Origin of the sequence: Mycobacterium sp. MYCO198283 (genome assembly GCF_021213805.1) — a bacterium.
Lineage (GTDB): Bacteria > Actinomycetota > Actinomycetes > Mycobacteriales > Mycobacteriaceae > Mycobacterium.
The window spans coordinates 227,808-282,392 of sequence record NZ_JAJQJI010000002.1 but is presented as its reverse complement, the minus strand read 5'-3'; the positions used below and the strand labels follow the sequence as shown (position 1 = coordinate 282,392).

Annotated in this window: 55 protein-coding genes, 2 pseudogenes and 1 riboswitch (2 of these 58 running past the window's edge); of the genes and pseudogenes, 21 read left to right on the top strand and 36 right to left on the bottom strand. The window is 71.9% G+C overall.

The annotated features are described in order from the left end of the window. Positions 1 to 668, bottom strand: the 5' portion of a protein-coding gene (locus tag LV457_RS05515) for an alpha/beta hydrolase (protein WP_232169546.1). It extends 322 nt beyond the left edge of the window; 668 of the gene's 990 nt are visible here — the first part of the coding sequence; it begins with the start codon at positions 666 to 668; its stop codon lies off the left edge, out of view. Between the two features lie 178 nt (positions 669 to 846). On the opposite strand from LV457_RS05515, the gene LV457_RS05510 reads away from it, so the two are divergent. Together LV457_RS05510 and LV457_RS05505 are read left to right on the top strand one after the other, a co-directional pair. Then, positions 847 to 1,527 (top strand): hypothetical protein, encoded by a 681-nt coding sequence (locus tag LV457_RS05510; RefSeq protein ID WP_374198734.1) that lies wholly within the window; start codon positions 847 to 849, stop codon positions 1,525 to 1,527. 9 nt (positions 1,528 to 1,536) lie between these two features. Continuing rightward, positions 1,537 to 3,102 (top strand): DNA polymerase Y family protein, encoded by a 1,566-nt coding sequence (locus LV457_RS05505; protein ID WP_232169545.1) that lies wholly within the window; start codon positions 1,537 to 1,539, stop codon positions 3,100 to 3,102. Here LV457_RS05505 and LV457_RS05500 read toward each other — a convergent pair. The 3 genes from LV457_RS05500 to LV457_RS05490 are packed head-to-tail and all read right to left on the bottom strand — an operon-like array spanning position 3,093 to position 5,764. After that, positions 3,093 to 4,145, bottom strand: a complete 1,053-nt coding sequence (locus LV457_RS05500; RefSeq protein ID WP_308192165.1) for a nucleoside hydrolase — start codon at positions 4,143 to 4,145, stop codon at positions 3,093 to 3,095. The two genes, LV457_RS05505 and LV457_RS05500, sit on opposite strands and share 10 nt — an antisense overlap. 40 nt (positions 4,146 to 4,185) lie before the next feature. Next, positions 4,186 to 4,905 carry a histidine phosphatase family protein gene (locus LV457_RS05495; protein WP_232169544.1) on the bottom strand — a complete coding sequence of 240 codons (720 nt, stop codon included), beginning with the start codon at positions 4,903 to 4,905 and terminating at the stop codon, positions 4,186 to 4,188. Positions 4,906 to 4,909: 4 nt separating this feature from the next. Continuing rightward, the gene (locus LV457_RS05490) at positions 4,910 to 5,764 is read right to left on the bottom strand and encodes an acyl-CoA thioesterase II (RefSeq protein WP_232169543.1); all 855 of its coding nucleotides are present in this window, start codon (positions 5,762 to 5,764) and stop codon (positions 4,910 to 4,912) included. Positions 5,765 to 5,814: 50 nt separating this feature from the next. On the opposite strand from LV457_RS05490, the gene LV457_RS05485 reads away from it, so the two are divergent. Both LV457_RS05485 and LV457_RS05480 read left to right on the top strand, forming a co-directional pair. Next, positions 5,815 to 6,684, top strand: a complete 870-nt coding sequence (locus LV457_RS05485; protein WP_232169542.1) for a MaoC/PaaZ C-terminal domain-containing protein — start codon at positions 5,815 to 5,817, stop codon at positions 6,682 to 6,684. A 139-nt stretch (positions 6,685 to 6,823) separates the two neighbouring features. Next, positions 6,824 to 10,078 (top strand): error-prone DNA polymerase, encoded by a 3,255-nt coding sequence (locus LV457_RS05480; RefSeq protein WP_232169970.1) that lies wholly within the window; start codon positions 6,824 to 6,826, stop codon positions 10,076 to 10,078. Positions 10,079 to 10,082: 4 nt separating this feature from the next. Here LV457_RS05480 and LV457_RS05475 read toward each other — a convergent pair whose 3' ends face one another. After that, a complete protein-coding gene (locus LV457_RS05475) occupies positions 10,083 to 10,493 on the bottom strand; it encodes a TIGR03667 family PPOX class F420-dependent oxidoreductase (RefSeq protein ID WP_232169541.1) in 411 nt (136 codons plus the stop codon). Between the two features lie 24 nt (positions 10,494 to 10,517). On the opposite strand from LV457_RS05475, the gene LV457_RS05470 reads away from it, so the two are divergent. After that, positions 10,518 to 11,162: a nitroreductase family protein gene (locus LV457_RS05470; protein ID WP_232169539.1), complete on the top strand. Its 645-nt coding sequence runs from the start codon at positions 10,518 to 10,520 to the stop codon at positions 11,160 to 11,162. Between the two features lies 1 nt (position 11,163). Here the strand turns inward: LV457_RS05470 and LV457_RS05465 are convergent, their stop codons facing one another. Further along, positions 11,164 to 11,628 (bottom strand): tRNA (cytidine(34)-2'-O)-methyltransferase, encoded by a 465-nt coding sequence (locus tag LV457_RS05465; protein ID WP_232169537.1) that lies wholly within the window; start codon positions 11,626 to 11,628, stop codon positions 11,164 to 11,166. A gap of 246 nt (positions 11,629 to 11,874) precedes the next feature. On the opposite strand from LV457_RS05465, the gene LV457_RS05460 reads away from it, so the two are divergent. Genes LV457_RS05460 through LV457_RS05445 form a run of 4 tightly spaced genes read left to right on the top strand, consistent with a single transcriptional unit; the run spans position 11,875 to position 15,915 of the window. Further along, the gene (locus LV457_RS05460) at positions 11,875 to 14,559 is read left to right on the top strand and encodes an ATP-binding protein (RefSeq protein WP_232169535.1); all 2,685 of its coding nucleotides are present in this window, start codon (positions 11,875 to 11,877) and stop codon (positions 14,557 to 14,559) included. Further along, positions 14,556 to 14,972: a roadblock/LC7 domain-containing protein gene (locus tag LV457_RS05455; protein WP_232169534.1), complete on the top strand. Its 417-nt coding sequence runs from the start codon at positions 14,556 to 14,558 to the stop codon at positions 14,970 to 14,972. The genes LV457_RS05460 and LV457_RS05455 overlap by 4 nt, the downstream gene beginning before the upstream one ends. A 15-nt stretch (positions 14,973 to 14,987) precedes the next feature. Next, positions 14,988 to 15,359, top strand: coding sequence for a DUF742 domain-containing protein (locus tag LV457_RS05450; protein WP_232169533.1), 372 nt, complete (start codon positions 14,988 to 14,990; stop codon positions 15,357 to 15,359). Beyond that, entirely contained in the window at positions 15,337 to 15,915 is a 579-nt protein-coding gene (locus LV457_RS05445) for an ATP/GTP-binding protein (protein ID WP_232169532.1), read from the top strand. The genes LV457_RS05450 and LV457_RS05445 overlap by 23 nt, the downstream gene beginning before the upstream one ends. A gap of 59 nt (positions 15,916 to 15,974) precedes the next feature. Here LV457_RS05445 and LV457_RS05440 read toward each other — a convergent pair whose 3' ends face one another. From LV457_RS05440 to LV457_RS05425, 4 genes and pseudogenes are all read right to left on the bottom strand, one after another. Then, entirely contained in the window at positions 15,975 to 17,213 is a 1,239-nt protein-coding gene (locus LV457_RS05440; RefSeq protein WP_232169969.1) for an ammonium transporter, read from the bottom strand. Positions 17,214 to 17,389: 176 nt separating this feature from the next. Beyond that, positions 17,390 to 19,951, bottom strand: coding sequence for an FHA domain-containing protein (locus LV457_RS05435; protein WP_232169531.1), 2,562 nt, complete (start codon positions 19,949 to 19,951; stop codon positions 17,390 to 17,392). A gap of 92 nt (positions 19,952 to 20,043) precedes the next feature. Then, positions 20,044 to 20,280 (bottom strand): annotated as a pseudogene (locus LV457_RS05430) (hypothetical protein); the annotation flags it as partial. 110 nt (positions 20,281 to 20,390) lie between these two features. Next, positions 20,391 to 21,611, bottom strand: coding sequence for an NADH:flavin oxidoreductase (locus tag LV457_RS05425; RefSeq protein ID WP_232169530.1), 1,221 nt, complete (start codon positions 21,609 to 21,611; stop codon positions 20,391 to 20,393). A 26-nt stretch (positions 21,612 to 21,637) separates the two neighbouring features. Between LV457_RS05425 and LV457_RS05420 the strand changes: the two genes are divergently transcribed. Together LV457_RS05420 and LV457_RS05415 are read left to right on the top strand one after the other, a co-directional pair. Further along, positions 21,638 to 22,486 carry a bifunctional methylenetetrahydrofolate dehydrogenase/methenyltetrahydrofolate cyclohydrolase gene (locus tag LV457_RS05420; RefSeq protein WP_232169529.1) on the top strand — a complete coding sequence of 283 codons (849 nt, stop codon included), beginning with the start codon at positions 21,638 to 21,640 and terminating at the stop codon, positions 22,484 to 22,486. Then, positions 22,483 to 22,764 carry a DUF3017 domain-containing protein gene (locus LV457_RS05415; protein WP_232169528.1) on the top strand — a complete coding sequence of 94 codons (282 nt, stop codon included), beginning with the start codon at positions 22,483 to 22,485 and terminating at the stop codon, positions 22,762 to 22,764. The genes LV457_RS05420 and LV457_RS05415 overlap by 4 nt, the downstream gene beginning before the upstream one ends. Here the strand turns inward: LV457_RS05415 and LV457_RS05410 are convergent. The 6 genes from LV457_RS05410 to LV457_RS05385 all read right to left on the bottom strand — a co-directional run bounded on the left by LV457_RS05410 (position 22,761) and on the right by LV457_RS05385 (position 28,433). Then, positions 22,761 to 23,405 (bottom strand): zeta toxin family protein, encoded by a 645-nt coding sequence (locus LV457_RS05410; protein WP_255701611.1) that lies wholly within the window; start codon positions 23,403 to 23,405, stop codon positions 22,761 to 22,763. The genes LV457_RS05415 and LV457_RS05410 overlap by 4 nt on opposite strands. Continuing rightward, positions 23,402 to 23,584, bottom strand: coding sequence for a hypothetical protein (locus LV457_RS05405; RefSeq protein WP_232169525.1), 183 nt, complete (start codon positions 23,582 to 23,584; stop codon positions 23,402 to 23,404). Before LV457_RS05405 ends, LV457_RS05410 begins: the two co-directional genes overlap by 4 nt. 192 nt (positions 23,585 to 23,776) lie before the next feature. Next, positions 23,777 to 24,511 (bottom strand): class I SAM-dependent methyltransferase, encoded by a 735-nt coding sequence (locus tag LV457_RS05400; protein WP_232169523.1) that lies wholly within the window; start codon positions 24,509 to 24,511, stop codon positions 23,777 to 23,779. Continuing rightward, complete coding sequence (locus LV457_RS05395) at positions 24,508 to 25,641, bottom strand: homoserine O-acetyltransferase (protein WP_232169522.1); 1,134 nt, start codon at positions 25,639 to 25,641, stop codon at positions 24,508 to 24,510. The genes LV457_RS05400 and LV457_RS05395 overlap by 4 nt, the downstream gene beginning before the upstream one ends. 18 nt (positions 25,642 to 25,659) lie before the next feature. Beyond that, positions 25,660 to 27,012: a bifunctional o-acetylhomoserine/o-acetylserine sulfhydrylase gene (locus tag LV457_RS05390; protein ID WP_232169521.1), complete on the bottom strand. Its 1,353-nt coding sequence runs from the start codon at positions 27,010 to 27,012 to the stop codon at positions 25,660 to 25,662. Positions 27,013 to 27,152: 140 nt separating this feature from the next. Then, positions 27,153 to 27,282, bottom strand: a riboswitch (SAM riboswitch). Positions 27,283 to 27,599: 317 nt separating this feature from the next. Then, positions 27,600 to 28,433, bottom strand: a complete 834-nt coding sequence (locus LV457_RS05385; protein ID WP_232169520.1) for an alpha/beta fold hydrolase — start codon at positions 28,431 to 28,433, stop codon at positions 27,600 to 27,602. A 59-nt stretch (positions 28,434 to 28,492) separates the two neighbouring features. Here LV457_RS05385 and LV457_RS05380 point away from each other — a divergent pair, with 59 nt between their 5' ends. From LV457_RS05380 to yhjD, 3 genes are read left to right on the top strand one after another with little or no spacing between them, the layout of a single operon-like run. Beyond that, positions 28,493 to 29,293, top strand: coding sequence for an exodeoxyribonuclease III (locus LV457_RS05380; protein ID WP_232169519.1), 801 nt, complete (start codon positions 28,493 to 28,495; stop codon positions 29,291 to 29,293). A 15-nt stretch (positions 29,294 to 29,308) separates the two neighbouring features. Further along, positions 29,309 to 30,328: a tryptophan--tRNA ligase gene (gene trpS / locus LV457_RS05375; protein WP_232169518.1), complete on the top strand. Its 1,020-nt coding sequence runs from the start codon at positions 29,309 to 29,311 to the stop codon at positions 30,326 to 30,328. Between the two features lie 26 nt (positions 30,329 to 30,354). Then, positions 30,355 to 31,386: an inner membrane protein YhjD gene (yhjD, locus tag LV457_RS05370; RefSeq protein ID WP_232169517.1), complete on the top strand. Its 1,032-nt coding sequence runs from the start codon at positions 30,355 to 30,357 to the stop codon at positions 31,384 to 31,386. On the opposite strand, the gene LV457_RS05365 is transcribed toward yhjD, so the two are convergent. From LV457_RS05365 to LV457_RS05350, 4 genes are read right to left on the bottom strand one after another with little or no spacing between them, the layout of a single operon-like run. After that, the gene (locus LV457_RS05365) at positions 31,375 to 32,625 is read right to left on the bottom strand and encodes a D-alanyl-D-alanine carboxypeptidase family protein (protein ID WP_232169516.1); all 1,251 of its coding nucleotides are present in this window, start codon (positions 32,623 to 32,625) and stop codon (positions 31,375 to 31,377) included. The genes yhjD and LV457_RS05365 overlap by 12 nt on opposite strands. 50 nt (positions 32,626 to 32,675) lie before the next feature. After that, positions 32,676 to 33,668: an SMP-30/gluconolactonase/LRE family protein gene (locus LV457_RS05360; protein WP_232169515.1), complete on the bottom strand. Its 993-nt coding sequence runs from the start codon at positions 33,666 to 33,668 to the stop codon at positions 32,676 to 32,678. After that, complete coding sequence (locus LV457_RS05355) at positions 33,665 to 34,183, bottom strand: Lrp/AsnC family transcriptional regulator (RefSeq protein ID WP_232169513.1); 519 nt, start codon at positions 34,181 to 34,183, stop codon at positions 33,665 to 33,667. Before LV457_RS05355 ends, LV457_RS05360 begins: the two co-directional genes overlap by 4 nt. A gap of 40 nt (positions 34,184 to 34,223) precedes the next feature. After that, positions 34,224 to 35,771 carry an APC family permease gene (locus LV457_RS05350; RefSeq protein ID WP_232169511.1) on the bottom strand — a complete coding sequence of 516 codons (1,548 nt, stop codon included), beginning with the start codon at positions 35,769 to 35,771 and terminating at the stop codon, positions 34,224 to 34,226. A 29-nt stretch (positions 35,772 to 35,800) separates the two neighbouring features. Here LV457_RS05350 and LV457_RS05345 point away from each other — a divergent pair, with 29 nt between their 5' ends. After that, the gene (locus tag LV457_RS05345) at positions 35,801 to 36,712 is read left to right on the top strand and encodes a sigma-70 family RNA polymerase sigma factor (protein ID WP_232169510.1); all 912 of its coding nucleotides are present in this window, start codon (positions 35,801 to 35,803) and stop codon (positions 36,710 to 36,712) included. Here the strand turns inward: LV457_RS05345 and LV457_RS05340 are convergent. The 6 genes and pseudogenes from LV457_RS05340 to sdhC all read right to left on the bottom strand — a co-directional run. Further along, positions 36,663 to 37,259 (bottom strand): annotated as a pseudogene (locus LV457_RS05340) (carboxymuconolactone decarboxylase family protein); the annotation flags it as partial. The gene LV457_RS05345 and the pseudogene LV457_RS05340 sit on opposite strands and share 50 nt — an antisense overlap. Before the next feature lie 98 nt (positions 37,260 to 37,357). Next, positions 37,358 to 38,206: a hypothetical protein gene (locus tag LV457_RS05335; RefSeq protein WP_232169509.1), complete on the bottom strand. Its 849-nt coding sequence runs from the start codon at positions 38,204 to 38,206 to the stop codon at positions 37,358 to 37,360. A 116-nt stretch (positions 38,207 to 38,322) separates the two neighbouring features. Beyond that, positions 38,323 to 39,114, bottom strand: a complete 792-nt coding sequence (locus LV457_RS05330; RefSeq protein ID WP_232169508.1) for a succinate dehydrogenase iron-sulfur subunit — start codon at positions 39,112 to 39,114, stop codon at positions 38,323 to 38,325. 34 nt (positions 39,115 to 39,148) lie between these two features. Further along, the gene (sdhA, locus tag LV457_RS05325) at positions 39,149 to 40,903 is read right to left on the bottom strand and encodes a succinate dehydrogenase flavoprotein subunit (RefSeq protein ID WP_232169507.1); all 1,755 of its coding nucleotides are present in this window, start codon (positions 40,901 to 40,903) and stop codon (positions 39,149 to 39,151) included. A gap of 17 nt (positions 40,904 to 40,920) precedes the next feature. Then, entirely contained in the window at positions 40,921 to 41,388 is a 468-nt protein-coding gene (locus tag LV457_RS05320) for a succinate dehydrogenase hydrophobic membrane anchor subunit (RefSeq protein ID WP_232169506.1), read from the bottom strand. Then, entirely contained in the window at positions 41,385 to 41,834 is a 450-nt protein-coding gene (sdhC, locus tag LV457_RS05315) for a succinate dehydrogenase, cytochrome b556 subunit (protein ID WP_255701606.1), read from the bottom strand. The genes LV457_RS05320 and sdhC overlap by 4 nt, the downstream gene beginning before the upstream one ends. A gap of 199 nt (positions 41,835 to 42,033) precedes the next feature. Here sdhC and LV457_RS05310 point away from each other — a divergent pair, with 199 nt between their 5' ends. Genes LV457_RS05310 through LV457_RS05300 form a run of 3 tightly spaced genes read left to right on the top strand, consistent with a single transcriptional unit; the run spans position 42,034 to position 44,868 of the window. After that, the gene (locus LV457_RS05310; RefSeq protein WP_232169505.1) at positions 42,034 to 42,426 is read left to right on the top strand and encodes a cytidine deaminase; all 393 of its coding nucleotides are present in this window, start codon (positions 42,034 to 42,036) and stop codon (positions 42,424 to 42,426) included. A 52-nt stretch (positions 42,427 to 42,478) separates the two neighbouring features. After that, complete coding sequence (locus LV457_RS05305) at positions 42,479 to 43,783, top strand: thymidine phosphorylase (RefSeq protein ID WP_232169967.1); 1,305 nt, start codon at positions 42,479 to 42,481, stop codon at positions 43,781 to 43,783. Beyond that, positions 43,780 to 44,868, top strand: a complete 1,089-nt coding sequence (locus LV457_RS05300) for an adenosine deaminase (protein ID WP_232169504.1) — start codon at positions 43,780 to 43,782, stop codon at positions 44,866 to 44,868. Before LV457_RS05305 ends, LV457_RS05300 begins: the two co-directional genes overlap by 4 nt. 76 nt (positions 44,869 to 44,944) lie before the next feature. On the opposite strand, the gene LV457_RS05295 is transcribed toward LV457_RS05300, so the two are convergent. The 7 genes from LV457_RS05295 to LV457_RS05265 form a co-directional block, all read right to left on the bottom strand. Further along, positions 44,945 to 45,118 carry a hypothetical protein gene (locus LV457_RS05295; RefSeq protein WP_232169503.1) on the bottom strand — a complete coding sequence of 58 codons (174 nt, stop codon included), beginning with the start codon at positions 45,116 to 45,118 and terminating at the stop codon, positions 44,945 to 44,947. A gap of 47 nt (positions 45,119 to 45,165) precedes the next feature. Next, positions 45,166 to 45,438: a hypothetical protein gene (locus LV457_RS05290; protein WP_232169502.1), complete on the bottom strand. Its 273-nt coding sequence runs from the start codon at positions 45,436 to 45,438 to the stop codon at positions 45,166 to 45,168. A gap of 65 nt (positions 45,439 to 45,503) precedes the next feature. Next, positions 45,504 to 46,808: a primosomal protein gene (locus LV457_RS05285; protein ID WP_232169501.1), complete on the bottom strand. Its 1,305-nt coding sequence runs from the start codon at positions 46,806 to 46,808 to the stop codon at positions 45,504 to 45,506. Positions 46,809 to 46,844: 36 nt separating this feature from the next. Beyond that, positions 46,845 to 47,159, bottom strand: a complete 315-nt coding sequence (locus LV457_RS05280) for a YbaB/EbfC family nucleoid-associated protein (protein WP_232169500.1) — start codon at positions 47,157 to 47,159, stop codon at positions 46,845 to 46,847. Beyond that, the gene (locus LV457_RS05275; protein WP_232169499.1) at positions 47,159 to 47,341 is read right to left on the bottom strand and encodes a hypothetical protein; all 183 of its coding nucleotides are present in this window, start codon (positions 47,339 to 47,341) and stop codon (positions 47,159 to 47,161) included. Before LV457_RS05275 ends, LV457_RS05280 begins: the two co-directional genes overlap by 1 nt. Continuing rightward, positions 47,316 to 48,416, bottom strand: coding sequence for a C40 family peptidase (locus LV457_RS05270; protein WP_232169498.1), 1,101 nt, complete (start codon positions 48,414 to 48,416; stop codon positions 47,316 to 47,318). Before LV457_RS05270 ends, LV457_RS05275 begins: the two co-directional genes overlap by 26 nt. Next, positions 48,413 to 48,712, bottom strand: coding sequence for a type VII secretion target (locus tag LV457_RS05265; RefSeq protein WP_232169497.1), 300 nt, complete (start codon positions 48,710 to 48,712; stop codon positions 48,413 to 48,415). The genes LV457_RS05270 and LV457_RS05265 overlap by 4 nt, the downstream gene beginning before the upstream one ends. 64 nt (positions 48,713 to 48,776) lie before the next feature. On the opposite strand from LV457_RS05265, the gene upp reads away from it, so the two are divergent. Then, the gene (gene upp, locus LV457_RS05260) at positions 48,777 to 49,400 is read left to right on the top strand and encodes a uracil phosphoribosyltransferase (protein WP_232169496.1); all 624 of its coding nucleotides are present in this window, start codon (positions 48,777 to 48,779) and stop codon (positions 49,398 to 49,400) included. Here the strand turns inward: upp and LV457_RS05255 are convergent. Both LV457_RS05255 and LV457_RS05250 read right to left on the bottom strand, forming a co-directional pair. Further along, positions 49,397 to 50,986 carry a phospho-sugar mutase gene (locus tag LV457_RS05255; protein WP_232169495.1) on the bottom strand — a complete coding sequence of 530 codons (1,590 nt, stop codon included), beginning with the start codon at positions 50,984 to 50,986 and terminating at the stop codon, positions 49,397 to 49,399. The two genes, upp and LV457_RS05255, sit on opposite strands and share 4 nt — an antisense overlap. Then, positions 50,979 to 51,443 (bottom strand): MarR family winged helix-turn-helix transcriptional regulator, encoded by a 465-nt coding sequence (locus tag LV457_RS05250; protein WP_232169494.1) that lies wholly within the window; start codon positions 51,441 to 51,443, stop codon positions 50,979 to 50,981. Before LV457_RS05250 ends, LV457_RS05255 begins: the two co-directional genes overlap by 8 nt. 74 nt (positions 51,444 to 51,517) lie before the next feature. On the opposite strand from LV457_RS05250, the gene LV457_RS05245 reads away from it, so the two are divergent. Continuing rightward, positions 51,518 to 52,651, top strand: coding sequence for an AbrB family transcriptional regulator (locus LV457_RS05245; RefSeq protein WP_232169493.1), 1,134 nt, complete (start codon positions 51,518 to 51,520; stop codon positions 52,649 to 52,651). Here the strand turns inward: LV457_RS05245 and LV457_RS05240 are convergent. Then, a complete protein-coding gene (locus LV457_RS05240) occupies positions 52,597 to 53,391 on the bottom strand; it encodes a purine-nucleoside phosphorylase (protein WP_232169492.1) in 795 nt (264 codons plus the stop codon). The genes LV457_RS05245 and LV457_RS05240 overlap by 55 nt on opposite strands. Positions 53,392 to 53,459: 68 nt before the next feature. Here LV457_RS05240 and LV457_RS05235 point away from each other — a divergent pair, with 68 nt between their 5' ends. Continuing rightward, on the top strand, positions 53,460 to 54,585 hold the 5' portion of the coding sequence (locus LV457_RS05235) for an amidohydrolase (RefSeq protein WP_232169491.1). It continues 68 nt past the right edge of the window; 1,126 of the gene's 1,194 nt are visible here — the first part of the coding sequence; the start codon lies at positions 53,460 to 53,462; its stop codon lies beyond the right edge, outside the window.

Genomic DNA, 54,585 nt, shown 5'->3' with positions numbered 1-54,585 from the left:
GCGTCGGCCGCGCGGATCGCGGGGTCCCGACGGCGTCGTTCCCGGCTGCGGGCGAGGTCGAAGCGCAGGTCGATCAGCGGCGACAGCAGCACCATGCCCGCCGGATGGGCGACGTCGTCGTGCAGCAGCAGGTCGACGGCGAGATGGCCGCCCGCGCTGTCGCCGGCGATCACCAGCTTGTGGGGCGCGAATCGGGTTGTCAGCCAGTCCCATCCGGTGCGGACGTCGTCGGCGGCGGTGGGGAAGCGGTGTCGCGGCGCCAGCCGGTAGTCGACGCTGAAGACCGGGACGCCGGTGAGCCGCGACAGCCAACCGACCAGGCGTCGATGGGTACGGGGTGAGCACAGCGCGAAACCGCTGCCGTGGACGTAGTAGACGGCGCCGTGCGAGGTGTCGGGGCCCGGGACGCCGGCGGCCGTGACCCACTCGCCGCGCAGCCGGCGGCCGTCGGGCAGGCGGGTGTCGACGGGCTCGGCGGTCACCCCCGACAGCGACGGGCCGAAGCCGGCCATGATGCCGGCGACGATCTGCCGCGACGTCCAGAGTCCCCATGCCCGGTCGGGTGGCAGCACGGCGCTGATCTGCCGGAGGGTGAGGCCGCTGACGGCCGCGGCTCCCCGGGACCGTCGGGACCCTCGGACCGGTGGCTCAGCCGTGCTTCGTTGCATCGTCGAATGCAACCCCGAATGCTGACATTTGTCAATGACACCATTGACGGTTGCTTCGATCGCCGGCGCGCCTCACCGCTCTAGCCGGGGTTGACGCTGTCGGCGGCCCGGTGTTTACTGAGTGCATCGAACACACATTCGAATAACGGATGATTCTGCTGGGGTTGGAGGTGCTGCTGTGACTGCTGCGATGCCTGTGGAGAAACGCCGTGCCGACCGTGATGAGCAGCTTAAACAGCTTCGCCGACAGATGGCGGCGGTGTCCGGGAAGGCTGGCCGGGGACACACCGCCCCGCCCGTGGCCGACGAGCTGCTGCCAGCCCCAGAATCTTTGCTGCCGGTGCCCGAGTCGCTGCACGACGCGCTCGGCGGCGCGTTGCCGCGCGGCTCGGTGGCGGTGCTGTCGGGCGCCCGGTCGCTGCCGCTGCAGCTGGTCGCGTCGGTCACGGCCGCGGGCGGGCACGCCGCAATCGTCGGCCGGCCGGAGGTGGGGTTGCTGGCCGCGGTGGAGATGGGGGCGGACCTCAGCCGGCTGGCACTCATCCCCGATCCCGGCACCGATCCGGTCGAGGTGGCCGCCGTGTTGATGGACGGGATGGACCTGGTGGTGCTCGGCATGCAGGGGCGACGGGTGCCGTTGTCGCGGGCCAAGGTGATGGCCACCCGCGCCCGCACCAAGAACTGCACGCTGCTGGTCACCGACGGCGACTGGGAGGGCGCGCAGGTGCGGGTGGACGCCCGGGTGTGCGGGTACGAGCTGACCGGCGCACCCGGTCGGGGCCGCATCGACCGGGTGCGGCTGGCGGTGCGGGCGCGGGGCCGGTCGTTCGGCCAGGCCCGCCTCGGCGCCTGCGGGTGAGGGGCCCTGATGCCGCGCGTACTGGCGGTCTGGTGCATGGACTGGCCCGCGGTCGCCGCCGCCACGGCCAGCGGCCTGCCCACCACGGCGCCGGTGGCGGTGACGCTGGCCAACCGGGTGGTGGCCTGTTCGGCGGCGGCCCGGTCGGTGGGGGTGACGCGCGGGCTGCGCCGACGGGAGGCCCAGGCGCGCTGTCCGCAGCTGCACGTGGTCACCGCCGACCCGGGGCGTGACGCCCGGGTGTTCGAGCCGGTCACCGCGGCGGTGGACGACCTGGTGCCCCGCGCCGAGGTGCTGCGGCCCGGCCTGCTGGTGATGCCGATCCGCGGGGCGGCCCGCTACTTCGGATCCGAGCAGGCCGCCGCCGAACGGCTCGTCGACGCGGTGGCCGCCGCGGGCGCCGAATGCCAGGTCGGGGTGGCCGACCAGTTGCCCACCGCGGTCTTCGCCGCCCGCGCGGGGCGCATCGTCGATCCCGGCGGCGATGCGGCGTTCCTGGCGCCGCTGTCCATCCGCCAGCTCGCCACCGAACCGAGCCTGGCCGGGCCGGACCGCGCCGAGCTGGCGGACCTGCTGTGGCGGCTGGGGATCCGCACCGTCGGGCAGTTCGCGGCGCTGTCCCGCACGGACGTGGCCTCGCGGTTCGGCGCCGACGCCGTCCTGGCTCACCGGTTCGCGCGCGGCGAGCCGGAACGCCTGCCGTCCGGGCGCGAGCCGTCGCCGGAGCTCGAGGTGATGATGGACTGCGATCCGCCGCTGGATCGGGTGGACGCCGCCGCTTTTGCGGGCCGCTCGCTGGCCGGGTCGCTGCACGAGGCGCTGATGGCGGCCGGGGTCGGCTGCACCCGGCTCGCGATCTCCGCCGTCACCGCCGACGGCCAGGAGCTCAGCCGGGTGTGGCGGTGCGCCGAGCCGCTCACCGAGGACGCCACCGCCGACCGGGTGCGCTGGCAGCTCGACGGCTGGCTGAACCGGCGCCGGGCCGCCGACCGGCCCACCGCCCCGGTGACGGTGCTGCGGCTGCATCCCGTCGAGCTGGTCTCCGCCGAGGCGCTGCAGCTGCCGCTGTGGGGCGGGATGGGGGAGGAGGACCGGCTGCGGGCGCGCCGGGCGCTGGTGCGCGTGCAGGGGCTGCTCGGGCCGGACGCCGTGCAGGTCGCCACCGTGTCGGGCGGGCGCGGACCGGCCGAACGCATCACGTTGGTGCCGTTCGGGGACGAAGTGGTGCCCCGCGCCGACCCGCAGCAGCCGTGGCCGGGCCGGCTGCCCGAACCGTCACCGGCGGTGCTGCTCGACGACCCCGTCGAACTGCTCGACGCCGCCGGCGAACCGGTCAAGGTGACGGCGCGCGGGTTGTTCTCCACCGATCCGGCCCGCGTGGTGGGCAGCGGTCACGGCGGTGAGCTGCGGTGGTGGGCCGGGCCGTGGCCGGTCGACGAGCGGTGGTGGGATCCCGAGCAGGCGCGCGCGGGCCGCACCGCCCGAGCCCAGGTGCTCACCGACGGACCCGATCCCACGGCGCTGCTGCTGTGCTACCGGCAACGGCGCTGGTATCTGGAAGGCGTCTATGAGTAGGTCAGCCGCCGGGCCACCGCGCCGATCCGCTCGACCAACCGGTCGAAGAACAGCCCCGGGTCCGCACCGACACCCACCAGCGCGTTCGGCCGGCGCCCCCACCGGCCGTGCCAGTCCGCCACGGTCATGCCGCGCGTCAGGCTGCCGGTCAGCTCGACGTCCACCGTGGCCGGTCGGGTCGAGATCAGCGCGGGATCGAGCGCCGCCGCCGCGGCCAGCGGATCGTGCAGGTGTGCGAGGTAGCCCTCGCCGGTGTCGAAGTGGAACTCGAAATAGAACCGCATCGCGTCCTCGAGCACCCGGATCAGCGGGTTCTCGGCCGCCGAGCGGGTGCCGCGGGCGTCGAGCACGCTCATCGCCACGCTCGCGGAGCCCGCTGCCTCCGCCAGCCGCGACAGCAGCGCGGGCGTCAGCACCATCGACTCCGTGAGGTTCAGCCCGAGCACCATCGGCAGGCCAGCGGTGTCGTCGGCGCGCTCACCCCAGGCCGCGAACACCTCGGCGGCGGCCTCCGGGTCGACGCTGATGTTCCACTCGGCGACCGGCGTGGTGTTGCCGCGGTAGTCGAACGACCCGCCCATGATCACCAGCCGGCGCAGCAGCGTCGGCAGCGCCGGCTCGGCGCGCAAGGCCAGCGCCAGGTTCGTCAGCGGACCGACCGCCAGCCCGACGAGCCGCCCCGGGTGGGCCCGCGCCGCCCGCACCCATGCCGCGGCGGCGTCGTGGGCGGTCACGGTGTGCGAGGCGGTCGGAACGGTGGCATAGCCAAGCCCCTCGGGGCCGTGGGTGTCTTCGGCCGTCTGCAGCGCGCTCGCCAGCGGGCCGTCGGCGCCCCGCGACACCGGCACGCCCGCCGCCCCGCACAACTCCAAGAGACCCAGCGTGTTGGCGCAGACCTGGTCGACCCCGACGTTGCCCGCCGTGGCGGCGATGCCCACCAGCTCCGCATCCGGGCTGCCGAGCAGATAGGCCAGCGCGAACGCATCGTCGACGCCGGTGTCGACGTCGGCGAAAACCGGTATGGCGGACTCGAATTCGCTCACCGGGCGAGGTTACCCGCGCCGGTGACGGCGCTTCGGGAGCTCATTCGGTGAAGTCGGTGACCCCGTCCCAGCTCTTGAGCGTCCAGCCGGCCACCGGGTTGCCCTCGATCACCACGCGGCCGGTGTTGGGCAGCGGGCGGGTGGTGTAGAGGCTCAGCTTCGGGTTGCGGACGTTCATCAGCGTCCACGTCATGATCGACGCGCCGTGGGAGAAGATGACGGGCTTCTTGTCGCCGCTGTCGTAGACGGTTTGCACCGCGCCGGTGAATTCCTCGTTGAACTGGGTGCCGCTGATACCGCCCGGCACCTTGGACTCGCGGTCGCCCGTCACCCAGGCCTGCGGTGCCAGGAAGTACGGCGGACCGGCGGTGGCCACCGGATCGCCTTCGAAGATGCCCGCGCCGATCTCCTGGATGCCCGGCAGCACCGTCACCTGCTCGCCGAGCGCCCGGGCGAGCGGATCGGCGGTCTGCTGGGCCCGCACCATGGTGGATGCGTAGACGCCGTCGAAGTCCTCGCCGCGCAGCTGCTGAGCCAGCGCCTTGGCCTCCTGCTGACCCTTCGGGGTCAGCGGCGGCCCGGGCACGGCGGTGTTGATCAGCCCGCTGGCATTGCCCTCGGACTCGGCGTGGCGGACGAACGTCACGGTGATGGTCGGATCCTCGGGGGTCGGGGTGCTGCAGGCGCCGACGACGAGAGCGGCCGCGGCCGCGGCCGTCAGCTTCGCGGCCAGCTTCGCGATCCGGTGTCCGTGCGCCATCGGTTCAGCCCCTTCCCAGATAGCCTTCCTGCGCCACCGTACAAACGAGCGAACCCGCCCGGTTGTAGATTGCGCCGTTTGCCAAACCGCGCCGGCCGATGCCACTCGGCGAGCGCTGCTCGTACAGTAGCCAGTCGCCGAACTCCGGTGGGCGGTGGAACCACATCGCGTGGTCCAGTGACGCGATCGCACCGGCGACCGGCGGGCGCCGGGTGGCGTAGAGCACCGGATCGAGCACCGTCCAATCCGACAGGTAGGTGAGCAGCCCGCTGCGCACCAGCGGGTCCGGCGGCGCCGGGTCGCGCAGTCGGAGCCACAGCCGCGCGGTGAGCTCGGCCGGCGGCTCGCCGTCGGCGGCCTTGAGCGGATGCGGGTCGACGTAGCGCATCTCGAAGGCCCGCGGCTGCACCCAGAAGCCGCCGAGCTGGTCGGCGTAGTCGGCGAGTTCGGTCTCCAGCGGCGGCAGCGACTCCGGTGCGGGCACGTCCGGAAGCCGCTGCTGGTAGTCGATGCCGTCGAGCGGTTCGGTCAGCGACACCAGCGCCTCGAGCACCACGCGATCGTCGCCCTGGGTGACGACGACGGCGCGTGCCGAGAACGTCCGGCCGTCGCGCAGGTTGGTCACCGCATACCGCAGCGGCTGTCGCGGATCGCCGAGCCGCAGGAAGTACAGGTGCATGCTGTGCGGCAGCCGGTCCGGCGCGGTGCGGCCCGCCGCGATCAGCGCCTGCGCGGCGACCTGCCCGCCGAACACCCGGCTGAGGTGCTCGGCGTCCGCGGGCTGCGGGCCGAGGAACCGGTTGGGCCCGTCGGCCACGAGCTCGAGCAGGCGCAGGATCTCGGGAAGGCTCTCCGGCATGGCTGCTATCTAGCCAGAGGCGGGGGCCGGGCGCGGGTTAGGGTCCGACCATGCCGATCAACCCCGCCGCCATCGGTGCGGTGTCCGCGCCGCAGACCTTCTCCTGGACCGACCGCGACACCCTGCTCTACGCGCTCGGCGTGGGTGCCGGCACCGCGGACCTCGCCTACACCACCGAGAACAGCCACGGCATTGCGCAGCAGGTGCTGCCGACCTACGCCGTCATCGCCGCGCCCGCGTTCGGCGCGATCGGCGAGATCGGCACGTTCAACTTCGGCATGCTGCTGCACGGGTCGCAGGCCGTCCGGCTGCACCGGCCGCTCGCCCCGGCGGGCCGCCTCGAGGTCACCGCCGAGGTGACCGACCTGCAGGACAAGGGCGAGGGCAAGAACGCGATCGTCTTGCTGACGGGCCGGGGCCGCGACCCGGAGTCCGGTGAGCTGGTCGCCGAGACCACGACGACGCTGGTGCTGCGCGGCGAGGGCGGCTTCGGCGGGCAGCAGGGCGAGCGCCCGCCCGCTCCGGAGTTCCCCGACCGCGAGCCCGACGCCCGGGTGGCGCTGCCGACGCGCGAGGACCAGGCACTGATCTACCGGCTCTCCGGCGACCGCAACCCGCTGCACAGCGACCCGTGGTTCGCGCGCGAACTCGCCGGCTTCCCGAAGCCGATCCTGCACGGGCTGTGCACCTACGGGGTGGCGGGCCGGGCGGTGCTGCGGGAGCTCGCCGCCGACGACGCCGCGCGGATCACCGCCGTCGGCGCCCGGTTCACCAAACCGGTGTTCCCCGGCGAGACGCTGACGACGTCGATCTGGCGCACCGGCGAGGGCACGGCCGTGTTCCGCACCGAGGCGTCCGGCGACGGCGAGCTGGAGCCCCGCGTGGTGCTCGACGACGGCACCGCGGAGTACGTCCCCTAATTCTGCGCGAGCGTGCGTGTCTGTACGCCGACACGCCGCGATCGGCGTACCCGCGGCGCACGCTCGCGCCCGTCGAACGTGCGTTCGATACACTGGCGGGGTGAGCGGCTGGTTCAACCCACCGACCACCTGGGCGGAGATGTCGCGGGTGCTCAACAGCAAGCCCCGCCGCGCCGGCATGCCCATGGCCGAACCACCCGGCGACGGCGGCGACAGCCCGGCCTGGTCGCGCAAACGCGGGCAGTACACCCCGCCCGACGACGCCGAGCGGGTCCGGGCGGCCATCCCCTATGCGGAGCTGCACGCGCATTCGGCGTACAGCTTCCTCGACGGTGCGAGCACGCCGGAGGAACTCGTCGAGGAGGCGGCGCGGCTGGACCTCAAGGCGATCGCGCTCACCGACCACGACGGGCTCTACGGTGTGGTGCGGTTCGCCGAGGCGGCGCAGGAGCTGGGCGTCAACACGATCTTCGGCGCCGAGCTGTCGCTGTCCAACACCGCCCGCACCGAGCACCCCGATCCGCCCGGCCCGCACGTGCTGGTGCTGGCGCGCGGCCCGGAGGGTTACCGGCGGCTCTCGCGTGAGCTGTCGAAGGCGCACCTGGCGGGCGGTGAGAAGGGCAAGCCGCGCTACGACTACGACGCGCTGACCGAGGCGGCCGGCGGGCACTGGCACATCCTCACCGGCTGCCGCAAAGGCCAGGTGCGACAAGCGCTGCAGCAGCACGGCCCACAGGGAGCGGCGCACGCCCTCGCCGACCTGGTCGACCGGTTCGGCTCCGACCGCGTGGCCGTCGAGCTGAGCCACCACGGCCATCCGCTCGACGACGAACGCAACGCCGCGCTCGTCGAGCTGGCGGCGCGGTTCGGCCTGCGATGCGTGGCCACCACCGGCGCGCACTTCGCCGAGCCGTCGCGCGCCCGGCTGGCCATGGCGATGGGTGCCATCCGCGCCCGGCAATCGCTCGACGAGGCGGCGGGTTACCTTGCGCCGCTGGGTGGTTCGCATCTGCGCAGCGGCGCCGAGCTGGCCCGGCTGATCAGCCCCGAGGCGGTGCGCACCGCCGCCGAGCTGGGGGAGGAGTGCGCCTTTGCCCTGACGCTGATCGCGCCGCAGCTGCCGCCCTTCGACGTACCGCCCGGCCACACCGAGGACAGCTGGTTGCGTCAGCTCACGCTGGAAGGCGCCCGGCGGCGCTACGGCCCGCCCGAGGACGCGCCCGAGGCCTACCGGCAGATTGAATACGAGCTCGCCGTCATCTCGCGGCTGAAGTTCCCCGGCTACTTCCTGGTGGTCTACGACATCACCCGGTTCTGCCGCGAGAACAAGATCCTGTGCCAGGGCCGCGGGTCGGCGGCCAACTCGGCGGTCTGCTACGCGCTCGGGGTCACCGCCGTCGACCCGATCGCGGGCGGGTTGCTGTTCGAACGGTTCCTCTCACCCGCCCGCGACGGGCCGCCCGACATCGACATCGACATCGAATCCGACCTGCGCGAGCAGGCCATCCAGTACGTCTACGAACGCTACGGCCGTGACTACGCCGCCCAGGTCGCCAACGTCATCACCTACCGCGGGCGCATCGCGGTGCGCGACATGGCGCGTGCGCTGGGCTATTCGCAAGGCCAGCAGGACGCGTGGAGCAAGCAGCTCAGCCGGTGGAACGGCTTGCCGGATTCGCCCGACGTCGAAGACATCCCCGAGCCGGTGATCGACCTGGCGATGCAGATCAAGAACCTGCCGCGCCACATGGGCATCCACTCCGGCGGCATGGTGATCTGCGACCGGCCGATCGCCGACGTGTGCCCGGTCGAGTGGGCGCGGATGGCGAACCGCAGCGTGCTGCAGTGGGACAAAGACGATTGCGCGGCAATCGGTCTGGTGAAGTTCGACATGCTCGGGCTGGGCATGCTTTCTGCGCTGCACTACTGCATCGACCTGGTCGCCGAGCACAAGGGCATCGAGGTCGACCTCGCGACGCTGGACCTGAGTGAGCCCGCCGTCTACGAGATGCTGCAGCGCGCCGATTCGGTGGGCGTCTTCCAGGTGGAGTCGCGCGCGCAGATGGCCACCCTGCCGCGGCTCAAACCGCGGCTGTTCTACGACCTGGTGGTCGAGGTGGCGCTGATCCGGCCCGGTCCGATCCAGGGCGGCTCGGTGCACCCGTACATCAAGCGCCGCAACGGCGAAGAGCCGGTCACCTACGACCATCCGTCGATGGAGCCGGCGCTGCGCAAGACCCTCGGCGTGCCGCTGTTCCAGGAGCAGCTGATGCAGATCGCCGTCGACTGTGCGGGGTTCTCCGGCGCCGAGGCCGACCAGCTGCGACGGGCCATGGGTTCCAAGCGGTCGACGGAGAAGATGCGCCGGCTGCGCGACCGGTTCTACGACGGCATGCGCGAGACGCACGGCATCACCGGCGACGTCGCCGACCGCATCTACGACAAGTTGGAGGCCTTCGCGAATTTCGGTTTCCCCGAAAGCCATTCGCTGAGCTTCGCGTCGCTGGTGTTCTACTCGTCGTGGTTCAAGCTGCACCATCCGGCCGCGTTCTGCGCCGCGCTGCTGCGCGCCCAGCCGATGGGCTTCTACTCGCCGCAGTCGCTGGTGGCCGATGCCCGCCGCCACGGCGTCACGGTGCACGGCCCCGACGTCAACGCGAGCCTGGCCCATCCGACGCTGGAGAACGCCGGCACCGAGGTGCGGCTGGGGCTCGGCGACGTGCGGCACATCGGCACCGAGCTGGCCGAGCAGATCGTCGCAAACCGGCAGGCGCACGGCCCGTTCCGCGACCTGCTCGATCTCACCGGACGCTGCCGGCTCACGGTGCCGCAAACCGAGGCGCTGGCGACCGCGGGTGCGCTGGGCTGCTTCGGCGTGACCCGCCGCGAGGGGCTGTGGGCGGCCGGGGCGGCGGCCACCGAGCGGCCCGACCGGTTGCCGGGCGTCGGCACCAGCTCCCACGTCCCGTCGCTGCCCGGCATGACCAAGCTGGAGCTGGCCGCCGCCGACGTGTGGGCCACCGGCGTCTCCCCGGACAGCTATCCGACGCAGTTCCTGCGCGCCGAGCTCGACGAGCGGGGAATCGTCCCGGCGGACCGGCTGCTCGGCCTGCCCGACGGCACGCGAATCCTGGTGGCGGGCGCGGTGACTCACCGCCAGCGGCCCGCCACCGCGCAGGGCGTGACGTTCCTGAACCTGGAGGACGAGACGGGGATGGTGAACGTGGTCTGCTCGCCGGGGCTGTGGGCGCGGCACCGCCGGGTGGCGCAGACGGCGCCGGCCATGGTGATCCGCGGCGTCGTGCAGAACGCGACCGGCGCGGTGACCGTCGTCGCCGAGCACCTGGAGCCACTGACGCTGCGCGTCGGGTCGCGGTCGCGCGACTTCCGCTGAGCGGTCAGGCCGTCGGCGTCGTCCACACCCGGTCGATACTGATGCGCAGCCGCGTGTCGTAGTTGCCCATGACGTCGGCGAGCCCGGCGGCCGCCGCAACGTCGCGGTACTTCTCCCAGTACGGACCGTCCTCGCGGGGGTCGGCCCCTTCGGCGTCGACCGTGGCGGTGCCGCCGATCACGATGATCCCGCCGCCGCGGCCGTCGGAGTCGAGGTTCAGGCTCACCCGCGGGTGCTGCCGCACGTGCCGGACCTTGGCCGTCGTCGGCAGGGTGTACACGACGATGTCGGCGCCGTCGAAGAAGAACCACACCAGTTTCGGCACCGGCTGACCGGATCCCGTGACGGTCGTCAACCAGCCGAACTCGTCCGCTGTCAGCCGTTGCCGCACGTCGTCGGTCATCTCCGCACTCACGGCTGCCAGAGTAATCTCCGGCGCATGACCCTGAACTTGACGGTGGACGAACTCCTCACCACCACGCGCTCGGTGCGCAAGCGGCTGGACTTCGACCGGCCGGTGCCGCGGGAGGTGCTGCTCGAATGCCTCGACCTGGCGATCCAGGCGCCGACGGGCTCCAACCAGCAGGGCTGGCAGTGGGTGTTCGTGCAGGACCAGGCGAAGAAGGTCGCAATTGCCGAGATCTACCGCGAGAACTGGAACGGCTACCGCACGGCGCCCGGACCCGAGTACGCCGAAGGCGACGCGCGCGGTGAGCGCCGCGACGCGGTGGTGTCGTCGGCGCAGTACCTCGCCGACAACATGGAAAGGGCGCCGTGGCTGCTGATCCCGTGCCTGGAGGGCAGCGTCGAATTCAGCCGCGATGCCGGCGCGTCGTTCTGGGGATCGCTGCTGCCGGCGGCGTGGAGTTACATGCTCGCGCTGCGGTCGCGGGGACTGGGTTCGGCGTGGACGACGCTGCACCTGCCCGGCGACGGCGAGCGGCGCACCGCAGAGATCCTCGGCATCCCGTTCGACCGGTACCGCCAGGGCGGGCTCTTTCCCATCGCCTACACCAAGGGCACCGACTTCAAGCCCGCCAAACGGCTGCCGCTCGAGGCGATCACGCACTTCGACAGCTGGTGACCTACACCGCGCCGTCGAAGCCGTGCTGGCGCCACGCCTCGTAGACCGCGACCGCGGCGGCGTTCGACAGGTTCAGCGAGCGCCGGCCGGCGAGCATCGGGATGCGCACGGTCGCGGTGACGTGCGGGTCGGCCAGCGTCTGGGCGTCCAGGCCGGTGGGTTCGGGGCCGAACATGAGCACGTCGCCGGCCTCGTAGGCGATGTCGGCGAAGGACCGCGTCGCGTGCGCGGTGAACGCGAAGACCCGACTGCGGCCGAGCGCGTCCCACGCCGCCGGCAGCGACGGATGCACGGTGACCGACGCCAGGTCGTGGTAGTCCAGGCCGGCGCGGCGCAGCTTCGGCTCGGACAGGTCGAAGCCCAGCGGTTCGACCAGATGCAGTTCGCAGCCCGTGCCCGCGACCATGCGGATCGCGTTGCCGGTGTTGGGCGCGATCCGCGGCGAGTAGAACAGCACCCGGAACACGCCGTCGATGATGTCATCCCGGTTTGCTCGGGCGGTCCGCGGCGTGCGCCGCGGGGTCCACGGAACTCTGTCTGTTCAGTAAGAATTGTGGAACCCCCGCACGGCAACTGTCATACTCGACAAATTGCCAGGCGGGCACCCGCCCGCCGCCGTCCGGGCAACGGATCCGACGATGGGTCACCTACAGGGAAGCTCGATGACTGACGCGCTACGCTCGTTCGCCAGCACACCGCCGGGACCGGTCCGATGACCAGCTACGCCGAGCCGGCCGACGCGCCGCCCGCACCGACCCGCGGGCGGCGGCCGTCGCGCTGGTGGCTGTCGAACTGGCCGGTGAGCTGGAAGGTGCTGGCGATCGCGCTGGTCCCGCTGGTGCTCGCGGCGACGTTCGGCGCCCTGCGGATCTCCGACGCCGTCGACAACTACCGCGAGCTGCGGCTCGCCGCCGACCGGGTGCAGGTGATCCCCGCCGTCGCCGATTACGTCGGCTCGCTGGAGAACGCGATCCTGGCAACGGCCACCGGGGACGATCCGGCGGCGGCACGCGGCCAGTACGACGCCAACAAGGCGCAACTCCAGCAACGCCTCGACGCCGTCGACCTGGCCGACGACGTGCGCGGCGGCACCGCGACGCTGCTGCGCGACGGCCAGCGCCTGCTGGACCAGGTGTCCTCGACCAGCGTGCCGTTGCGGCAGCTCATCACCAGCTACGCGCCGATCCTGCTCACCGCCGAGGACGCCATCAACGGCTCCGTGCGCCTCGACGACGCCGAGGTCCGCGCCGACGCGGCGGGCGTGAGCCGGGCGGTGGGCGCCCGCGGGCAGATGTTCATGCAGAAGCTGCTGTTGTTCGTCGGCGGGCAGCTGTCGCCCGAGGAACTGCGGATCTCGATGGTCACGCTGGCGGGCACGGAGCCCTCGACGCTGTTCGGCATGAGCCAGGTGCTCGGCGTCGACTCCGACGAGGCGAAGAAGCTGCAGCAGCAGATGCTCACCCGCATGGACCTGATGTCGAATCCGACGGTCTCGCTGGCCGGCAACCCGGAGCTGCTGCAGGCGATTCAGGTCACCGAGGGCATCGCCACCCAGGTCATCGAGCGCACCGGCTCGGAGGTCACCACCGATCTGGTGAACAAGGCCGACGCCGCCCGCGGTGCCGCCTTCCGGGACGTCGCGCTGGTGCTCGCCGTGTTCGTGATCGCGATGGCCGTGGTGTTCGTGGTGGCCCGCTCGCTGGTGCGGCCGCTGCGGATCCTGCGCAGCGGCGCCCTGCGGGTGGCGCACGAGGATCTGGTCGCGGAGGTCGAGCGGGTGCGCAACGGCGAAGAGCCGCCGCCGATCGCGCCGATCCCGGTGCACACCAGCGAGGAGATCGGGCAGGTCGCCCACGCCGTCGACGAGCTCCACGAGCAGGCGCTGCTGCTCGCCGGCGACCAGGCGCAGCTGCAGGCGCACGTCGACGACATGTTCGAGACGCTGTCGCGCCGCAATCGCTCGCTGGTCGACCAGCAGGTGTCGGTGATCGACCGCCTCGAACGTGACGAGCAGGACCCCGAACGCCTCGAGGGCCTGTTCCGGCTCGATCACCTCGCCGCGCGCATGCGCCGCAACGGGGCGAACCTGCTGGTGCTCGCCGGCGCGAAACCCCGTCGCGACGCCGGCGAGCCGGTCGCGGTGGCCGACCTCATCAACGCCGCCGCGTCCCAGGTCGAGGACTATCCGCGGGTGGTGACGACCCGCGTGCCCGACGCCGCGGTCGACGGCTCGGCGGCCGGCGACGTCGTCCACCTGCTCGCCGAGCTCATCGACAACGCGCTGCGCTATTCGCCGCCCGGTTCAGAGGTCGAGGTGTCGGCGGTGCTGGCCTCCGGCGGCGGCCTGATCATCGAGATCACCGACAGCGGCATCGGGATGACCGAGGCCGACCTGCGCATCGCGAACACCCGGCTGCAGGCCGGCGGTGAGGTGACGCCCTACACCGCACGCCACATGGGCCTGTTCGTGGTCGGTCGGCTGGCGCGCCAGCACGGCCTGGTGGTGCGGCTGCGTGCCGGCGACGCGCACGGCGCGGGGACGACGGCAGGGGTGTTCGTGCCGGCCGAGCTGATCCTCGACGCCGGACCCGACGCCGCCGACGACGCGCGATCTGCAGCGGCGACCGCCCGCACGCTCGACGAGATCCCCGAGCGGATCGAGCGGCCGCTGCCCACCGCGGTGCCCGTCTTCCGGGAACCGCCGGCCACGCCGCCGCCGTACCGCAACGGCACCGGGCACGACGACCGGCCCGACGGCCCGCTCAGCCTGCCGCGCCGCAGCCCGGGCGCGAGCGGCATCACCGGCATCCCGAACCCGGCCGCGGGCAGGACGCCCGAGCCGCCGGAGCCGCCGGCCCCGCAACCGGCGCCCGAACCCGAGGCTGCGCCGGCGCCCACCCGCAGCCCGTCGGACACGTCGGCGTTCTTCAGCTCGTCGGCGCAGCCGCGGGAGGCGTCGGAACCGCCGGCGCGCGAGCGCAACCCGCTCGAGGACACCGACGTCATCTACCAGCGCATGGTCTCGGAGTGGCTCATCGACCTGGAGACGCTGACCAAGCCGCCGCAATCGTGGGAATCGGTGTGGGACAACGGCTGGGCGGCGGCGGAGCAGGCCGCCGAACTGCCCGTCGAGGCCCGCACCGAGCAGGGCCTGCCGGTGCGCGCGCCGGGGGCCCGGCTGGTGCCGGGATCACCCGAGGCGGGTGGCTTCGGGACGTCGGCCCGCCGTCCGGCGCACCACCGGGCCGACGACGACGACGCGGTAGCATCGGGCGGCGGGTCCGCCTCCTACCGCGATCCGGAGGCCGTGCGCGCGTCGCTGTCGAGCCACATGGGAGGGGTGCGCGCGGGACGAACCCACGCCCGCCACAGCTCCGGAGGAATGGACGACGAATGACCCAGGCGCCCCGGTCCACGCCGGACACCTCGCTGGACTGGCTGGTCTCCGCCTTCGCCCGCGACGTGCCGGGCGTCACCCACGCCATCCTGGTGTCCGCCGACGGTCTGCTGCAGGCCGGCAGCGAACACCTGCCGCCCGAGCGGGCCGACCAGCTCGCCGCCGTCAGCTCCGGGCTGGCCAGCCTGTCCACCGGAGCAGCACAGCTCTTCGACGGCGGCGCGGTGCTGCAGTCGGTGGTGGAGATGGAGAACGGCTACCTGCTGCTGATGCGGGTCGGGGACGGCTCCCACCTGGCGACGCTGGCGGCGAGCAACTGCGACATCGGGCAGATCGGGTACGAGATGGCGGTCCTGGTCGAGCGGGTGGGGAACGCCGTGAGGTCCACCCGGCGCACCCCACAGCATTCGTGAAGCACCGCAGCCGCGATGGACAGACCGGACGACGCCGCCGCCGCGCCCAGCCTGGTCCGTCCGTACCGGCTGACCGCGGGACGCACGACGTCGGCGGTCGAGCTGCCGCTGGAGGCGACGGTCGAGGCGCTGCCGTCGGCGTTCGCGCAGCGGTGGCCGCCCGGTGACGTCCGGCGTGACATCGTCGCCCGGTGCGCGGACGGGCCCTCGGTGGCTGAGATCGCCGCCTTGCTGAACCTGCCGCTCGGCGTGGCGCGGGTGCTGGTCGGGGACCTGGTGGCGGCGGGCCACCTGCGGGTCCACCAGACGCTGACCGATCATTCGAGCGTCGCCGAGCGCCGCGAACTCATAGGAAGGACACTCCGTGGCCTACGCGCACTCCGGTAGCGGCGCCAAGTCGACGAAGATCGTGATCGCCGGCGGGTTCGGCGCCGGCAAGACGACGTTCGTCGGCGCGGTGTCGGAGATCATGCCGCTGCGCACCGAGGCCATGCTGACCAACGCCTCGGTCGGCGTCGACGAGCTCGGCGCCTCGTCGCAGAAGAGCACCACCACCGTCGCGATGGACTTCGGGCGGATCACGCTCGCCGACGACCTGGTGCTGTACCTGTTCGGGACACCGGGACAGCGGCGGTTCTGGTTCATGTGGGACGACTTGGTGCGTGGCGCGATCGGGGCGATCGTGCTGGTGGACACCCGGCGGCTGGAGGACAGCTTCGCCGCGGTCGACTTCTTCGAGGCCCGCCGGCTGCCGTTTCTCGTCGCGATCAACGAGTTCGACGACGCGCCGCGCTACCCGGCCGACGAGATCCGCAAGGCGCTGGCGCTGACCGACACCGTGCCGCTCATCAGCATCGACGCCCGGCAGCGGGAGTCGGCCAAAGGGGCCCTGATCACCGTCGCCGAGTACGCCCTGCAGACCTTGGCGTCCAGCCGCGGCTGACGGCTTCGCCGCCGAGACGTGTGTGGTTGCGCCGTCGTACGGCGTGTCGTCGCAACCCTTTACGTGTCGCGAGGGTGGGCCGCCCGGTCGCCGAGCCCACCCAGCGTCGGCCGGCGGGTCGGGACGTGCCCGTGCACGCCCTCGGCGTAGGCGGTCTCGGCGTGCTGGCTGAAGTCGACGCCGGCGGTCTCGTCCTCGGGGCTCAACCGGAACCCCAGCAGCCGGTCGATGAGCTTGGCGAGGACGAAGGACACGGTGAACGCGTAGGCGGCCACCACGACGGCGCCCAGCGCCTGCTTGCCGAGCTGACCGAACCCGCCGCCGTAGAACAGCCCCTCGGCGCCGCCGGTCATCGCGCCCGTCGCGAGCAACCCGATGAGCACCACCCCGACGACGCCGCCCACGAAGTGCACGCCGACGACGTCCAGCGAGTCGTCGTATCCCAGCCGGAACTTCAGCCCGATCGCGTATGAGCAGGTGACGCCGGCCGCGAGGCCGACGACGGCGGCGCCGAGGGTGTCGACGGTGCCGCAGGCCGGGGTGATGGCGACCAGGCCGGCCACCACGCCCGACGCGGCGCCGAAGGTGGTGGGCTTGCCGTCGCGGAAGCGTTCGACGGTCAGCCATCCCAGCATGCCGAGGCAGCCGGCGACCAGCGTGTTGAGGAAGATGGCGGCCGCCTTGCCGTCGGCGGCCAGCGCGGAGCCGGCGTTGAAACCGAACCAGCCGAACCACAGCAGCCCGACGCCCAAGAGCACGAACGGCAGGTTGTGCGGCCGCATCGCCTCCTGCCGGAAGCCGATGCGCGGGCCGAGCACCAGGGCCAGCGCCAGCGCCGAGGCGCCCGAGACGATCTCGACCACCAGGCCGCCGGCGTAGTCCAGTGCGCCCAGGCGGCCCAGCCAGCCCGCCGGCGACCACACCCAGTGCGCGACGACCGCGTACACGGCGATCGCCCAGACCGGGACGAACGCCATCCACGCCGAGAACCGCGCGCGGTCGGCGATCGCCCCGCTCACCAGCGCCGCGGTGATGACGGCGAAGGTGAGCTGGAAGGTGGAGAACAGCAGCTCGGGCACCGACCCGTGGGCGGTTTCGGGGCCGATACCGGCCATCGCGACGTGGGCGAGGTCGCCGATCAGCCCGCCGGCGGTGTCACCGGAGAAGGCGAGGCTGTAACCGAGCAGCAGCCAGGCGACGGTGACCAGCGGGATGGCGATGAAGCTCATCATGATCATGTTGAGCACGCCGGTGGTGCGGACCATCCCGCCGTAGAAGATCGCCAGACCGGGCGTCATCAGCAGGACGAGGGCGGTGCTGGCCAGCAGCCAGGCGGTGGCGGCGGGATCGATCACGCGGGCACTCCTTCGACGGTGCCGACAGCGTGGCGCGGACGCGTTTCGGCGGCGCGGCGGGCGTGTTTCCGGAGTGTTTCGTGTTTCGGCGACATGACGGGTGGCTCACGCCATGCGCGTCAGGCCCGCGGGAGCCGGATCTTCCAGCGCACGAACGCGACGTACACGATGCTGATGACCGCGAGCATCGCCATGTCGAAGAGCCAGGCCCCCGGCGTGTGCTCCCAGTGCCGGTCCTTGGGCGTCAGCGGTCCGGGCACCAGCCGGATCAGGTCGGCGGTCGACGCCGACGCCGCGAAGCCCCAGCGGGCGGGCGTCGCCCACGACAGCTGGTCGAGGCCGATGCGATCGGTCACCGGGATCATGCCGCCGGAGAACACCAGCTGGCTCATCACCGCCACCACCAGCAGCGGCATGATCTGCTCGCTGGTCTTCGCCAGCGCCGAGAGCGCCAGGCCCACCATCGCCGACGCCACGCACGCGCCGGCGATGTCGACGTACAGCTCGAGCGCCGGGTTGCCGAGCAGCACCGCGTTCTCCGGGGCGCCCTTGCCCCACAGCACGATGGCCACCACGATCGCCGACTGCAGCAGCGCCAGCACGGTGTAGATGCACACCTTCGCCAGCAGGTAGGCGCTGGTGGAGAGCCCGACCGCCTGTTCGCGGCGGAAGATGGCGCGTTCACCGATGAGGTCGCGGATGGTCAGCGCGGTGCCCATGAAGATGGCGCCGACGTTCAGCAGCACCAGGATCTGGCCCGGCTCGTTCGGGGCGTCACCCAGGGGGTTGGGCACCCCGAACCCGACGTCGCCCGGCACCGACATCGACAACGACCCCATGATGAACGGCAACAGCGCCAGGAAGATGAAGTAGCCGCGGTCGGAGACGATGAGCCGCAGCTGGCGCCGCGCGATGGTCGAGAACTGCCGCCGCAGGCTGGTCCGCGTCGGCTCGCCCAGGTCGCCGGGTTGTTCGGCGGGCGGCGGTGGCGGCGACGCGCCGTGGATCGACAGGTAGCGCGACTTGGCCTGTTCGGGATCGCCGGCGACGCTGCTGAAGATGTCGGCCCAGTTCGTGGTGCCGAGCTCCGCGCCGATCTGGCCGGGCGGACCGTAGAACGCGGTCTTGCCGCCCGGCGCCAGCAGCAGCACCTGGTCGCACACGTCGAGGTAGGTCAGCGAGTGGGTGACCACCAGCACGACGCGCCCGGCGTCGGCGAGCTGGCGCAGCATCGTCATGACCTGCCGGTCGAGCGCCGGGTCCAGGCCGGAGGTGGGTTCGTCGAGGATGAGCAGCGACGGGCCGGTCAACAGCTCCAGCGCCACCGAGGCGCGCTTGCGCTGGCCGCCGGACAGCTTGTCGACGCGGGTGTCGGCGTGCCGCGTCATCTCCAGTTCTTCGAGCACCTGGTTGACCACCTGCCGGCGGTCGTCCTTGGTGGTGTCGGGCGGGAGCCGCAGCTCGGCGGCGTACATCAGCGCCTGCATCACCGTGAGCTGGCCGTGCACCACGTCGTCCTGCGGCACCATGCCGATCCGGGAGCGCAGCGACGCGTACTCGGCGTGGATGTCGTGTCCCTCGAACGTCACCGTGCCGCTGGTGGGGTGCGTGTACCCGGCCACCAGCTTGGCGAACGTCGACTTGCCGGCACCCGAAGGGCCGATCACCGCGGTCAGCGTTCCGGGCCGCGCGGCGATCGAGATGTTGTCGAGCAGCGTCTTGTTGTTCTCGATGGTCCACGTGACGCCGTGGACGTCGAGGCCGCCGGTGCCGGTGGCCGCCGCGGTCTCGGTGCGGCGCACCAGCGTGCCGCCGGCGAGCACCAGGTCGACGTTGCCGATGGTCACCACGTCGCCCTCACGCAGCGGCGCGCGGTCGACGCGCTCGCCGTTGACGAACGTGCCGTTGATGCTCCGGTTGTCGACGATCTCCAGCCCGCTGCCGCCGGGCACCAGCGTGGCGTGGTGGCGCGAGGCCAGCACGTCGGCGACAACGATGTCGTTGTCGGTGGCGCGGCCGATCGTGATCGAGCCGGCCGGCGTCTCCGGCGTCCGGTTGGGCCGCAGGATCTTGAGCATGCTGGTCGCGAGGTTGCCGTCGCCGGAGCGCGGGGCCGCGGCGGGCCCGAGCGCGGTGGCCGGTTCTGCGTGCGACAGCGGAGTGGAGACCTCCGGGCGGTTGGGCGGCCGGTTTACCGGCGGCCGCGGACCCTGCGGCGGGTACATCGGCTGGGAGGTGCCGGGCGGTGCGCCGTAGCGCTGCTGCGGCCCGCTGTAGGGCTGCTGCGGTGGACGCAGCTGGCCGGAGCGCGCGGCAGCCGGGACGGCGGTGGTCTGCAGCGGCGGGCGCCCGGCCGACCCCTGGTGGCGACCGACCTCGAAGGAAAGCCGCGGGCCGTCGGGATTGCCGATCGTCAGCGACTGTCCGTCGCGGACGTCGACGGTCGAGACGCGGCGCCCGTCGACGAACATGCCGTTGAGGCTGCCGTTGTCGATGGCCGTCCAGCGGCCCTGCGCGAAGCGCATCGTGACGTGCGCGCGGGATACGAGCGGGTGGGCGACGCGGATGTCGGCCCGCAGGTCACGGCCGATGACGACGTCGTGCCCGGGGGCGAAGGTGTGGTGCGATCCGTCGTATCGGACGGTCAGCGCGGGCGGCGATGCAGTCGCAGGTCGGCTCATCGGGGCTCACTCTATCGTCGCGCCCGTCACTCACACGCGGCCTCGTGCAGCCGCGCCGCCTGCCGCGTGAGGTGGTCGCGTTCGGCGAGGCCGGCGGACGGGCCGTCGGTCACCGGCGGGCGGCCCTCGCCGTCGGAGCGCACGAACGCGCCGTCGGGTGACAAGGCCCGGCTGTCCACGAACTCGCCGGTCTCGACCAGCCGCGACGCGAAGTCGTTCATGTAGGACAGGTGCGCATCGACCTCCTCGGGCGTCCACTGGTCCATCGGGGGATGGTCGACGGCCGGGGCGGGTCCGCCGCGGAAGTGCTTGAGCAGCAGATACTTCATGATCAGTTCCTTTCGGTCTGTCAGACATCGTCGCTGACATACCGGGGACGGAGCCGGGTTCGCGGTTTCGACCCGTCCGCGCGAAAAGGTCCGCCGCGGGCTGCGGACCGTCAGACCGTGACGGTGTCGGGCGCCCCGGTGAGCACGCACCGGGTGTGGCTGTAGATCGTGGCCATGCACTTGTTGCAGTGGTTGCAGATCGAGCGCACGCTGCCGCTGCCGTCGGCCTTGATGCGGTTGATCAGGTCCGGCTCGGCGAGCAGCGCGCGACCCATCGCGACGAACTCGAATCCCTCGGCCATCGCCAGGTCCATCGTCTCCCGGTTGGTGATGCCGCCGAGCAGGATCAGCGGCATCGTGAGCTCCGCGCGGAACTTCCGGGCCTTGTCCAGCAGGAACGCCTCGCGGTAGGGGTATTCGCGGAAGAACCTCTTCCCGGCCAGCCGGATGCCCCAGCGCAGCGGCGGGGCGAAGGCCTGGGCGAAATCCTTCACCGGGGCGTCGCCGTGGAACAGGTACAGCGGGTTGACCAGCGAGCTGCCCGCAGTCAGTTCGAGGGCGTCGAGCCCGCCGTCCTCCTCCAGCCACTTCGCGGTCTGCAGCGACTCCTCCAGCGGGATCCCGGCGCGCACGCCGTCGGTCATGTTGAGCTTGGCGGTGACGGCGATCCGGCCGGCGCCGTGTGAGTCGACGGCGTCGCGCACCGCGCGCACCACACCGCGCGCCACCTTGGCGCGGTTCGCCAGCGAGCCGCCGAACTCGTCGGTGCGCCGATTCAGCAGCGGGGACAGGAACGCGCTGGCCAGATAGTTGTGGCCGAGGTGGATCTCGACGGCGTCGAAACCCGCGTCGATCGCCAGCCGGGCGGCGTTCGCGTGGGCCGCGGTGACGTCGGCGATGTCCTCGCGGGTGGCCTTCTTCGCGAAGCGCATCGACAGCGGGTTGAAGAACCGCACCGGCGCCAGCGCGGTCGCCTTGTTGGTGCGCGAGTTCGCCACCGGGCCGGCGTGGCCGATCTGCGCGCTGATCGCCGCGCCCTCGGCGTGCACGGCGTCGGTCAGCCGGCGCAGGCCGGGGACCGCCTCGGGCCGCATCCACAGCTGCCACCCGTCGGTGCGGCCACCGGGCGCCACCGCGCAGTAGGCGACGGTGGTCATGCCGACGCCGCCGGCAGCGGGCAGCCGGTGGTAGTGGATGAGGTCGTCGGTGACGAGCGCGTCGGGCGTGGCCGCTTCGAAGGTCGCGGCCTTGATGATGCGGTTGCGCAGCGTGATCGGGCCGAGCGTGGCCTCACTGAAAACGTCAGTGAACACTTTGGGCTGGGTGTTCATAGCAGCAGCCTGCCACAATGGCCGCCGTGGGTGCGATAACGCTCGACGGCAAAGTGACGCGCGACGAGATCTTCGTCGACCTCAAGCGGCGGGTGGCGGCGCTCACCGAGCAGGGCCGCACGCCGGGGCTGGGCACGATCCTCGTCGGCGACGATCCCGGATCGCAGGCCTACGTGCGCGGCAAGCACGGCGACTGCGCCAAGGTCGGCATCTCCTCGATCCGGCGCGACCTGCCCGCCGACATCAGCCAGGCCACGCTCGACGAGACCATCGACGAGCTCAACGCCGACCCGGCCTGCACCGGTTTCATCGTTCAGCTGCCGCTGCCCGGCCACCTCGACGAGAACGCCGCGCTGGAGCGGGTCGATCCCGATCGCGACGCCGACGGCCTGCACCCGACGAACCTCGGCCGGCTGGTGCTGGGCAAGGCCGCGGCGCTGCCGTGCACGCCGCGCGGCATCGTGGCGCTGCTGCGTCGCTACGACGTCCCGATCGCCGGCGCGCACGTGGTGGTGATCGGTCGCGGCGTCACCGTCGGCCGACCGCTCGGGCTGCTGTTGACCCGCCGGTCGGAGAACGCGACGGTCACGCTGTGCCACACCGGGACCCGTGACCTCGCGGCGCTCACCCGCCAGGCCGACATCGTCGTCGCCGCAGTGGGTGTGCCACACCTGGTGACCGCCGACATGGTGCGGCCCGGCGCGGCGGTCGTCGACGTCGGGGTGAGCCGCGTCGACGGCGCGCTCGTCGGCGACGTCGCGCCGGACGTGTGGGACGTCGCCGGCCACGTGTCGCCGAACCCCGGCGGTGTCGGCCCGATGACCCGCGCCTTTTTGTTGACCAACGTGGTGGAGCGGGCGGAACGCAGCGCATGAGCGTTCGCGACGTCGTCTCCAAACAGTGGCCGATCCTGTCGGTCGCGCTGGTGTTCGTCGCGGCGTTCGTGCTGGTGATGGCCGGATTCTGGCGGCGGGGTGCGCTGCTGATCGGCATCGGGGTGGCGCTCGCCGCGGCCCTTCGGCTGCTGCTGTCCGACGACCGCGCCGGCCTGCTCGCGGTGCGCAGCCGCGGCGTCGACTTCCTGACGACGGCGTCCGTGGCGGCCGTGGTGGTCTACATCGCCTGGACCATCGACCCGCTGGGCACGAGTTAGCGCAGCCGCAGCGCCGCCGCGACGATCGGTTTCGCCCACTCGGGCGTCGCCCGCAGGTCCGGCGGCCCGACGATCTCGCCGCGCACCATGTGCAGCACCAGCACCGGCCGCGGGGCTACGCCGGCACGCGGATCGCCGGCGGCGGTGTTGTCGTAGACCCGCAGCTCGGTGAGCACCGGCAGCAGGCTGATGAGGTTCAGCCGGCTGTGCTTCCACCGTCGCCGGATGTCGGCTTCGGGGATGTCGTGGCCGCCGGCCGCGACCCGCGAGTGCACCCGCGCGATGTGGTCCTGCGGGCTCGCGAGCCCGACGTAGAAGATCCGCACCTCGAAACCCTGCGCCGCGGCGTCGGCGAGCAGCGCGGTCATGGTCGAGCCGCCGAGCGTCGTCTCGAACGCGAAGTCCAGCCGCTCGGCGATCGCGCGGGTCAGCAGCCGTTTGCCCTGCCGCCAGGCCGCGGCGTTGGCCTTGACCTGCTCCAGGCCCGGGTTCGCCGCGACCAGTGCGCGGGCGGCTTCGTCGGGGTTGTAGTAGTCGGTGCCCGCGACGCGGAACATGGCGCCGCCGATGCTGCTCTTGCCGGCGCCGTTGACGCCGGCGAGCACGTACAGCCGGGGCGCGTCCTGGGCGCCGGCGGTCAGCGGTGCGCCTCGACCGCCGCCTCACCGAGCCGCTGTGGATCGGCGTCGAAGGCAGCCGCCATGGCCGACCGCGCGGCCGATGTCTGCATGCCGTCGAGCAGCGCGTCGAACTGTTCGGTGAGCTCGTCTAGCACCGGCGAGCGGGCCTTGACCAGCGCCTGGAATTCGGCGTAGGACACCAGCACGGCCTTGGGGTGTTGTGTTTGGTGATCGCCACGGCGCCGCGCACGGTCGCCTGCTCGAAGATGGCACCGAATTCGTTCTTGAACCGGGTGGCGGCCACGGTCGGTACGTCGACGAGCTCGCCGTCGCTGTTGCGGTAGGTCAGACCGGACATGCCCCCAGTGTAGCCAAATTGGCTATTTCGGACACTACTGCTCCAGGGTCGCCCGGATGCAGACGGTGACGTACGGCAGCGCCACACCCGTCGAGTTCGCCAGCGCCGGATGCGTCGCCAGCAGTTCGCGCACCTTGGCCAGGGTTTCGGTGCGGGCGTCGGCGGGTGCGGTGATGCAGTAGCTGCGCGAGGCGACGAGGTCGATCAGCGCCTGCGGCGTCAGATAGTTCGTCCACTCGACGTGGTGGCGTTCGACGGCGCCGAACGGTGGCGGCAGCTCCACGGTGCGGGTGAACGGGTCCTCCTCGTGGCCGATGATCCGGCCGAGGTCGCGCACCCACCCCAGCCGTTCGTCGCGGGTGTTCCACACCAGCCCGAGCCGGCCGCCGGGCCGCAGCACCCGCGCGACCTCCTTGACGGCGCGCTGCAGGTCGAACCAATGCCAGGCCTGCGCCACCAGCACCGCGTCGACGGAGTCGTCGGGCAGCGGGATGTCCTCCGCCGTGCCCAACAGCGCCGGCGTCTCGGGCAGCGAATGCTGCAGCACCTCCAGCATTTCCGGCAGCGGGTCCACCGCGACCACCGACAGGCCGCGCTCCGCGAGCCGGATGGTGAGCTTGCCGGTGCCGGCGCCGAGATCCAGCACGCTGGTCGCATGCGGCGGCAACAACCAATCGATGGCGTCCGGCGGGTACGACGGCCGGCCGCGCTCGTAGGCGGCGGCCTCGGCGCCAAAGGAGAGCGAACGCTCCTGCCGCGGGTGGCTCACCGCCGGCGATCGCCCTTCGCGAGCGCCAGCGTGTGGCGTACCAGCTCGCCCACCGCTTCGGTCTCCACCAGGAAACCGTCGTGGCCGTAGTCGGACTGCACGATGTTCAGCCGGGTGCAGCCGGGCAGCAGGTCCGCGATCTCGCGCTGTAACCGCAACGGATACAACCGGTCTGACGTGATGCCGCCCACGACCGCCGGCACCGGACAGCTCTGCAGGGCCGCCCGCACGCCGCCGCGACCGCGGCCCACGTCGTGGCTCGAGAGCGCGTCGGTGAGCGCCACGTAACTGCCGGCGTCGAACCTCGACACCAGCTTGGCGCCCTGGTGTTCCAGATAGCTCTGGACGGCGTAACGCCCACCGGTGAGCGGACTTTCACCCGCTTGCGGCGCGTTGCCGAAGCGCAGGTCGAGTTCTTCCTCGCCGCGGTAGGTCAGGTGCGCGACGCGGCGGGCGATCTCCATACCGGTGCGGGGTGACCGGCCGGTGCCGTGGTAGTCGCCGCCCTGCCAGTCCGGATCGGACGTGATCGCCGCGACCTGCGTGCTCTGCGTGCCGATCTGGTCGGCCGTGGCGCGGGCGCCGACCGCCAGCACCAGCGCGGCGCGCACCCGGTCGGGGTAGGTGACCATCCATTCGAGCGCGCGGGCACCGCCCATCGATCCGCCGACCACCGCGGCGACCTCGGTGATGCCGAGCGCGGCGAGCGCCGCCACGTCGGCGGCCACCTGGTCGCGGACGGTGATGATGGGAAACCGTGAGCCCCACGGCTTTCCGTCCGGCGCCAACGAGCTCGGACCGGTGGAGCCGCGGCAGCCGCCCAGCACGTTCGTGGCGACCACGCACCACTCGTCGGTGTCGATCGGCGCGCCCGGTCCGGCCACGCCGTCCCACCAGCCGGGCGTCGGATGGCCCGGGCCGGCCGGACCGGTGACGTGCGAATCGCCGGTCAGGGCGTGCAACACCATCACCACGTTGTCGCGCGCCGGGGACAGCGCGCCCCACCGCTGGACGGCAATCGAGACGTTGTCGATGACGGCGCCGTTCTCGGTGCGCAGCGAGCCGATGTCGACGATGCCGATCTCGCCCTCGGCGGGCAGCGTCAGGAGGCGCTCATCGGAGACAGTCACTGAAGACCCCACCCATCGTCAGAAGGCCGCGGCCGCATGCGGATCGGAGGTGGCGCCGCCGTAGACGCGGGCGGCCGCGAAGCCCTGCTCGAGGTCGGCCAGGATGTCGTCGATCCCCTCGATGCCGACCGCGAGCCGCACCAGGCCCGGCGTGACGCCCGTCGTCAACTGCTCCTCAGGAGTCAGCTGAGCGTGCGTGGTGGACGCCGGATGGATGACCAGCGAGCGCACGTCACCGATGTTCGCGACATGGCTGTGCAGCGTCAGCGCGTTGACGAACGCCTTGCCGGCGTCGACGCCGCCCGCGAGTTCGAACGCCAGCACGGCGCCGGTTCCGTTGGGCGCCAGCCGCTGTGCGCGCTCGTGCCACGGCGACGACGGCAGCCCGGCGTAGTTGACGCTGCGCACCTCGTCGCGGCCGGCCAGGAACTCCGCGACCCGCTGCGCGTTGGCGACGTGGCGCTCCATGCGCAGGCTCAGCGTCTCCAGGCCCTGGGCGATGAGGAACGCGGTGAAGGGCGCGGCCGACGAGCCGAGGTCGCGCAGCAGCTGCACGCGGGCCTTCAGCGCGTAGGCCGGCGGGCCGAGCTCGGCGAACACCACCCCGTGATAGCTCGGGTCCGGGGTGGTGAAGCCGGGGAAGTTGCCGTTGGTCCAGTCGAAGGTTCCGCCATCGACGATCACGCCGGCGATCGCCGAGCCGTGCCCGCCGAGATATTTGGTGGCCGAGTGCACGACGATGTCGGCGCCCTGGCTGATCGGCTGGATCAGGTACGGCGTCGCGATGGTGTTGTCGACGATCAGCGGCACCCCGTTGCGGTGCGCCACCTCGCTGACGGCCGGGGTGTCCAGGACGTCGATCTGCGGGTTGGAGATGGTCTCGGCGAAGAACGCCTTGGTGTTGGGCCGCACGGCCTGCTGCCACGAGTCGACGTCGTCGGGGTCGGTGACGAAGCTGACCTCGATGCCGAGCTTCGGCAGCGTGTAGTGGAACAGGTTGTAGGTGCCGCCGTAGAGCCGCGGGCTGGAGACGATGTGGTCGCCGGCGCCGGCGAGGTTGAGGATCGCGAAGGTCTCGGCGGCCTGGCCCGACGACAGGAACAGCGCTGCCACACCACCTTCCAGCGCGGCGATGCGCTGTTCGACGACGTCGGTGGTCGGGTTGCCGATGCGGGTATAGATGTTGCCCTCGGCCTGCAGGCCGAACAGCGCGGCGGCGTGGTTGGTGTCCTCGAACACATACGACGTGGTCTGGTAGATCGGCAGCGCCCGGGCGCCGGTGGCCGCATCCGGCGTCTGGCCGGCATGGACCTGCTTGGTTTCGAAGGACCAGGAGGCGGTGGGGTCCTCGACGGCGGGGGTCTCGGTCATGGTGGGTTCTCCAGTTCAGGGGAAGGCGCACCTCGTGCGCCGCAAACCAGTGATGGGGGCGTCCGGCGTTCAGCAACAGCTACACACGTGGAGGCCTCCGCATCAGGTGTCCCTGTTCTCATCCCGGGGCCCGACTGGCGGACCCGCGCTTGCCGTGTATCCGTGCCTGCGCGAGGCCGGTTACTCAACCTGGTCATCACCCGGGGCACCCCACCGCGGTTGGAGGGTTGCCGGCCAGCAAGCCGGGGCTTGTCGCTGGCGCTCATGACCGATTCGCAGCGTAGCGCACGCTGCGCGATCGCCGCCAAATCGGCGGGGCGCGCACCGGCCGACTCGTCGGTGGAGCGGAGTAGAATCGAACAAATGTTCGACCATGAGGGTTCGGCGGACTGATCGGGCGGATCGCTGAGTCGGTCATGTGGACGTCGCCGGCCGGCGGGCGGTATGTGACGCTGCCGGGCAGCGCCATGTTGTTCCCGGCGCTGGCCGCCCCGACCGCGCCGGTGCCGACGCTCCAGACGGCGGGCGAGCCAAGCCGCCCGTCCCCGATCGACGCCGGCAGCGCCCGGGGACGAACCGCCGCCCTGCTAGGACGCCGACGAGTCCTGCGCCACCTTGCCGAGGTGCTCCTCGATGAAGTCGACGATGAGGTCGGCGATCTGCTGCGGCGCCTCGAACATCGGGATGTGGCCGACCCCGTCGAGGTGGGTGATCTTGGTGTCGTCGGGAAGCTGCTCGATGAAGTGGCGGGTGAACCGCGGATGCGGGAGCACGCGGTCTTTCTCGCAGATCACCAGGTGCGTCGGCGTCTTGCCCTCGGCCAGCTCCAGCAGGCCCGGCAGGGTGAGCGACTTGACCAGCAGCTGGTAGTAGGCGTGGCAGTGGGCGACGTCGTCGATGATGTCGGCGAGGTCTTCGTCGGTGAGCCCGTCGGGCGTGCCGCTGACCGGCAGGTACGCGAGGTAACGGGTGATCGGCAGCCGCAGCACCTTGTCGCGCAGGGCCAGACAGAACAGCCACAGCGGCAGCCCGCCGAGGAACTTGCCGACGATCTCGAACTTGGCGGGCGTGACGTGCCGCCAACCGCCGGCGGGGGCGATGCCCGTCAGCGTCCGGGCGCGGCCGCGCCGTTCCAACTCGAATGCGACCCAGCCGCCGAGCGAGTTCCCGACGACGTGGGCGGTGTTCCAGCCGAGCTGGTCCATGCGGTGTTCGACGTCGTCGGCCAGCGACGCGCTGTCGAGGAAGAACGTGCCGCGTCGGACGCCGTTGTGCCCCAGCATCGTGGGCGCGAACACCTCGTAGCCGCGGTCGGCGATCAGCGGCGCCACCTTCTTCCACACCGCCTGCGACATCATGAACGGGTGCAGGAGCAGGACCGGCTCACCGGTTCCTACGTGGATCGGGGGGCGTTCTCTCATGTCGCGACAGTAGGGTGATACCCCCGGTACCGCAACATCGTGATCTAGGGTTCGGCGCCATGATAGTGACGACCGTCAACGTCAACGGCATCCGCGCCGCAGTGAGGCATCGCTCGGCGGAGAACCGCGGGCTGCTGCCGTGGTTGGCCGCCACCACCGCCGACGTCGTGTGCCTGCAGGAGACCCGCGCCGACGACGACCAGCTCGCCGACGCGCTGGCGCCGGCGCTCACCGACGGCTGGTTCCTGTCGGCCGCCGGGCCGCACCTCAAGGGCCGCAACGGGGTGGCCGTGCTGTCGCGGCGGGCGCCCGACGCGATGCGCATCGGCGTGCCGGGCGCCGACGAGTTCGCCGCGCACGGCCGCTACCTGGAGGTCGACCTCGGCGAGCTGACGGTCGCCAGCATCTACATACCGACCGGCGAGGCGGGAACCGCGCGCCAGCAGGAAAAGGAGCGGTTCTGCGCGGCGATCGGGGACCGGATGGCGCGGCTGCGCGACGGACGTGACGCCGTGCTGTGCGGGGACTGGAACATCGCGCCGACCGAGCTCGACATCAAGAACTGGCGCGGCAACGTCAAGAAGAGCGGCTTCCTGCCCGAGGAGCGGGCGTGGGTCGCCGGGCTGCTGGCCTCCGGGTGGGTGGACGTGGTGCGGGCGCTGCATCCCGGGGTGCCCGGCCCGTACAGCTGGTGGTCGTGGCGCGGGCGGGCGTTCGACAACGACGCCGGCTGGCGCATCGACTACCAGCTGGCCACGCCGCGCCTCGGCGCCCGCGCGGTAACGGCGCGCGTCGAGAGGGCCGACGCCTATGCGCTGCGGTGGTCCGACCATGCGCCGGTGACCGTCGAGTACGCGTGAAAAGATGGGCGCATCATGACGGGCACAGCTGACGGCGCGCGGAAGGTCGTGTTCTCCGGCGCCCAACCCACGTCCGACTCACTGCACCTCGGCAACGCGCTCGGGGCGGTGCGGCAGTGGGTGGCGCTGCAGGACGACTACGACGCCTACTACTGCGTCGTCGACCTCCACGCGATCACCGTCGCGCAGGACCCGGCGGTGCTGCGGCGGCGCACGCTGGTGACCGCCGCGCAGTATCTGGCGTTGGGGGTCGATCCGCAGCGCGCGACGGTGTTCGTGCAGAGCCAGGTCCCCGCCCACGCCGAGTTGGCATGGGTGCTGGGCTGTTTCACCGGTTTCGGGCAGGCGTCGCGGATGACGCAGTTCAAGGACAAGTCGCAGCGGGAGGGCGCCGAGGCGACCACCGTCGGCCTCTTCACCTACCCGGTGCTGATGGCCGCCGACGTCCTGCTCTACGACACCGACGTGGTGCCCGTCGGCGAGGACCAGCGCCAGCACCTGGAGCTCGCCCGCGACCTCGCCCAGCGCATCAACGGCCGCTTCGCCGACACGTTCGTCGTCCCGGATGCGCTGATCCCCGAGGCGACCGCGAAGATCTACGACCTGCAGGACCCGACGGCGAAGATGAGCAAGTCGGCGGCGTCGGACGCCGGGCTGATCAGCCTGCTCGACGACCCGAAGGTGTCGGCGAAGAAGATCCGCTCGGCCGTCACCGACAGCGAGCGCGACATTCGCTACGACCCCGTCGCCAAGCCCGGGGTGTCCAACCTGCTGACCATCCAGGCCGCGGTCACCGGTACGGGAGTCGACGCGCTGGCGGCGCAGTACGCCGGGCGTGGCTACGGCGATCTGAAGAAGGACACCGCGGACGCCGTCGTCGAGTTCGTGACGCCGATCAAGGCCCGCGTCGACGAGCTGCTCGCCGATCCCACCGAGCTGGAGGCGATCCTCGCGGCCGGGGCCGAGCGCGCCCGCGGGGTGTCTGCGGCGACGCTCGCGCGGGTATATGACCGGATGGGTTTCCTCGGGTCGTAGCGGTCGTCGGGCGGGAAGGCGGGCACATGCCGGGAAGCGGCGACGACAAGCCGGGTGTGCTCGACCGGCTCCGGGCCCGCTATCCGTGGTTCGACCACGTGATGCGCGCCCAGGAGCGCTATCAGGAGACCAAGGGCGACTTCTTCGCCGCGGGCATCACCTATTTCACGGTGTTCGCGTTGTTCCCGCTGCTGATGGTCGGCTTCGCCATCACCGGGTTCGTCCTGGCCAGCCAGCCCGACGTGCTGAACCGGCTGGAGCGCCGCATCACCGCCACGGTGTCCGGGGACGTCGGGCAGCAGCTCGTCGACCTGATGAACACCGCGATCGACTCGCGGACGTCGTTGGGCCTGTTCGGTCTCGCGACGGCGGCCTGGGCCGGGCTGGGCTGGATGAACAATCTGCGCGAGGCGCTCAGCGCCATGTGGGAGCAGCACAGCGGCACCGGCAACTTCCTCGGCACCAAGCTGTCGGATCTGGCGGCGCTGCTGTCGGCGTTCCTGGCGATCGTCGTCACCGTGGGCCTCACCGCACTCGGGGACCGCGGGCTGATCACCCGGGTGCTGGGCTATGCGGGCATCGAGGACATCCCGGGCCTGGCGGGCGGGCTGAAGGTGCTGTCGATGCTGATCGCGGTCGGCATCTCGTGGCTGCTGTTCACCTGGATGATCGCCCGGCTGCCGCGGGAGAAGGTGACCTACCGCAGTGCCGCGCGCGCCGGTCTGTTGGCGGCCGTCGCGTTCGAGGTGTTCAAACAGGTCGGGACGGTGTACCTGCGCTCGGTGCTGCAGGGGCCGGCGGGCGCGACGTTCGGGCCGGTGCTGGGGTTGATGGTGTTCGCCTACATCACGGCCCGGCTGGTGCTGTTCGCGACCGCCTGGGCGGCGACGTCGCCGGAGAACATGACGGTCTCGCCGCCCGGACCGGCGATCGTGACCACGTCGGTGCGCACCCGCGACGAGCCCAGCGCGGTGGGCACGGTCGCGGCCGCGGCGGCCGGTGTGGCCGCGGGCGTGGGCCTTGCGCGGCTGCGGGGCCGGCGGCGCTCAGGTTCGTGACCGGCGGTTGACGGCCCGGGCCGCCAGGATCAGGCCCAGCACCACCACGACGCCCACGATGCCGACGCCCACTCGCACCGGCAGTGCGTCGGCGGCGGGGATCGCCGGAGCGACGGCCTGGGCGGCGCCGCCGACCACCTCGGGCAGCGACGCCCGCCGCAGCGACGGATCCGGGTCGATCAGCTCGCCGACCCGGGTGCCCGGCGCCGTGGCGAAGCCGTAGTCGAGTAGCCGGGCCGCCTGCTCCCACGGCGCGATCGGTTGGCGGGTGCCGTGCAGCAGCACCGCGATCAGCCGGCGCCCGTCATGGTCGGCGGCCCCGACGAACGTCTGGCCGGCGTCGTCGGTGTAGCCGGTCTTGCCGCCGAGCGCGCCCGGGTAGTGGTACAGCAACTGGACGTCGTTCTCCAGGACGTATCCGGGGCTGTCGCCATGGCCCGGGAAGTCGAACGTCCTGGTGGCGACGATGTTCGCGAACGTCGGGTTCTGCCACGCGTACCGGTAGATCAGCCCGATGTCGTAGGCCGACGTGCTCATGCCCGGCCCGTCGAGCCCGGACGGCGTGGCCGCGCGGGTGTCGGTGGCGCCGAGCTTGCGGGCGAGCGTGTTGATCTTCTGCAGCGCGACGTCCATGCCGCCGAGCTGTCGCGCCAGCGCGTGCGCGGCGTCGTTGCCCGAATGCATCAGCAGCCCGTGCAGCAGCTGGTTGACGGTGTAGACGCCGCCCTCGTCCACGCCGACCTTGGTGCCCTCGGCGGCCGCGTCCTCGGCGGTGCCGACGACTCGGGTGTTGCCGTTGAGCTCGTCGATCGCCTGCATCGCGATGAGCGCCTTGATGATGCTGGCGGGCCGGTGCCGGCCGTGCGCGTCCCGGGTGGCGATGATGTCGCCGGTGTCGAGGTCGGCGACCAGCCACGCCTCGGCGGAGACGTCGCCGGGGACGGGCGGGGTGTCCGGCGCCACCACGACGCCGCAGCTGGCCAGGGCGTCGCCGCCGACCGGGCGGTCGGGCACCGGCAGCGGTTCGGGCGGCGGGCCGGCCGTCGGCACCTCCGATGCGTCGACGGCGGGCGGGGTGTTCACCCGGTACGGGCAGGCGTCGGGGTCGGAGACGGCGGGCTCGGCGGCCGCCGTCGCCGGGTCGACGACCGTCGAGACCGCGACGGCCGGGGTGAGCGTGAGCAGCAGTGTCAGCGCCACCGCGGCAGCGCGCGGACCGAGAGCCGAGCGTTTTCCCATCGCCTCGACACAGTAGGCGACCGAGCGGCCGAAAGCCCGGAGCCGCGCGGTCAGGAGAGGTCGACGGACGTCAGCGCGGCCGAACCGATGCATCCCAGCCACAGCCGGCCCGCGTGCTCCACCAGGCCGGTCGCCGCTGCGAAGTCGGGGTGTTCGGTGTGCAGCTGCCGAAGCACCTCGCCGGTCCCCGGGTCGAACTTCACCGCCCAGACCGTCGGCGCCAGCTTGGGCAGCTTGTCGTAGGGCAGCAGCCACAGCAGCTTGCGCAGGATCGGCGGCCGCGGCGCGAGCAGTTCGCTGACGGGGTTGCGCGCGGCGACCATCGCGGCCCAGATCCCGCCGTCGGGGGCGGTCGAGATGTTGTCGGGCAGGCAGGGCAGGTGTTCGGCCAGCGGGGTGACGCGGCCGGCGTCGGGCCCGGTGAGGTGATACGTCGAAAGCCGGGCGGCCAGCGTTTCGGCGTACACCAGCGCCGACTCGTCGGCCGTCAGCGTGACGCCGTTGGCGAACATCAGGCCGTGCAGCAGCTCGTCGACGCTGCCGTCGGTGCCGAGCCGGAACAGGTGCCCGTTCGCGCGGCCCTCGAGCGCCGCCCCCTTGTAGTACTCGTAGCGCCAGCGGTCGGTGGACTCGGTGAAGTAGATCGTGCCGTCGGACGCCTCGACGACGTTGGAGCAGAACATCAGCGGACGGCCCGCGACCTGCGCCACCAGCGTCTCCAGCTCGCCGGTGGCGGGATCGAGCCGCAGCAGCCCGCGGTGGCTGTCGCAGATCAGCAGCCGGCCGTCGCGGGTGGTGGCCAGCCCGAGCGGACGTCCGCCCGTGGCGGCGACCACCGCCACGTCGTCACCCTCGATGCGCAGGATCCGGCCGTCGTCGACGCCGGTCCACAGCGCGCCGCCAGCGTCGACGACGACGTCCTCGGGGGCGTGCCCCGGCACGGGCAGCACCCGCAGCGGCGCGTGAACGTCGGGCTCCGGCAGCGGAGTCACCGGCGGCGGCCGCCAGCGCACCGGGTCGATGGAGCGGGGTTTGGCGGTCACCGGGTACCCCAGTCGTATTGCTGCTTCACGAGTTTCAGATAGACCAGGGTTTCGGTGGAGGTCACGCCGGGGACCGCGCGGATGCGGGTGTTGAGCAGCTCGAGCAGGTCGCCGTCGTCCTCGCACACGACTTCGATGATCGCGTCGAACGACCCGGCGGTGAGGACGACGTAGTCGACGGCATCGATGGCTGCCAGTTGCTCGGCGACCTTGGTGGTGTCGCCGCTGCAGCGGATGCCGATCATGGCCTGCCGGGCGAACCCGAGCTGCATCGGATCGGTGACCGCCACGATCTGCATGACGCCGGAGTCCACCATGCGCTGCACGCGCTGGCGGACCGCGGCCTCCGACAGCCCCACCGCCTTGCCGATGCCGGCATACGAGCGCCGGCCGTCGGCCTGCAATTCTTCGATGATCGCTTTGGACAGGTCGTCGAGCTGGACGGACGGCCTCGCCCCGGACGCGGTCCGCAACGGCGGCGTGCGGATGCCGGCGTGTACTCCGGTGTCAGCCATGCGCACGATTGTGCACCGCTTCGGTCGCCGTCGGAACCGCTCAGCGGCCGCTGCCCGGGGCCACGACCGCGGGCAGGTCGGTGGTGACGCTCAGGGTCTCGCCGCGGAAGAACCGTCTCGTGCCGAACGCGAAGCACAGCAGCATCAGCGGGACACCGAGCACCAGCATGCCGACGCCGAGCACGAACACCCCGCCGAGCGGGCCGTAGGCGGTCTCGCCGTACGCCGGGTCGATCATGTCGACCGCGCTCTGCACGAACGCCCACGTCATCGCCAGCGCCCCGAGCAGCGGAAAGACGCCGCGCAAGAACAGGTTGCGCGCCGACGTGCGGAGCGTGCGACGGAAGTACCACACGCAGCTGTAGGCGGTGATGCCGTAGTAGAACGCCACCGCGAGCCCGAGCGAGGCGACCGAATCCTGCAGCGCGTTCTGGCTGACGAGGCTGAGCACCAGATAGAAGCCGAGCGCCGACGCGCCCATCACCACGGTGCCGAACGCCGGCGTCATGAACCGGGGGTGGACGCGCGCGAACCGCTTCGGGATGGCCTCGTAGACCGCCATGGACAGCGTGCCGCGCGCGGTCGGCAGGATGGTGGTCTGCGTGCTCGACAGCGCCGACACCGACACCGTCAGCAGGAGCGCCGCAGCGGCCACGGTGCCCGCGACGGGGTCGCCGAGGATCGTCAGCACGTCGTCGGCGTTGCGCACGTTGGTCAGGCCGATTCCGGTGTCGCCGAACCCGGCGAAGCTCTGCACGGCGTAGGCCACCAGCACGTAGGTGCACAGCAGGATCAACGTCGTGATGACCGCGGCGAGCCCGGGCGTACGGCCGGGGTCCTTCGTCTCCTCGCCGACAGCCAGGCACGCGTCCCAGCCCCAGTAGATGAAGATGCACAGGATCACCGCCGCGGCGATCGACGACGAGTCCAGTCCGCTCGGCCACAACCAGCCCCACGACGGCGTGATGGCCTGGTCGCCGGCGGTGTCGGTGAGCACCCGCGTCAACGCGATGACGCTCACGCAGATCAGCACGCCGAACTGGATGGCCATCATGACGGTCTGGATGCGCTCGGCCAGCACGATGCCGCGGGCGCTCACCCACGTCATCGCGACGATGAAGAACGACCCGAGCAGGATCCTGGCGAGCAGGTCGTCGGCGAGGGTGTTGAAGAGGTTGTGCTCGCCGTTCCCCGTCACGTCGCCCAGGAAGCGGTACAGGTAGATCGCCGCGACCTCGGCCACGTTGGCGAGCACGATGATGGCGGACACCGCCAGGCCCCAGCCGCCGATCCACCCGACCCACGGCCCGAACGCCTTCGCGCCCCAGGTGAAGGTGGTGCCGCAGTCCGGCGTGTCCTGCGACAGCTCCTTGCAGGCGAACGCGACGAGGAGCATCGGGATGAACGCCACCACGAACATCGACGGCGCCTTCTCGCCCGCCGCGAGCACCACGTAGCCCAGCGTCGCCGCCAGACTGTAGGCGGGTGCGACGGCCCCCAGCCCGATCACGATGTTGCCGACCAGCCCCAGCGCGCCGGCCTGCAGACCCTTAGCGCCGGCGGCGGGCGGCGATTCCGTCGTGGTCATGACGTGGAGGATAGGGGCACGATGGTCCCATGACGTCGGTCGCCGAGTTCGAGGCGCAGCGGCCTCACCTGCTGGCGGTGGCCTATCGGCTCACCGGCACGTTCGCCGACGCCGAGGACCTGGTGCAGGACGCGTACCTGCGCTGGGCGTCGTCGGCGCCCGCCGAGGTGGCCGAGCCGCGGGCGTGGCTCACGACGGTCGTCAGCCGGCTGGCGCTCGACCGGCTGCGGTCGGCGCCGCGGCGCCGCGAGCACTACGCCGGCCAGTGGCTGCCCGAACCGGTCGTGACGCCGCTTGACCGCGACGACCCGCTGGCGGTCGTCGTCGCGCACGAGGACGCGCGGTTCGCCGCCATGGTGGTGCTCGAGCGGTTGACGCCCGACCAGCGGGTGGCGTTCGTGCTGCACGACGGCTTCGCCGTGCCGTTCGGCGAGGTCGCCGACGTGCTGGGCGTCAGCCCCGCCGCGGCGCGACAGCTGGCGTCACGGGCCCGGCGGGTGGTCGCCGCCGCGCCGCCACCGACCGCGTCGCACGACGAGGTGGTCGGCAAGCTGCTAGCGGCGATGGCGGCCGGCGATCTGGCCGGCGTGGTCGCGCTGCTGCATCCCGACGTCACGTTCACCGGCGACAGCAACCGGCGGGCGCCCACCGCGCCGCAGGTGATTCGCGGGCCGGACAAGGTGGCCCGCTTCCTGTTCGGGCTGGCCCGCCGCTACGGCCCGCGGTTCTTCTCCGCCGGTGAGCTGGTGCGGGTCAACGGCGAGCTCGGCCTGCTCAGCGCGGGCCTGCCGGCCACCGACGAGTGGCCGGAGCTGACGCCCCGCATCCAGGCGCTGACCGTGCGCGACGGCCGCGTCGCCGCGATCTGGGACGTCGCCAACCCGGACAAGTTCACGGGTTCTCCGCTGCCTGCCACGGCACCCGGCACGCCCCGGCGCTGAAGCCCTGCTCGGTGATGCCCAGCGCGGCGTTCATGCGCGCCCGCATGTTCTCCACGCCGATCTGGTAGGTCAGCTCGATGACGCCGGCGTCGCCGAACCTCGTGCGCAGGTCGGCCACCTGCTCGTCGGTGACGGTGTGCGGATCGGTGGTCATCGCGTCGGCGTAGGCGATCGCCGCACGCTCGTCGTCGGTGTAGGCCGGCGAGGTGGCGTAGTCGTCGATGTGCGTCAGCCGGTCGACGTCCAGGCCGTCGAGGCGCTGCAGCATCGCGCCGAAGTCCACGCACCACGAGCAGCCGACGCGCCGGGCCGTCCAGTACACGGCGAGCTCGCGGACGCTGGCGGGCAGGGTTGTCGACGCCCGCTGGAGCAGGCCTTCGTGCACGGCGCCGGCGACCAGCAGCTTGCGGTGGTGTGCGTAGACGGCGAAGGGTTCGGGCACCTCGCCGAAGCGGCGGCGGGCGTAGCGGTACAGCAGCCGGGTGAGCAGCGAGGCGCGTTGAGGCGGCAGGGGTGCGATGCGTGTGGTGGTCATATCCGGTTGACGACGCAGCCCGCTCGAATGTGACAGCGCCCGCCGCCGCGCCGCCGCCCGCGCCGAGACGTGTTGCAGTGCGATACCCGTCGGCGTGTCGTCGCAATGCATTAAGTGTCGCGATAGCCCCTGCTGAGCAGTGCCGCACGCACCCGCGCGACCACGTCGTCGGGCCGGTCGCCGGCAAGTACCCGCACGATCAGCCAGCCTCGGCTCTGCAACATCTCTAGGCGTCGAACGTCCTTGCTGAACTGCCGCCGGTCGGTGCGGTGTTGGTCACCGTCGTACTCCGCCGCGACCTGGTAGTCCTGCCAACCCATGTCGAGAAACGCGATGGGCCGGAAGCGTTCGACAATGGCAATCTGCGTCTCGGGTCGGGGGAGGCCCGCGTCGAGCAGGAGCAGCCTGAGCTCGCTCTCCTTCGGCGACGCGGCACCCGCGTCGACCAGCGGCAACAGGGACCGAAGTTGGCGGACGCCGCGCGCACCCGGGTGGGCGGCGGCGATCCGCAGCACGTCGGCCGCCTGGAACGGCTTCGCCCGGCGCAGCGCATCGAGACGCGCGATCGCGTCGCTGCGCGGGAGCAGTCTGCCCAGGTCGTAGGCCGTGCGGGCCGACGTCGTGACCGGCAGTCCGCAGACGGTGGTGACCTCGCCGGCGGCGAGGCGATAGTTGCGGGTCACGATGCCGACGGGCGGGTTGGTGTTGCGCGAGACGACGGCGATCGGCACGTCGTCGTCGACCCAGCTCGACCCGTGCAGCGCCGTGGCAGCGAGCTCCGCGATCACCCCGTGCCTGCCGGACCACAGCCACGTCGCCACGGTGCGATCCCGCAGTGAAAGCGGCTCAGACAACGGCGCATAGACACCGGGGCAGACGGCGCGGAAGCGCGACCGCAACTGGTACGGCGTGACAGCACCCGCGCGGACGGCGTCGCTTCCGACGAAGACCTTCTCCATGCCGGCACTTTGCCGCCGACCACCGACATGTCGCCGAGACGTAAGCCAGTGCGAGCCCGTACGGCGTGTCGTCGCAACGGGTTAAGTGTCGGCGCAGCCGCGGAAAAGGGATTGGCCTACCGCGAGAACATCAGCGCGCGCTTGACCTCTTGGATCGCCTTGGTGATCTGGATGCCGCGGGGGCAGGCGTCGGTGCAGTTGAAGGTGGTGCGGCAGCGCCACACGCCGTCGACCTCGTTGAGGATCTCCAGCCGCTCGGCGGCGCCCTCGTCGCGGCTGTCGAAGATGAACCGGTGCGCGTTGACGATCGCGGCGGGCCCGAAGAAGCTGCCCTCGCTCCAGAACACCGGGCAGCCGGTGGTGCACGCGGCGCACAGGATGCACTTTGTGGTGTCGTCGTAGCGCGCCCGGTCGGTCTGGCTCTGGATGCGCTCGCGCGTCGGCGGGTTGCCGCTGGTGATGAGGTACGGCTTGACGGCCTTGTAGGCGTCGAAGAACGGCTCCATGTTCACCACGAGGTCCTTCTCGACGGGCAGGCCGCGGATGGGCTCGATGGTGATGGTGAGCTGCTTCTTCGGGTTCTTCGGCAGCATGTCGCGCATCAGCACCTTGCACGCCAGCCGGTTGACGCCGTTGATGCGCATGGCGTCCGACCCGCACACCCCGTGCGCGCAGGACCGGCGGAACGTCAGCGTGCCGTCGAGGTAGCCCTTGGCGTAGTGCAGCAGGTTCAGCAGCCGGTCGGTGGGCAGGCACGGCACCCGAAAGCTCTGCCAGCCACCGGAATCCGCGTAGGCGTCCGGGTCCTCCGGGTTGAAGCGGGCGACCTTCAGCGTCACCATCACCGCGCCGTCGGGGACGGGCGGCAGTTCGGGGCTTCTGGTGTCGGGTTCGATCACTGCAGTCATGATTCCTCGCGCGAGCGCTCGTCAGCGGTCATGATCAGTACTTCCGTTCCATCGGCTCGTACCGCGTCTGGACGACGGGCTTGTAGTCCAGCGCGATGTCGCTCAGCAGGTCGGTGCCCTGCTTGTACGCCATGGTGTGGCGCATGTAGTTGGTGTCGTCGCGGTGCGGGTAGTCCTCGCGGGCGTGGCCGCCGCGCGATTCCTTGCGGTTCAGCGCGCCGACGACGGTGACCTCGGCCAGCTCCAACAGGAAGCCCAGCTCGATGGCTTCGAGCAGGTCGCTGTTGAAGCGTTTGCCCTTGTCGTGCACCGAGATCCGGCCGTAGCGCTCCTTGAGCGCGTGGATGTCGGTGAGCGCCTGCTTGAGCGTCTCCTCGGTGCGGAACACCGCGGCGTTGTTGTCCATCGACTGCTGCAGCTCGCCGCGGATGTCGGCGACGCGCTCGTTGCCGTGCTCGGAGAGGATGTCGGACACCCACCCGACGACCATCGACGCCGGCTTCTCCGGCATGTCGACGAAGTCGTGGTGCTCGGCGTACTCGGCGGCCGCGATGCCGGCGCGGCGGCCGAACACGTTGATGTCGAGCAGCGAATTGGTGCCCAGCCGGTTCGCACCGTGCACCGACACGCACGCGCACTCGCCGGCGGCGTAGAGCCCGGGCACGGCGCTGTCGTTGTCGCGCAGCACCTGGCCGTTGACGTTGGTCGGGATGCCGCCCATGACGTAGTGGCACGTCGGATAGACCGGCACCAGCTCCTTGACCGGGTCGACGCCCAGGTAGGTGCGGGCGAACTCGGTGATGTCGGGCAGCTTGGCTTCGAGCACGTCGGCGCCCAGGTGCCGCACGTCGATGTAGACGTAGTCCTTGTTCGGTCCGGCGCCGCGGCCTTCGAGCACCTCGAGCACCATCGAGCGGGCGACGATGTCGCGCGGCGCGAGGTCGACGATGGTCGGCGCGTAGCGCTCCATGAACCGCTCGCCGTCGGCGTTGAGCAGCCGGCCCCCCTCGCCGCGCACGGCTTCGGAGATGAGGATGCCGAGCCCGGCCAGGCCCGTCGGGTGGAACTGGTGGAACTCCATGTCCTCCAACGGAAGTCCCTTGCGGAACACGATGCCCAGCCCGTCGCCGGTGAGCGTGTGCGCGTTGGAGGTGGTCTTGTACATGCGGCCCGAGCCGCCGGTGGCGAACACGACCGACTTGGCGTGGAAGACGTGGATGTCGCCGGTCGCCAGCTCGTAGGCGATGACGCCGGTCGCGACCGGGCCGGACGACGTCTCGGTCAGCGCGATGTCGAGCGCGTAGAACTCGTTGAAGAACTGCACGTCGTGCTTGACGCAGTTTTGGTACAGCGTCTGCAGGATCATGTGGCCGGTGCGGTCGGCGGCGTAACAGGCGCGGCGCACGGGGGCTTTGCCGTGGTCACGGGTGTGCCCGCCGAACCGGCGCTGGTCGATGCGGCCCTCGGGGGTGCGGTTGAACGGCATCCCCATCTTCTCCAGGTCGAGGACGGCGTCGATCGCCTCCTTGCACATGATCTCCACCGCGTCCTGGTCGGCGAGGTAGTCGCCGCCCTTGACGGTGTCGAAGGTGTGCCACTCCCAGTTGTCGTCCTCGACGTTGGCCAGCGCCGCGCACATGCCGCCCTGCGCGGCGCCGGTGTGGCTGCGGGTGGGGTACAGCTTGGTCAGCACGGCGGTCCGCACGCGCGGGCCCGCCTCGACCGCGGCGCGCATCCCCGCGCCGCCCGCGCCGACGATGACGACGTCGTACCGGTGTTCTTGAATCATGGTGTGCGGCTCCCGATTTACCCGATGTTCGGGTCGAAGGTGACCAGCACGTACGTGCCGAGCACCAGGATGAAGATCAGCGACGTCGCCAGCAGGGCGTTGAGCCAGAACCGGGTGACCGGCTTGCGGGCGTAGTCGGCGATGATGACGCGCAGTCCGTTGCCGCCGTGCAGCTGGGCCAGCCACAGCAGCAGCAGGTCCCAGGTCTGCCAGAACGGCGACGCCCAGCGCTGCGCCACGTAGTTGAAGTCGACGCGGTAGACGCCGTTGTCCCACATGAGCATGACGAACAGGTGGCCGAGCGCCAGGAACACCAGCACGATGCCCGAGAAGCGCATGAAGAGCCAGGCGTACTTCTCGAAGTTCGGCAGGCCGCTCGCGCGCCGCGGGGCGCGGGGGTTGTCCAGCGCGGGCGGCCGGTCGTGGCTGCGCTGCAACACCGGGGCTTCGGGGCCGCGCTTGTTCTCGGCTGCTGGTGCGCTCACGCGAATCGCTCCCACATGTGGATGCCGATGACGCCCAGCGAGGCGATCATCACGACGAGGAAGATGCCGGCGACGACCCAGAGCATCTGCCGCTGGTAGCGGGGACCTTCCGACCAGAAGTCGATCAGGATCACCCGGATGCCGTTGAGGGCGTGGTACAGCACGGCGGCGACGAGGCCGATCTCCATCAACCCGACGATCGGCGTCTTGTAGGTCTCGACGACGGAGTTGTAGGCCTCCGGGCTGACGCGCACCAGGGCCGTGTCGACGACGTGGACGAACATGAAGAAGAAGATCGTCGCGCCGCTGATCCGGTGCAGCACCCACGACCACATGCCAGGGTCGCCGCGGTACAGCGTGCGCCGGCGCCTCGGCTTCTCCGGTGCGACGGGACCCTCGGACGTCTGGGAATTCGCAGCCGGCCGAGCGGTGGTGGGAGTACTCATCAGGCCTCCAACGCCTTCGGTGGACGCTTGTCGGTTGGGCTAACCGTGGGCGACTCTAGACCCATTGTCGTCGACGTAAGCACCGCGAAAATTGCCGGTCTGACCCGGGGCGTCGAAGTTAGGGTTACCTGCATCAACAACCGAGGTGAGCGAATTGTTTCGACCGAATCGGTACGGTCGCCCCAGAATGGCGTGACAGATGGCCGAAATCGACTGGAAATCGTTGCGCGACAGCGCTTTCGCCGTGTCGCGGCATGCGTATGCACCCTATTCCCGCTTCGCGGTCGGAGCGGCGGGCTTGACCGCTGAGCAGCGCATCGTCGTCGGATGCAATGTGGAAAATGTCTCATATGGCCTGGGTCTCTGCGCTGAGTGCGCTGTGGTGTGCGCCCTGTTCGCCCAGGGCGGCGGTCGGCTGATCGCGCTGTCGTGCGTCGACGCGGCCGGAGCCCCGCTGATGCCGTGCGGGCGGTGTCGCCAGGTGCTGCTGGAGCACGGCGGCCCCGAGCTGCTGATCGACCATCCCGACGGGCCGAAACCGCTGGCAGAGCTGCTTCCCGACGCGTTCGGCCGCCACGACCTGAACCGCTGACTCCTACCATGGCGGGGTGATTCCCGAAGGGCTGCGCGCCGTACCGGACGGCATGGCCGACGTCACGGCACCGTCAGTTCTCGACGTCATCCGCACCAAGCGCGACGGCCACCGCCTCGACGACGCGGCCATCGACTGGGTGGTCGACGCCTTCACCCGCGGCGACGTCGCGCCCGAGCAGATGTCGGCACTGCTGATGGCGGTCTTCCTGCGCGGCATGGACCACGCCGAGATCACCCGCTGGACCGCCGCCATGATCGCGTCGGGGGAGCGGTTGGACTTCTCCGACCTTCGGCGCGACGGCCGCCCGGTCACCCCGGTCGACAAGCACTCGACCGGCGGGGTCGGTGACAAGATCACCATTCCGTTGGTGCCCCTGGTGGTCGCGTGCGGCGGGGTGGTGCCGCAGGCGGCCGGCCGGGGGCTGGGCCACACCGGCGGCACGCTCGACAAGCTGGAATCGATCGCCGGGTTCAGCGCGGAGCTTCCCGTCGCCCGGGTGCGTCACCAATTGTCCGCCGTGGGTGCCGCGATCTTCGCCGCCGGCGACCTCGCGCCCGCCGACCGCAAGATCTACGCGCTGCGCGACGTCACCGGCACCACGGAGTCGCTGCCGCTGATCGCCAGCTCGGTGATGAGCAAGAAGCTCGCCGAGGGCGCCGCCGCGCTGGTGCTCGACGTCAAGGTGGGGCGGGGAGCGTTCCTCAAGGAGCTCGACGAGTCCTACGAGCTGGCGCGGACCATGGTGGCGCTGGGCAGCGATGGCGGCGTGCCCACCCGGGCGTTGCTCACCGACATGAACGTGCCGCTCGGCTACACCGCCGGCAATGCGCTGGAGGTCTCGGAGTCGCTGGAGGTGCTGGCCGGCGGCGGGCCGCCCGACGTGGTGGAGCTGACGCTCGCGCTGGCCGCTGAGCTGCTCGACGCGGCCGGGCTCGACCACCGCGATCCCGCCGACGCGCTGCGCGACGGCTCGGCGATGGACTGTTTCCGGGCGCTCGTCGCTGCGCAGGGCGGGGACCTTGCCGCACCCCTGCCCATCGGCGCGCACACCGAGACCGTCACCGCCTCCGAGGGCGGCATCATGGGGGACATCGACGCGATGGCGGTGGGAATGGCGGCGTGGCGACTCGGCGGCGGTCGCTCGCGTCCGGGTGAGCGGGTGCAGCCGGGCGCGGGCGTGCGGTGGCACCACCGGCCCGGCGAGCCCGTCGCCGCCGGTGCGCGGCTGTTCACGCTGCACACCGACACCCCCGAACGGCTGCCCGTCGCGCTGGCCGCCCTCGACGGCGGCTGGTCGGTCGGGCCCGACGCACCGCCGGTTCGGCCGCTCGTCATCGATCGGATCACGTCATGACCACACCGCTCGACCTGCCCAACATCCGCCGCGCACCCAAGGCGCTGCTGCACGACCACCTCGACGGCGGCCTGCGCCCGGCGACGGTGCTGGAGCTGGCCGCCGAGACCGGCTACGACGCGCTGCCCGCGACGGACGAGGCCGCGTTGGCCGACTGGTTCCGCACCGCCGCGCACAGCGGGTCGCTGGAGCGCTACCTCGAGCCGTTCGCGCACACCGTCGGCGTCATGCAGACGCCCGAGGCGCTGCACCGGGTCGCCTACGAATGCGTGCAGGACCTGGCGGCCGACGCCGTGGTGTACGCCGAAATCCGCTTCGCGCCCGAACTGCACATCGATCGCGGGATGACGCTGGACGCCGTCGTCGACGCGGTGCTGGCCGGGTTCGCCGACGGCGAGCGGGCGGCGGCCGCCGACGGCCGCGCGATCACGGTGCGCTGTCTGGTGACCGCGATGCGTCACGCCGCCCGCTCGCGGGAGATCGCGGAGCTCGCGATCCGGTTCCGCGACGCCGGGGTCGTCGGCTTCGACATCGCCGGCGCCGAGGCCGGCTACCCGCCGTCGCGCCACCTCGACGCCTTCGAGTACCTGCGCAACCACAACGGCCGCTTCACCATCCATGCCGGGGAGGCGTTCGGCCTGCCGTCCATCCACGAGGCGATCGCCTACTGCGGCGCCGACCGGCTCGGGCACGGCGTGCGGATCGCCGACGACATCGAGCCGGCGCCCGACGGCTCCGCCCGCCTCGGCCGGCTGGCGGCGCTGCTGCGCGACAAGCGGATCCCGTTCGAGATGTGCCCGTCGTCCAACGTGCAGACGGGCGCCGTCGCGAGCATCGCCGACCATCCGTTCGACCTGCTCGCGCGGCTGCGGTTCCGCGTCACCGTCAACACCGACAACCGGTTGATGAGCGACACCACCATGAGCCAGGAGATGCTGCGGCTGGTCGAGGCGTTCGGCTACGGCTGGAGCGACTTGCAGCGGTTCACGATCAACGCGATGAAGTCGGCGTTCATCGGCTTCGACGAGCGGCTGGCCATCATCGACGACGTCATCAAGCCGCGCTACGCCGTGCTGGTCGGGTGAGTGGGCGGCCACACCCCCGAGGCGAAGGGCACCCGGCATGTCCAGCGGCGATCGCCGAGACGATTGATCGGTCGGGTCAGCCCAGCAGCACGTACTCGGTGAGCACCGCGACACCGGCGCCGAATGCGGCGGCCAACGCACCGACGCCGAACGACTTGGTGCGTTCCCACGGCAGCGTGACGGCGGCGAGTGCTAGCGGTAGCGCCGGAGCCAGCGGCCACAGAAAGCCGAAGCCCAGCATGAGGGACATCGTGCCGACACAAAGGCCCGCGAGTAGCGGCAACGGGCGGTGAGACGTCACTGCCATAGTGACCCGATCGCGGTCAGCAGCGCACCCAAGCCGATGAGCAAGCCCCCGGTCAACGGCGCGATCGACAGCACCACCCCGGCGCTCCGAAGAAGTGTCCGCCGACCAAGCGTCATCATCGCGACGCCCACGACGAGCATGACGAGACATCCGGCGCCGATGACGAGCCGGGCCGTACCGGTGGACGGCGGCGACGGCGAAAAGACCGTCAGTCGCACAACGACTGCCCACATCGCTCCCCCGAGGCCGGCACCCGCGAACACGCTTGGCACCCAAGCGATCCGAGTGGACTCGCTACGAGCTGTTGCCATCACCGCGGTGCAAGGCGCTATTCCCGGCGCAGCCGGGACTCCACGAAGGTCTCGGCCTTCTCCCATTGCTTGGCGGCGTCGGCCTGTGACGCCGTGGGCTTGGGACCGCCGTCGAGCAGGTGTGCGACGTAGGAGCCGAGCGGCTGGTCGGGCTTCAGCAGCTTGTCGACGGTGTCGTCCTCGCTGTAGTCGCCGACGTCGCGCAGCAGCTCGACCGCCAGCGCGAACTGGTCCTTGTCGACCGCGCCGTCGGACAGGTCGTCGGCGATGCCGGTGAGCACGTAGACGTTGTCGTCGATGACGTCGACGTGCAGCGAGCCGTCCGTGGCGGCCGTGCGGATGTTGTCGTAGGTCGCCAGATCCGACAGGTCGTGGTCGTGCTCGTCGGCGAGGTAGCGGGCCAGCGTGCGCTCGGAGCCGAACACGCTGATCCGGCCGTTGCGGCCCAGGAAGATCGGCCGGTCGTCGTAGTAGCAGCGCAGCGTGTAGAAGGTGCCCGCGCCGGCGATGATCCGCACGGGGTCGATGCCGACCTTCTCCCAGAAGTCCGCGTCGCTGCCGAGCACCACGTCGTCGGAGGTCGCGGCCGGCGCGGCGGGCGCTTCGGCCTCGGCCTCGGCCTCGGCCTCCACCACCTCGGTGTCCTCCGTGTCCTCCGTGTCCTCGGAGTCCTCGGTGTCTTCGTCGAGCTCGCCCGCTTCGGCGGCGGCGGCGCGGCGCTCGGCCGCCTCGGCCAGTTCGGTCTCGGCTCGCTTGGCGGCTTCGGCGTCCACCTCTGGCACCGTCACCACGGCGTCGATGGCGTCGAGCACGCCGTCCCAGCTGCGCAGCACCAGCGCGCCGATGTCGTCCCAGCGCTTCTGCCCGTCGCGGCCGGTGAACAGTTCCGGCCCGCCGCCCAGCGTCGTCAGCACTGGGTTCCCGTTGAAGAATTTGGTGACTGCGGGCAGCTCGCACACCGTCCCGAGGGATTGGGCAACGGCCAGCGTGTTGTTGAGCCGTGCCACGGAGTCGGCGGTGGGGTCGTCGGCCAGCAGCTCCGGCACGCCGACCAGGTCGAATCGGCGGGTGTCGCTGGGCTCGCAGCGCTCGGCGGGGCCGTCGGCCAGCTCCTGCCAGGCGGGGTGATCCGCGAGGTCGTGATCGGTGCTCGTCCGCACGAACGCCACCAGGTCGGCCACCGACGCAAACGCGTAAAGGTCCTCGTCCTTGCCGAGGAAGCCCTCCCACTCGTCGCCCGCGTCACGCCAGCGGGGCGCCCACAGCGTGTACAGGTCGCCCTCGGTGAGCCCGAGCTGGATCGCCACGATGTCTGCAGCCATGCGGCACAGCGTAGCGACGGCGACCGCACCGCCCGGTCATGTCCCCAGCGCGCGGACCAGTTCGGCGAGCAGGGCGGCGCGGCGGTGCGCTGCGTCGGCGGAGGCGGCCGCGGCGGCGGCGACGATCAGTTCGCCGAGGCGGTGCACGGGCAGCCGGACGGCGTCGTCATCGATCCGCAGGCCGGTCAGCGCCCCCGCGGCGTCCACCTCGGCGACCACGCCGTCGGCTTCGGCGGTGCCGCGCAGCGCCGGCAGGCCCGTGCTGGCTTCGGCGAGCACGCGAAGGGTCCGAGCGCTGCGGGCCATCGTGTCGTCGAAGCGGCGGGCGGCGGCCGCCAGATCGGCGTCCATCAGCGCGCCGCGCGGCAGGCGGCCAGCACCTCGTCGGCGAGCACCCGGCCGCCGCGGCGCGCGAGGTCGGCGGCGATGTCGACGCGCAGCGGCAGCCCGCGGTCGGACACCCACACCCGCAGCGTGTGCTCGGCGTTGGTCACGATGGCGGCGACCTCAGGCGGTGGGTCGGAAGAAGCCATGGAATCCCTGCCCGATGTTGGTGGTGCGCACCGGGTTGATCTGCACCGGGTCGCCGGCCTCGACCATCATGCCGTTGCCGATCACCATCGCGACGTGCCCGTCCCACACCGCCAGATCGCCCGGCAACAACCCGTTCTGCGGCACCTGTGCGCCGATGTCCTGCTCCTGCGCCAGCCGCGGGATGTCCAGCCCCGCTTCGCGGTACGCCCACTGCGTCAGCCCGCTGCAGTCCAGGCCGACGCCCGGCGTCGTGCCGCCCCAGTCGTAGGGCACGCCGAGCTGCGTCAGGGCGTTGCGCACCGCGTCGGCGGCGACCGCGTTGGGCGCCGTGGCGGTGCTGCCGTCGGGCAGCTCGATGAGCTCGCCCTCACCGAATGCGGCCGGATCGGCCGGCGCGCTCATCGGGTCCATGGCGGCGCCGGCGATGTCGGACAGCGGCCCCATCGTGGGCGACATGGCGCCGCCGCCACCCAGGCCCGCCGGCGCCATGGCCGGGGACGCCATCGCGGGCGTGGCGGCGGTCGCCGGAGTGGTCGGCGGAGCCTGGCCAGGTGGCGGAGCCTGGTCCGGTGGCGGAGCGGCGGCGGCCGACGCGTCGGCGTCCAGCCGCCCTTCGAGCTCGTCGACGACCTCGATCGCCTCCCGGATCGCCTGCTCCGCGGCCGCCACCAGTTTCTCGGCCACCCCCGGCTCGTCGAGGTGCGGCTCCAGCTCGCCGACGGTGCGCTCGAACCGGTCGGCGATGGCGTCGAGGCGCGACCGCGCGTGGGCGACCTCGTCCGCGGCGCCCGACGCCACCGCGGCGAGCCGGCCGGCGTGGTCGGCGTCGGACCCCAGGGCGGTGACCGCGCGGTGCGACGCGCCGGCCGCGCCGTCGGCTGCGGCACCCGACCAGAAGTCGGTCAGCCCGTCGGTGGCGGTGCGTCCGGTCTGCGCGAGGTCGTCGAGCGCCGCCTGCGCGGCCCGCAGCTGTGCGGCCGGATCGGCCCCGGGCTCGTCGAACTGCCCGGTCCCCACCAGCTCACGAAGCGCAAGCACCGGCTCGAGCAGCGCAGCGCCCAGCGCGGTGGTCACCCGAGCGCCCCGAGGTGCGCGCGCGACCGCGCCTCGGTGGCGTCGAACGCGACGGCTGCGGCCTCGACGAGCCGCCCGGACCGGTCGAGGTCGTCCCCGATCGCCGTCATCCGGGCGGCGACCGAGCCGGCGGCGGCGTGCAACGCGCCGAGGAAGCGGGCGCCGACCGGCCCGAATGCCGACACCGAGGCGTCAAGGCGCAGGTCGGCGAGCGGGCTCGCCGCCGCCCGCATGTCCTCGGCCAGGACGGTGGTGCGGGCGCCGAACCCGCGGATGGCGTCGGTGTCAGCGTGCATACCCGGCTTGGACGTCTCGTCGTCCGGCGCGGTTCCTGGCGCCCCAGGGTTAAGGTCGCGTGCCATGGACGTCCGCGTCGTCGACCACCCGCTGGCCGCCGCGCGGCTGACTACATTGCGTGACGAGCGCACCACGAACGCCGTGTTCCGCGCCGCGCTGCGCGACCTCACGCTGTTCCTCGTCTACGAGGCGACCCGTGACGCGCCGGTGGCCGAGCTGCCGGTGCGCACCCCGCTGGCCGACACCATCGGGTACCGGCTCGCCGCGCCGCCGCTGTTGGTGCCGGTGCTGCGGGCCGGGCTGGGCATGGTGGATCAGGCGCACAGCCTCATCCCCGAGGCGCAGGTCGGCTTTGTCGGCGTGGCCCGCAACGAAGAGACGCACGAACCGACGCCGTATCTGGAGTCGCTGCCCGACGACCTGCGCCGGCGGCCGGTGCTGGTGCTCGACCCGATGGTGGCGACCGGCGGGTCGATGGTGCACACGCTGGAATTGCTCACCGCCCGCGGGGCACAGGACATCACGGTGATCTGCGTGGTGGCGGCGCCGGCGGGGCTGGCGGCGCTGGAACGCGCGGTCCCCGGCCTGCGGGTGTTCACCGCCGCCATCGACGACGGCCTCAACGACATCGCCTACATCGTGCCGGGACTCGGCGACGCGGGCGACCGGCAGTTCGGTCCGCGTTAGCCCGTCAGGAGATCGGTGCCCGCCGCCGCGAACTCGTCGGCCCAGCGCCGGGCGTGCTCGCGGGCGGCGACCAGATCGTCCTCGACCGGCACCCGAACTTCGATGTAGCACTTGACCTTCGGTTCGGTGCCCGACGGCCGCACCGCGACGCGCAGCGTGGTGCCGCCGCGACGGCCCGTGAAGATGAGCGCGTCGGTGCGTTCGCGCAAGTCCTCGACGGCGACGTCGACACCGGCGAGCCGCGCCGGCGGATGCGCCCGCAGCCGGGACATGACCGCCGCGGCATCGCCGACGCGGACGGACACGGCGGTGGTGTGGTGGACGCCGTGGCGGCGCGCGAGCGCGTCGAGCCGGTCGGGCACCGACGAGCCGGCGTCCCGCAGCCGGGCGACGAGGTCGCAGGCCAGCACCGCGGCGCTGATGCCGTCCTTGTCGCGCACCGCGGCCGGGTCGACGCAGTGCCCGATGGCCTCCTCGTAGGCGTAGCGCAGATCGTCGCCGGCCGCCCGGGCGAGCCACTTGAAGCCGGTGAGCGTCTCGACGTGCCGGGCGCCGTGGCAGGCGGCGATCTCGGCCAGCAGGCGCGACGACACGACGGTGCTGGCGACCGTCGCCGGCCCAGGCGCCGCGGACAGGATGTCGTCGCCGAGCAGCCAGCCGGTCTCGTCGCCGCTGAGCATCCGCCAGCCGGCCGGCGTCGGGACGCCGAGCGCGCACCGGTCGGCGTCGGGATCGAGTGCCACCGCGACGTCGGCGTGTACCTCCGCGGCGAGCGCCAGCAGCGCGTCGACCGCACCGGGCTCCTCGGGATTGGGGAACGCGACGGTCGGAAACGCCGGGTCGGGGGCGAACTGACTTGTGACGGTGGCGATGTCGTCGAATCCGGCGCGGCGCAGGACCCGCAGGGCGGTGTCCCCGCCCACACCGTGCAGCGGGGTCAGGGCGACCCGCACACCGCCGGTGCCGCGCCGCACGGCGGCCGCGCGGTCGACGTAGGCGTCCACGAGGTGCGCCCCCGACGGTTCCACCGGCACGCGCGGCACCGTGTTGGCGGGCGGCGCCGCGGCGATCAGGGCCTCGATCTCGCGGTCGGTGGGCTCGACGATCTGCATGCCGCCGTCCAGATACAGCTTGTAGCCGTTGTCGGTGGCCGGGTTGTGCGAGGCGGTGATCTGCACGCCGGCCACCGCGCCGGTGTGCCGGACGCTGTAGGCGAGCACCGGCGTCGGCAGCGGCTCCGGCAGCAGCGTCACCGCAAAGCCGTGCGCCGCAAGCACTTCGGCGGTCGCGGCGGCGAACTGCTCGGAGCCGGTGCGGGCGTCGCGGCCGACGATCACCGGGTCACCGTGGCGTCCCCGTCGGGCCAGCAGCTGCGCCAGCGCCCACGTCGTGCGGGTCACGACGGCAAGGTTCATCCCGTTGGGCCCGGCGCGCAGCGGCCCGCGCAGGCCCGCCGTTCCGAACGTCAGCGACCCGGCGAACCGGTCGGCCAGCTCGGTGGGGGAGCAGGCCGCGAGCTCGGCGGCGGCCGACGGGTCGGGATCGCCGGCCAGCCACTGCCGGACGGCGTCGGCGAGATCAGTCATGGGTCAGGTCGGCGGCCGCGAGCTTGCGCAGCACCGGGGCGGTGAGCATGAGCAGGTCGTACTCCAGCGCGGTCAGCGTCTCGCGCATGGTGTCGCGCAGCCACGTGTCGCGCTCGGCGCGGTCGACGGCCAGCAGGTCGGCGCCGGCGTCCGTCAGCTCGACCAGCTGGCGACGCCGGTCCGCCTGATCGGGGCGGCGCGCGATCAGGCCGCGGTCCTGCAGCACGTTGATGCTCTCGGTGAGCGACTGCACCCGCACGTTCAACCGGCCGGCCAGCTCGGCCGGTGTGGTGACGCCGGTGCGGTGGATCTCCGCCAACAGCTCCAGCTGCGTGAGCGTCAGCCCGTGGTGCGGACGGTGGCGGCGCAGCTGCCGGGCCAGCGCCATGACGGCCTCCCGGAGCTCGGTGGCAGCGGCCGGGGTGTCCCGTCGCGGTGCGGCCACGGACGTCGTCATCACCAAGTCTCTCCTTGTGTTTTGCCGCGTTATGCCGAGTGCACGGCCGGCGACGCCAAGTGTAGCCTTGCAATATGGCCCGGACGACCACCCACCGAGCACACCTGCGGAACTGGCTGCTGCTGCTGGCCGCCACGGTGGCCGCGACGGTGCCGCTGGCGCTCATCGGCGTGCCGTCGGCGCCGCTGTTCGCCGCCCTCGTCGTCGGCATCGGGTTTGCGCTGTCGCCGCTGGCCCCCGGGCGGGTGCCGCGTCGGCTCGGTGTCGCTGCCCAAGGCGTCCTCGGCGTCTACATCGGCACCATGGTCCAGCGCGACGCGCTCGGTGCGCTCGGCTCCGACTGGCCCGTCGTGCTCGCCGTCGCCGTCGGCACGCTCGCGGTGAGCGTCGCCGGCGGCGCACTGCTCGGTCTGCACCGCGAGGTCACCCCGCTGACCGGCGCGCTGTCGCTGGTCGCGGGCGGTGCGTCGGGGCTCGTCGCCATCGCCCGCGAGCTCGGCGGCGACGACCGCATCGTCGCCGTCGTGCAATATCTGCGCGTCGCGCTGATCACCGCGTCGATGCCGATCGTCGTCACCGTCATCTACCACGCGGACAAGTCGCACTCCGCGATGGCGGCCGACGGTGGTGGCGGTGCGGCGCCGCTGTATCTCGCCCTGCCGCTGCTGGTGGCGATCGTCGTCGTCGGCGCCTACGCCGGCCGCCGCATCCACCTGCCCGGAGCGGGGCTGCTGGGGCCGATGGCCATCACCATCGCCCTGCAGCTGACGGGCGCGTCGTTCGGCCTGAACGTGCCGATCGCGTTGGTCGCGGCGGGATACGTCCTCATCGGCTGGCAGGCCGGGCTGGCCTTCACCCGCGAGGCGCTGCGCACCGTCGAGCGCATCCTGCCGGCCGCCTTTGCGCTGATCGTGGCGCTCAACGTCGCCGCGGCCGGCCTGGGGCTGCTGCTGTCGCAGATCACCGGGATGAGCCTGCTCGACGGTTACCTCGCCACCAGCCCGGGCGGCATCTACGCCGTGCTGGCGACCGCGGTCGAGACCGGCGCCAACGTCACCTTCGTCATTGCCGCCCAGGTCATCCGGGTGCTGCTGATGCTGTTCACCGCGCCGCTGCTGGCGCACGTCGTGCTGCGGCTCGGCGGCCGGGGCGCTCAGAGCCGCGCGCAGACCTCCGCCAGCAGGGCACCCATCCGCGTCGCCGACTGACGGCCCGCCGCCAGCACCTCCGAATGGTCGAGTGGTTCGCCGGTGATGCCCGCCGCCAGGTTCGTCACCAGCGAGATACCGAGCACCGCGGCGCCGCCGGCACGCGCCGCGATGGTCTCGTGGACGGTGGACATGCCGACCAGGTCGGCGCCGAGCGTTCGCAGCATCCGGATCTCCGCCGGCGTCTCGTACTGCGGTCCGGGCATGCCCGCATACACGCCCTCGGCCAGCGACGGGTCCACCTCGCGGGCCAGCGCGCGCAGCCGGGCGCCGTAGGCGTCGACCAGGTCGACGAACTGCGGGCCCACCAGCGGCGAACGGCCCGTCAGGTTGAGGTGGTCGCTGATGAGCACCGGCTGTCCCACCCGGTAATCGGGATGCAAACCGCCCGCGGCGTTGGTGAGGATCACCGTGCGGACGCCCGCCGCGCAGGCGGTGCGCACCGGATGCACGACGTGGCGCAGGTCGTGGCCCTCGTAGGCGTGGATGCGACCGGCGAGCACCAGCACCCGGGAGTCCCCGACCGGTACGGACGACACCGTGCCGCCGTGGCCCGCCGCGGCGGGCGGGGAGAATCCGGGCAGCTCGGCCATCGGCAGCTGCGCGGTCGGTGCGCCCAGCGCGTCGGCCGCGGGCGCCCAGCCCGACCCGAGCACCACCGCCACGTCGTGACCCGTCACGCCGGTGCGGTCGGCGATGACGGCCGCGGCCTGCTGCGCCGCCGCCGGGGTGTCGGTCATGTCGCGAGGTTAGCCGGGCGACCGGCGCTGACGTGAAGGTCGCGGCACGTCGATGCGATACTGCGAGGATGCCCACCGCCACCGCGTCGGCTCGCGTCGCAGACGTCGTCGCCGACCGGCGCGCTGATCTGGTCGCGCTGTCGCACGACATCCACGCCGAGCCCGAACTGGCATTCGCCGAGCACCGCAGCTGCGCGAAGACGCAGGCGCTGGCCGCCGAGCGGGGGTTCGACGTCACGACCTCGGCGGGTGGGCTCGACACCGCGTTCCGGGCGGTATTCGGCAGCGGCGAGCTGGTCGTCGGCGTCTGCGCGGAGTATGACGCCCTGCCGGGCATCGGGCACGCGTGCGGGCACAACATCATTGCCGCGGCGGCGGTCGGCACTGCGCTCGCGCTGGCCGACGTCGCGGACGCGCTAGGCCTCACCGTCGTGCTGATCGGCACGCCCGCCGAGGAATCCGGCGGCGGCAAGGCGCTGCTGCTGGACGCCGGGGTGTTCGACGACATCGCGGTGGCGGTCATGGTGCACGCCGGCAACGCCGACATCGCCGCTGCCCGCTCGCTGGCGCTGTCGGACTTCGCGATCACCTACACCGGCCGCGAATCCCACGCCGCCGTCGCGCCGCACCTCGGCGTCAACGCCGCCGACGCCGTCACCGTCGCGCAGGTCGCCATTGGGTTGCTGCGCCAGCAGTTCGCGCCCGGGCAGATGGCGCACGGCATCGTCAGCGACGGCGGGCAGGCCACCAACGTCATCCCGGGCCGGGCGGGCCTGCAGTACACGATGCGGGCCACCACCTCGCCGGGCCTGCGCGCCCTGGAGGCCCGGCTGGCCGAGTGCTTCCGGGCCGGCGCGGTCGCCACCGGGTGTTCGTTCGAGATCGCCGAGACGTCGCCGACCTACCTGGAGCTGACGCCCGACCACTGGCTCGCCGAGGCGTGCCGGCGGGAGATGGAAACGCTGGGCCGGGAGCCCGTCCCGGCCGACGTCGAGGCGATGCTTCCGCTCGGCAGCACCGACATGGGGAACGTGACGCAGACGCTGCCGGCCATCCACCCGGTCGTCGCGATCGACGCGGGCGGCGCGACCCTGCACCAGCCGGGGTTCGCGGCGGCCGCCGTCACGGCAAGTGCGGACGAGGCCGTCGTCGACGGCGCGACCATGCTCGCGCGCACGGTCGTCGCGCTCGCCG

What these genes read in the sequence shown, in the direction of transcription:
- LV457_RS05505 (WP_232169545.1), top strand. Translation starts at nt 1,537, where the DNA reads ATGCCGCGCGTACTGGCGGTCTGGTGCATGGACTGGCCCGCGGTCGCC.
- LV457_RS05495 (WP_232169544.1), bottom strand. Translation starts at nt 4,905, where the DNA reads ATGGCGCACGGACACCGGATCGCGAAGCTGGCCGCGAAGCTGACGGCC.
- LV457_RS05490 (WP_232169543.1), bottom strand. Translation starts at nt 5,764, where the DNA reads ATGCCGGAGAGCCTTCCCGAGATCCTGCGCCTGCTCGAGCTCGTGGCC.
- LV457_RS05485 (WP_232169542.1), top strand. Translation starts at nt 5,815, where the DNA reads ATGCCGATCAACCCCGCCGCCATCGGTGCGGTGTCCGCGCCGCAGACC.
- LV457_RS05480 (WP_232169970.1), top strand. Translation starts at nt 6,824, where the DNA reads ATGTCGCGGGTGCTCAACAGCAAGCCCCGCCGCGCCGGCATGCCCATG.
- LV457_RS05470 (WP_232169539.1), top strand. Translation starts at nt 10,518, where the DNA reads ATGACCCTGAACTTGACGGTGGACGAACTCCTCACCACCACGCGCTCG.
- LV457_RS05460 (WP_232169535.1), top strand. Translation starts at nt 11,875, where the DNA reads ATGACCAGCTACGCCGAGCCGGCCGACGCGCCGCCCGCACCGACCCGC.
- LV457_RS05455 (WP_232169534.1), top strand. Translation starts at nt 14,556, where the DNA reads ATGACCCAGGCGCCCCGGTCCACGCCGGACACCTCGCTGGACTGGCTG.
- LV457_RS05450 (WP_232169533.1), top strand. Translation starts at nt 14,988, where the DNA reads ATGGACAGACCGGACGACGCCGCCGCCGCGCCCAGCCTGGTCCGTCCG.
- LV457_RS05440 (WP_232169969.1), bottom strand. Translation starts at nt 17,213, where the DNA reads ATGACGCCCGGTCTGGCGATCTTCTACGGCGGGATGGTCCGCACCACC.
- LV457_RS05435 (WP_232169531.1), bottom strand. Translation starts at nt 19,951, where the DNA reads ATGAGCCGACCTGCGACTGCATCGCCGCCCGCGCTGACCGTCCGATAC.
- LV457_RS05425 (WP_232169530.1), bottom strand. Translation starts at nt 21,611, where the DNA reads ATGAACACCCAGCCCAAAGTGTTCACTGACGTTTTCAGTGAGGCCACG.
- LV457_RS05415 (WP_232169528.1), top strand. Translation starts at nt 22,483, where the DNA reads ATGAGCGTTCGCGACGTCGTCTCCAAACAGTGGCCGATCCTGTCGGTC.
- LV457_RS05390 (WP_232169521.1), bottom strand. Translation starts at nt 27,012, where the DNA reads ATGACCGAGACCCCCGCCGTCGAGGACCCCACCGCCTCCTGGTCCTTC.
- LV457_RS05385 (WP_232169520.1), bottom strand. Translation starts at nt 28,433, where the DNA reads ATGAGAGAACGCCCCCCGATCCACGTAGGAACCGGTGAGCCGGTCCTG.
- LV457_RS05380 (WP_232169519.1), top strand. Translation starts at nt 28,493, where the DNA reads ATGATAGTGACGACCGTCAACGTCAACGGCATCCGCGCCGCAGTGAGG.
- trpS (WP_232169518.1), top strand. Translation starts at nt 29,309, where the DNA reads ATGACGGGCACAGCTGACGGCGCGCGGAAGGTCGTGTTCTCCGGCGCC.
- yhjD (WP_232169517.1), top strand. Translation starts at nt 30,355, where the DNA reads ATGCCGGGAAGCGGCGACGACAAGCCGGGTGTGCTCGACCGGCTCCGG.
- LV457_RS05365 (WP_232169516.1), bottom strand. Translation starts at nt 32,625, where the DNA reads ATGGGAAAACGCTCGGCTCTCGGTCCGCGCGCTGCCGCGGTGGCGCTG.
- LV457_RS05355 (WP_232169513.1), bottom strand. Translation starts at nt 34,183, where the DNA reads ATGGCTGACACCGGAGTACACGCCGGCATCCGCACGCCGCCGTTGCGG.
- LV457_RS05350 (WP_232169511.1), bottom strand. Translation starts at nt 35,771, where the DNA reads ATGACCACGACGGAATCGCCGCCCGCCGCCGGCGCTAAGGGTCTGCAG.
- LV457_RS05345 (WP_232169510.1), top strand. Translation starts at nt 35,801, where the DNA reads ATGACGTCGGTCGCCGAGTTCGAGGCGCAGCGGCCTCACCTGCTGGCG.
- LV457_RS05335 (WP_232169509.1), bottom strand. Translation starts at nt 38,206, where the DNA reads ATGGAGAAGGTCTTCGTCGGAAGCGACGCCGTCCGCGCGGGTGCTGTC.
- LV457_RS05330 (WP_232169508.1), bottom strand. Translation starts at nt 39,114, where the DNA reads ATGACTGCAGTGATCGAACCCGACACCAGAAGCCCCGAACTGCCGCCC.
- sdhA (WP_232169507.1), bottom strand. Translation starts at nt 40,903, where the DNA reads ATGATTCAAGAACACCGGTACGACGTCGTCATCGTCGGCGCGGGCGGC.
- sdhC (WP_255701606.1), bottom strand. Translation starts at nt 41,834, where the DNA reads ATGAGTACTCCCACCACCGCTCGGCCGGCTGCGAATTCCCAGACGTCC.
- LV457_RS05310 (WP_232169505.1), top strand. Translation starts at nt 42,034, where the DNA reads ATGGCCGAAATCGACTGGAAATCGTTGCGCGACAGCGCTTTCGCCGTG.
- LV457_RS05305 (WP_232169967.1), top strand. Translation starts at nt 42,479, where the DNA reads ATGGCCGACGTCACGGCACCGTCAGTTCTCGACGTCATCCGCACCAAG.
- LV457_RS05300 (WP_232169504.1), top strand. Translation starts at nt 43,780, where the DNA reads ATGACCACACCGCTCGACCTGCCCAACATCCGCCGCGCACCCAAGGCG.
- LV457_RS05295 (WP_232169503.1), bottom strand. Translation starts at nt 45,118, where the DNA reads ATGTCCCTCATGCTGGGCTTCGGCTTTCTGTGGCCGCTGGCTCCGGCG.
- LV457_RS05285 (WP_232169501.1), bottom strand. Translation starts at nt 46,808, where the DNA reads ATGGCTGCAGACATCGTGGCGATCCAGCTCGGGCTCACCGAGGGCGAC.
- LV457_RS05280 (WP_232169500.1), bottom strand. Translation starts at nt 47,159, where the DNA reads ATGGACGCCGATCTGGCGGCCGCCGCCCGCCGCTTCGACGACACGATG.
- LV457_RS05275 (WP_232169499.1), bottom strand. Translation starts at nt 47,341, where the DNA reads ATGGCTTCTTCCGACCCACCGCCTGAGGTCGCCGCCATCGTGACCAAC.
- LV457_RS05265 (WP_232169497.1), bottom strand. Translation starts at nt 48,712, where the DNA reads ATGCACGCTGACACCGACGCCATCCGCGGGTTCGGCGCCCGCACCACC.
- upp (WP_232169496.1), top strand. Translation starts at nt 48,777, where the DNA reads ATGGACGTCCGCGTCGTCGACCACCCGCTGGCCGCCGCGCGGCTGACT.
- LV457_RS05255 (WP_232169495.1), bottom strand. Translation starts at nt 50,986, where the DNA reads ATGACTGATCTCGCCGACGCCGTCCGGCAGTGGCTGGCCGGCGATCCC.
- LV457_RS05250 (WP_232169494.1), bottom strand. Translation starts at nt 51,443, where the DNA reads ATGACGACGTCCGTGGCCGCACCGCGACGGGACACCCCGGCCGCTGCC.
- LV457_RS05245 (WP_232169493.1), top strand. Translation starts at nt 51,518, where the DNA reads ATGGCCCGGACGACCACCCACCGAGCACACCTGCGGAACTGGCTGCTG.
- LV457_RS05240 (WP_232169492.1), bottom strand. Translation starts at nt 53,391, where the DNA reads ATGACCGACACCCCGGCGGCGGCGCAGCAGGCCGCGGCCGTCATCGCC.